This is a genomic window from Muricoccus harenae (assembly GCF_009848505.1).
Lineage (GTDB): Bacteria > Pseudomonadota > Alphaproteobacteria > Acetobacterales > Acetobacteraceae > Roseomonas > Roseomonas harenae.
In genome coordinates this window covers 1-43,920 of record NZ_WWDL01000039.1, presented here as the reverse complement: position 1 = coordinate 43,920, position 43,920 = coordinate 1, and the positions used below count along the sequence as shown (strand labels likewise).

General features: G+C 69.7%; 37 protein-coding genes. 13 read left to right on the top strand and 24 right to left on the bottom strand.

Annotated features, from left to right (window positions below; translation table 11 throughout):
• Nucleotides 1-207: 207 nt before the first annotated feature.
• Nucleotides 208-2,799 carry an ATP-dependent chaperone ClpB gene (gene clpB / locus GSE44_RS21950; protein WP_159350979.1) on the bottom strand — a complete coding sequence of 864 codons (2,592 nt, stop codon included), beginning with the start codon at nt 2,797-2,799 and terminating at the stop codon, nt 208-210.
• 123 nt (nt 2,800-2,922) lie between these two features.
• Between clpB and GSE44_RS21945 the strand changes: the two genes are divergently transcribed.
• The 3 genes from GSE44_RS21945 (at nt 2,923) to GSE44_RS21935 (ending at nt 7,154) form a co-directional block, all read left to right on the top strand.
• The gene (locus tag GSE44_RS21945; RefSeq protein ID WP_159350978.1) at nt 2,923-3,702 is read left to right on the top strand and encodes an MOSC domain-containing protein; all 780 of its coding nucleotides are present in this window, start codon (nt 2,923-2,925) and stop codon (nt 3,700-3,702) included.
• A 106-nt stretch (nt 3,703-3,808) separates the two neighbouring features.
• A complete protein-coding gene (locus GSE44_RS21940) occupies nt 3,809-4,867 on the top strand; it encodes a glycosyltransferase family 4 protein (RefSeq protein ID WP_159350977.1) in 1,059 nt (352 codons plus the stop codon).
• Between the two features lie 79 nt (nt 4,868-4,946).
• The gene (locus GSE44_RS21935; protein ID WP_159350976.1) at nt 4,947-7,154 is read left to right on the top strand and encodes an amylo-alpha-1,6-glucosidase; all 2,208 of its coding nucleotides are present in this window, start codon (nt 4,947-4,949) and stop codon (nt 7,152-7,154) included.
• A 59-nt stretch (nt 7,155-7,213) separates the two neighbouring features.
• Here GSE44_RS21935 and GSE44_RS21930 read toward each other — a convergent pair whose 3' ends face one another.
• From GSE44_RS21930 to GSE44_RS21890, 9 genes are all read right to left on the bottom strand, one after another.
• A complete protein-coding gene (locus GSE44_RS21930) occupies nt 7,214-7,696 on the bottom strand; it encodes a DUF4167 domain-containing protein (RefSeq protein ID WP_159350975.1) in 483 nt (160 codons plus the stop codon).
• A 254-nt stretch (nt 7,697-7,950) separates the two neighbouring features.
• Nucleotides 7,951-8,829 (bottom strand): peptide chain release factor N(5)-glutamine methyltransferase, encoded by an 879-nt coding sequence (prmC, locus tag GSE44_RS21925; RefSeq protein ID WP_159350974.1) that lies wholly within the window; start codon nt 8,827-8,829, stop codon nt 7,951-7,953.
• Nucleotides 8,826-9,881, bottom strand: a complete 1,056-nt coding sequence (gene prfA / locus GSE44_RS21920) for a peptide chain release factor 1 (protein WP_159350973.1) — start codon at nt 9,879-9,881, stop codon at nt 8,826-8,828. Before prfA ends, prmC begins: the two co-directional genes overlap by 4 nt.
• Entirely contained in the window at nt 9,881-11,125 is a 1,245-nt protein-coding gene (hisS, locus tag GSE44_RS21915; RefSeq protein WP_159350972.1) for a histidine--tRNA ligase, read from the bottom strand. Before hisS ends, prfA begins: the two co-directional genes overlap by 1 nt.
• A 139-nt stretch (nt 11,126-11,264) precedes the next feature.
• Nucleotides 11,265-11,441, bottom strand: a complete 177-nt coding sequence (locus tag GSE44_RS21910; protein ID WP_159350971.1) for a hypothetical protein — start codon at nt 11,439-11,441, stop codon at nt 11,265-11,267.
• On the bottom strand, nt 11,438-12,580 hold the full coding sequence (ispG, locus tag GSE44_RS21905) for a flavodoxin-dependent (E)-4-hydroxy-3-methylbut-2-enyl-diphosphate synthase (RefSeq protein WP_159350970.1): 1,143 nt from the start codon (nt 12,578-12,580) through the stop codon (nt 11,438-11,440). Before ispG ends, GSE44_RS21910 begins: the two co-directional genes overlap by 4 nt.
• 77 nt (nt 12,581-12,657) lie before the next feature.
• Complete coding sequence (locus GSE44_RS21900; protein WP_235925055.1) at nt 12,658-13,713, bottom strand: helix-turn-helix domain-containing protein; 1,056 nt, start codon at nt 13,711-13,713, stop codon at nt 12,658-12,660.
• A 137-nt stretch (nt 13,714-13,850) separates the two neighbouring features.
• Nucleotides 13,851-14,897 carry an NAD(P)H-dependent flavin oxidoreductase gene (locus GSE44_RS21895; protein WP_159350968.1) on the bottom strand — a complete coding sequence of 349 codons (1,047 nt, stop codon included), beginning with the start codon at nt 14,895-14,897 and terminating at the stop codon, nt 13,851-13,853.
• Nucleotides 14,897-16,117, bottom strand: coding sequence for an aspartate kinase (locus tag GSE44_RS21890; protein WP_159350967.1), 1,221 nt, complete (start codon nt 16,115-16,117; stop codon nt 14,897-14,899). The genes GSE44_RS21895 and GSE44_RS21890 overlap by 1 nt, the downstream gene beginning before the upstream one ends.
• A 118-nt stretch (nt 16,118-16,235) precedes the next feature.
• Between GSE44_RS21890 and ubiG the strand changes: the two genes are divergently transcribed.
• Nucleotides 16,236-16,952 carry a bifunctional 2-polyprenyl-6-hydroxyphenol methylase/3-demethylubiquinol 3-O-methyltransferase UbiG gene (ubiG, locus tag GSE44_RS21885; protein ID WP_159350966.1) on the top strand — a complete coding sequence of 239 codons (717 nt, stop codon included), beginning with the start codon at nt 16,236-16,238 and terminating at the stop codon, nt 16,950-16,952.
• Between the two features lie 65 nt (nt 16,953-17,017).
• Here ubiG and GSE44_RS21880 read toward each other — a convergent pair whose 3' ends face one another.
• The 3 genes from GSE44_RS21880 to GSE44_RS21870 all read right to left on the bottom strand — a co-directional run bounded on the left by GSE44_RS21880 (nt 17,018) and on the right by GSE44_RS21870 (nt 18,652).
• Nucleotides 17,018-17,488, bottom strand: coding sequence for a DUF1178 family protein (locus GSE44_RS21880; RefSeq protein WP_159350965.1), 471 nt, complete (start codon nt 17,486-17,488; stop codon nt 17,018-17,020).
• Between the two features lie 85 nt (nt 17,489-17,573).
• Entirely contained in the window at nt 17,574-17,831 is a 258-nt protein-coding gene (gene grxC, locus GSE44_RS21875; RefSeq protein ID WP_159350964.1) for a glutaredoxin 3, read from the bottom strand.
• A gap of 32 nt (nt 17,832-17,863) precedes the next feature.
• Nucleotides 17,864-18,652 carry a ComF family protein gene (locus GSE44_RS21870; protein WP_235925053.1) on the bottom strand — a complete coding sequence of 263 codons (789 nt, stop codon included), beginning with the start codon at nt 18,650-18,652 and terminating at the stop codon, nt 17,864-17,866.
• An 86-nt stretch (nt 18,653-18,738) separates the two neighbouring features.
• Between GSE44_RS21870 and GSE44_RS21865 the strand changes: the two genes are divergently transcribed.
• Nucleotides 18,739-19,635, top strand: a complete 897-nt coding sequence (locus tag GSE44_RS21865) for a methyltransferase domain-containing protein (protein WP_159350963.1) — start codon at nt 18,739-18,741, stop codon at nt 19,633-19,635.
• 29 nt (nt 19,636-19,664) lie between these two features.
• On the opposite strand, the gene bcsD is transcribed toward GSE44_RS21865, so the two are convergent.
• The 6 genes from bcsD to GSE44_RS21835 form a co-directional block, all read right to left on the bottom strand.
• A complete protein-coding gene (gene bcsD / locus GSE44_RS21860) occupies nt 19,665-20,102 on the bottom strand; it encodes a cellulose biosynthesis protein BcsD (protein WP_159350962.1) in 438 nt (145 codons plus the stop codon).
• A gap of 16 nt (nt 20,103-20,118) precedes the next feature.
• Entirely contained in the window at nt 20,119-23,130 is a 3,012-nt protein-coding gene (locus tag GSE44_RS21855) for a cellulose biosynthesis protein BcsC (protein WP_159350961.1), read from the bottom strand.
• Entirely contained in the window at nt 23,127-27,902 is a 4,776-nt protein-coding gene (bcsA, locus tag GSE44_RS21850) for a UDP-forming cellulose synthase catalytic subunit (protein WP_159350960.1), read from the bottom strand. Before bcsA ends, GSE44_RS21855 begins: the two co-directional genes overlap by 4 nt.
• Nucleotides 27,899-28,759 carry a cellulose synthase operon protein YhjQ/BcsQ gene (locus tag GSE44_RS21845; RefSeq protein WP_159350959.1) on the bottom strand — a complete coding sequence of 287 codons (861 nt, stop codon included), beginning with the start codon at nt 28,757-28,759 and terminating at the stop codon, nt 27,899-27,901. The genes bcsA and GSE44_RS21845 overlap by 4 nt, the downstream gene beginning before the upstream one ends.
• A 16-nt stretch (nt 28,760-28,775) precedes the next feature.
• A complete protein-coding gene (locus GSE44_RS21840) occupies nt 28,776-29,204 on the bottom strand; it encodes a hypothetical protein (protein ID WP_159350958.1) in 429 nt (142 codons plus the stop codon).
• A 624-nt stretch (nt 29,205-29,828) separates the two neighbouring features.
• Entirely contained in the window at nt 29,829-30,887 is a 1,059-nt protein-coding gene (locus tag GSE44_RS21835) for a glycosyl hydrolase family 8 (protein WP_159350957.1), read from the bottom strand.
• A 176-nt stretch (nt 30,888-31,063) separates the two neighbouring features.
• Between GSE44_RS21835 and GSE44_RS21830 the strand changes: the two genes are divergently transcribed.
• Nucleotides 31,064-32,887 carry an ABC-F family ATP-binding cassette domain-containing protein gene (locus GSE44_RS21830; RefSeq protein ID WP_159350956.1) on the top strand — a complete coding sequence of 608 codons (1,824 nt, stop codon included), beginning with the start codon at nt 31,064-31,066 and terminating at the stop codon, nt 32,885-32,887.
• Between the two features lie 28 nt (nt 32,888-32,915).
• On the opposite strand, the gene GSE44_RS21825 is transcribed toward GSE44_RS21830, so the two are convergent.
• The 3 genes from GSE44_RS21825 to pdxH form a co-directional block, all read right to left on the bottom strand.
• Complete coding sequence (locus GSE44_RS21825; RefSeq protein ID WP_159350955.1) at nt 32,916-33,791, bottom strand: universal stress protein; 876 nt, start codon at nt 33,789-33,791, stop codon at nt 32,916-32,918.
• A 91-nt stretch (nt 33,792-33,882) separates the two neighbouring features.
• Nucleotides 33,883-35,367, bottom strand: coding sequence for a bifunctional aminoglycoside phosphotransferase/ATP-binding protein (locus GSE44_RS21820; protein ID WP_159350954.1), 1,485 nt, complete (start codon nt 35,365-35,367; stop codon nt 33,883-33,885).
• 24 nt (nt 35,368-35,391) lie between these two features.
• Nucleotides 35,392-36,024: a pyridoxamine 5'-phosphate oxidase gene (gene pdxH, locus GSE44_RS21815; RefSeq protein WP_159350953.1), complete on the bottom strand. Its 633-nt coding sequence runs from the start codon at nt 36,022-36,024 to the stop codon at nt 35,392-35,394.
• A 128-nt stretch (nt 36,025-36,152) separates the two neighbouring features.
• On the opposite strand from pdxH, the gene fabI reads away from it, so the two are divergent.
• From fabI to GSE44_RS21795, 4 genes are all read left to right on the top strand, one after another.
• Nucleotides 36,153-36,965: an enoyl-ACP reductase FabI gene (gene fabI / locus GSE44_RS21810; RefSeq protein ID WP_235925056.1), complete on the top strand. Its 813-nt coding sequence runs from the start codon at nt 36,153-36,155 to the stop codon at nt 36,963-36,965.
• Nucleotides 36,966-36,977: 12 nt separating this feature from the next.
• Nucleotides 36,978-38,084, top strand: a complete 1,107-nt coding sequence (gene aroC, locus GSE44_RS21805; RefSeq protein ID WP_159350952.1) for a chorismate synthase — start codon at nt 36,978-36,980, stop codon at nt 38,082-38,084.
• A gap of 67 nt (nt 38,085-38,151) precedes the next feature.
• Complete coding sequence (locus GSE44_RS21800; RefSeq protein WP_159350951.1) at nt 38,152-39,351, top strand: hypothetical protein; 1,200 nt, start codon at nt 38,152-38,154, stop codon at nt 39,349-39,351.
• 109 nt (nt 39,352-39,460) lie between these two features.
• Nucleotides 39,461-39,613: a peptide chain release factor 1 gene (locus tag GSE44_RS21795; protein WP_159350950.1), complete on the top strand. Its 153-nt coding sequence runs from the start codon at nt 39,461-39,463 to the stop codon at nt 39,611-39,613.
• Nucleotides 39,614-39,679: 66 nt separating this feature from the next.
• Here the strand turns inward: GSE44_RS21795 and GSE44_RS21790 are convergent, their stop codons facing one another.
• Nucleotides 39,680-40,432, bottom strand: coding sequence for a TlyA family RNA methyltransferase (locus GSE44_RS21790; protein ID WP_159350949.1), 753 nt, complete (start codon nt 40,430-40,432; stop codon nt 39,680-39,682).
• 144 nt (nt 40,433-40,576) lie between these two features.
• Between GSE44_RS21790 and GSE44_RS21785 the strand changes: the two genes are divergently transcribed.
• From GSE44_RS21785 to GSE44_RS21775, 3 genes are all read left to right on the top strand, one after another.
• On the top strand, nt 40,577-41,554 hold the full coding sequence (locus GSE44_RS21785; RefSeq protein WP_159350948.1) for a tripartite tricarboxylate transporter substrate binding protein: 978 nt from the start codon (nt 40,577-40,579) through the stop codon (nt 41,552-41,554).
• Between the two features lie 29 nt (nt 41,555-41,583).
• A complete protein-coding gene (locus GSE44_RS21780; RefSeq protein ID WP_159350947.1) occupies nt 41,584-42,555 on the top strand; it encodes a hydroxyacid dehydrogenase in 972 nt (323 codons plus the stop codon).
• Between the two features lie 370 nt (nt 42,556-42,925).
• Nucleotides 42,926-43,501, top strand: a complete 576-nt coding sequence (locus tag GSE44_RS21775; protein ID WP_159350946.1) for a cytochrome b — start codon at nt 42,926-42,928, stop codon at nt 43,499-43,501.
• A 63-nt stretch (nt 43,502-43,564) separates the two neighbouring features.
• Here GSE44_RS21775 and GSE44_RS21770 read toward each other — a convergent pair.
• Nucleotides 43,565-43,920, bottom strand: a 356-nt coding sequence (locus GSE44_RS21770) for a transketolase C-terminal domain-containing protein (protein WP_328799101.1), incomplete at its 5' end; no start/stop codon positions are given.

The window sequence follows — 43,920 nt, the reverse complement described above, 5'->3', positions numbered from 1 at the left end:
AAGCAAAGGCCCCGGGTTCCCCCGGCTGGGCAAGCCCAACCTCTGCCTGAAACCACCACCGAAGCGCGGCGGGTCAACGTATCTAGCGGCTCAACACCGCTACGTCAACCCCTCCAAACCGCCCCAGTCCGGGTCACCAAGGCGCCCCAAGGCGCCGCCGGTGTGGGGCGGCTTATATGGGGGCCGCCCCAACCTGTCAAAGAGGTTTCACACACTTTCCGCAAACGAAGCGATCGGGCTCACCTCGAGCCCATCGGGCCCCACAGAAACCCGCAGCGCCTGGCCATCCCGCACGCTGCCTTCCAGCAGCAGGTTAGCCAGCCGATCCTGCAAATTTCGCTGGATCACGCGCTTCAGGGGCCGGGCGCCATAGACCGGGTCGTAGCCAGCCTCGGCGAGCCAGTCCCTCGCCTCCTCGTCCAGTTCCAGCGTGATCTTCCGCTCATCCAGCAGCTTGCGCAGCCGGCCGAGCTGGATCTCCACGATGGCGCCCATGTCCCCGCGCGCCAAGCGCCGGAACAGGACGATCTCGTCGAGGCGGTTAAGGAACTCCGGCCGGAACCGGGTACGGACCACGTTCATCACCTGGCCGCGCACCAGATCCACGTCCTCGCCCTCGGGCTGGGCGGCAAGGATCTCGGAGCCCATGTTGCTGGTCAGCACGATCAGGGTGTTGCGGAAGTCCACCGTCCGCCCCTGCCCGTCCGTCAGCCGCCCGTCGTCGAGAACCTGCAGGAGGATATTGAACACATCCTCATGCGCCTTCTCGACCTCGTCGAAGAGGATGACCTGATAGGGACGCCGGCGAACTGCCTCGGTCAGCGCGCCGCCTTCCTCGTAGCCGACATAGCCCGGAGGGGCGCCGATCAGCCGGGCAACGGCGTGCTTCTCCATATATTCCGACATGTCGATGCGCAGCAGCGCACGCTCGTCGTCGAACAGGAAGCTCGCCAGCGCCTTGGTCAACTCAGTCTTGCCGACGCCGGTCGGACCGAGGAACAGGAAGCTGCCGATCGGCCGGCCCGGGTCCTGCAGCCCTGCCCGCGCGCGCCGCACGGCCTTGGCAACGGCCTCAAGGGCCTCCTCCTGGCCGACGACGCGACGGCGCAGCTCATCCTCCATGCGGATCAGCTTGGCACGCTCGCCCTCCAGCATCTTCTCGACCGGAACGCCGGTCCAGCGGGAGACGACCGCCGCAATGCCTTCCTCGGTCACCGCCTCATTCACCAGGCGGCCCCCGTCATCGGCGGATTCTGCGATCTTCTTCTCCAGCCCGGGGATGACGCCATAGGTCAGCTCGCCGGCACGGGCATAGTCACCCTTGCGCTGGGCCAGCTCCACCTCGGTGCGGGCGCGGTCGAGCTCCTCCTTGGCCTTCTGAGCCTCCAGGAGCTTGTTCTTCTCGGCCTGCCAGCGCTCGGTCAGCGTCGCGGACTGCTCCTCGAGCGACGCGATCTCGCGCTCCAGCTTCTCCAGCCGGTCGCGGCTGGCCGCATCGGTCTCGCGCTTCAGCGCCTCCCGCTCAATGCGGGAACGCAGCAGGTCACGGTCGATCGCATCCAGCTCCTCGGGCTTGCTGTCCACGGCCATGCGCAGGCGGGACGCGGCCTCGTCGACGAGGTCAATGGCCTTGTCCGGTAGGAAGCGATCCGAGATGTAGCGGTTCGACAGGGTCGCGGCCGCCACCAGCGCGGAGTCCGAGATCCGCACGCCATGGTGCAGCTCATACTTCTCCCGGATGCCGCGCAGGATGGAGATGGTGTCCTCCACGCTCGGCTCGCCAACGAAGACAGGCTGGAACCGGCGGGCCAGGGCCGCGTCCTTCTCCACATGCTTGCGGTACTCATCGAGCGTGGTGGCGCCGATGCAGTGCAGCTCGCCGCGGGCCAGGGCCGGCTTCAGCAGGTTGGAGGCGTCCATCGCCCCATCCGCCTTGCCAGCGCCAACCAGTGTGTGCATCTCGTCGATGAAAAGGATCACCTCGCCGGCGGCCGTCTCGATCTCGGTCAGCACGCCCTTCAGGCGCTCCTCGAACTCACCGCGATACTTGGCCCCGGCCACCATCGCGCCGAGGTCGAGCGCGAGCACACGCTTGGACTTCAGCGCCTCTGGCACGTCGCCATTCACGATGCGCAGCGCCAACCCCTCGACGATGGCAGTCTTGCCGACGCCGGGCTCGCCGATCAGCACAGGGTTGTTCTTCGTACGGCGGGCGAGCACCTGGATAGTGCGGCGGATCTCCTCGTCTCGGCCGATCACCGGGTCCAGCTTGCCGTCCCGCGCGGCCTCGGTCAGGTCGCGCGCATACTTCTTCAGGGCGTCGAACTGCTGCTCGGCCGTCGCATTGTCCACGGTGCGGCCCTTGCGCAGCTCGGCCACCGCGGCCTCCAGCTTCTGCGCCGTCGCGCCGGCCTTCACCAGCAGCCGACCAGCCGGCGTGTCGCTGGCGGCGATCGCCACCAGAAGGCGGTCCTGCGCCACGAAGCTGTCGCCGGCACGGTTGGCGCTGCGCTCGGCGGCGTCCAGCACGCGCACGAAATCGGGCGTCACCTGGGGCTGGCCCGCGCCACCGCCCGAGACGCGCGGATTGCGCGACACCTCGATATCGACATCCTGCTTGGCGGCAGCCGGATCTCCGCCGGCGGCACGGATGAGACCGCTCGCGGCCCCTTCCTCATCATCCAGCAGCGCCTTGAGCAAATGCTCCGGCGTCACCCGCTGGTGGTATTCGCGAATGGCGATGGTTTGCGCGGCCTGCAGGAATCCCCGGGCGCGCTCGGTAAGCTTCTCTATATCCATATCCTGTCCCTCCAGTGAGGCGACCGCCCTCTCCGCCCCTGTTGAGGCGACGGCTTAGGCGTTTGAATGTTATGTGGTATCGGGCGCGGCCCGGCTTCAAGAGGCCGCCAGGGAGGCATCCACATGCGCGTCGAACGGATCTACCGCTACCCGGTCAAGGGCCTTTCGGCGGAGAGCCTCGAGGAGGTGGAACTCTCGGCTGGCGAGACCATCCCTTATGACCGTCGCTTCGCCCTGGCCCAGGGAGACGCTCCCTTTGACGAGGCGGCACCGCGCTTCCTGCCGAAGCAGAACTTCGCCTGCATGATGAAGAACGCGAAGGTGGTGCTGGTACGGGCCGCCTTCGACCCCCGCGGCAAGATCCTCGCCCTGTTCGCGGAAGATCATCCCCCCCTCTCCGCCTCCACGGCGACGCCGGAGGGCAAGGCCGCCATCGGCGATTGGCTGATCCGCTTCCTCGGTGAGGAGGCACGCTTCGGCACCGCCCCTGACGGATCGCCCCGCGCGCCCCGCTTCACCGAGGCGCCCGGCCACGCCTTCACGGACCAAGCCCGCAAGGGCGTCTCCCTCCTGAACCTCGCTAGCCTGGACGCACTCAGCAAGGCGATCGGCCAGCGCCTCGATCCGCTGCGCTTCCGGGCGAACGTTTACTTTTCCGGCCTGCCGGCCTGGGCCGAGCATGACTGGGTCGGGCAGGAGGTGCTGCTGGGCGGGGCGCGGCTCTCAGTCTTCAAGCGGACCGTCCGTTGCCCGGCGACCCAGGTGAACCTGGAGACGGGAGAGCGAGACCTCGATGTTCCGCGGCTGCTGAAGCAGCATTTCGGCCATATGGAACTGGGCGTGCACGCCACCGTCCTGGAAGGCGGCCGGATCGCCGTGGGGGATGCGCTGGAGCCCGTCTGACGAAATGTTGCAGTGCAACCAGGCGGCGGATGCCTTGTTCTAGCGGCGCCCCGGCCCGGGCCCCGGCCAGATTCGGCGGGGAGGCCGGGCCGGAGATCGTTGCAACATGCGAATCGCCCAGGTCGCGCCGCTCGCCGAAGCGGTCCCCCCGAAGCTGTATGGGGGCACGGAGCGCATCGTATCCTATCTCACCGAGGAACTGGTCGCCCTCGGCCATGAGGTCACCCTCTTCGCCAGCGGCGACAGCACCACCAGCGCGACGCTGGAGCCGATGCTGCCCCGGGCCATCCGCCTGGATCCCTCCATCCGGGACGCCACCGCGCCACATATGCTGATGGTACAGAAGGTGCTGGACCAGGCCGCGCGCTTCGACATCGTCCATTTCCATATCGACCACCTGCACCTGCCAGCTATACGCGGCCGGGGGCTGCCCTATGTCAGCACCTTCCATGGCCGGCTGGACCTGCCGGAAATCGAGCCGCTGCTCGCCGCCTTCCCCGAGGCGCCCTTCATCTCCATCTCGGACAGCCAGCGGCGGCCGCTTCAGCATCTTGGGCTGGACTGGTGCGGGACGGTGCTGCACGGGCTGCCGGAGCACCTTCTGCCCTTCAGCGCCTCGCACCAGGGCTATATCGCCTTCCTGGGCCGCATTTCGCCAGAAAAGGCGCCGGACGCGGCGATCCGCATCGCCCAGGCCGCTGGAGTTCCAATCCGGATCGCGGCCAAGGTGGACCGTGCCGACCAGGTCTATTTCGAAGAGGTGGTGGAACCCCTCCTCTCGCTCGACGGCGTCGATTTCATCGGCGAGATCAACGAAGCGCAGAAGGCCGAGTTCCTCGGCAACGCCATGTGCCTCCTTTCCCCCGTCGCCTGGCCCGAGCCCTTCGGGCTGGTGATGATCGAGGCAATGGCCTGCGGGACGCCGGTGATCGCCTTCAACCGCGGCTCCGTGCCCGAGGTGATCGACGAGGACGTCTCCGGCTGCATCGTGGAGGATGAGGTCGGTGCCCTCGCCGCCCTGAAGAAGGTGGCAGGGATGGACCGCACACGGGTCCGCGCCACCTTCGAAGCGCGTTTCACCGCCCGTCGAATGGCCGAGGACCACCTCGCGATCTACCGGCGCTTGCTCGGGCGGGAGCGCACCACCATCCTCCGGGCTGTCTGAAGGCCCGGCGGAGGGTCGCGCCGGCTTTGGCGGGCGCGAGCCGCGGACACGGGATGGACGGCGGGGAGTGAAGATACGCATGGACGACGAAGGAAGCGACCTGCCGCGGGTGGATGAGGACAGTGGATGGACCGTCGCGGCGACGGCCGCCACTGCCCTGGCGCTCTATCGCCCCCGCACGCTGAAGAACGGCTCCTCCTTCCTCGTCCTGGACCATTTCGGCGATGCCCAGGCCATGGGCGCAACGGCCGAGGGCTTGTTCCACGAGGACACGCGCTTTCTCTCCCGCCTCTCGCTGCGGATCGCGGGGCTGCGTCCTTTGCTGCTCTCCTCGGCCGTCAGCGCGGACAACACCGTGCTCACGGTCAACATGACCAATCCGGACATCTCCCTTTCCCCCGACCGCAAGCTGATGCGCGACACGCTGCATGTGGAGCGGCAGATGGTGCTGGGGCACGGCGTGGTGCGGGAGCGCATCACGGTCCACAACTTCGGGGACCTGCCGCTCTCCACCGAGATCTGCCTGACCTTCGCCGCCGATTTTGCCGATATCTTCGAGGTGCGTGGCCAGCAGCGCCCGAAGCGGGGCGACCGGCGTAGGCCCGTGGGTGGGAGGGACGGCGGGCTCGTCTTCAGCTATCTGGGGCTCGACGCCGTGGAGCGCCGCACGCGGCTTCACTTCGACCCGCCCCCCGTGGGCGTCCCGGGGCGGGACAATCGCTGGCCGCTTGAACTGCCACCCAAGGCGTATCGCGTGATCGAGGTGACCATCACCTGCGAATCAGGGCCCGAGCCCGCCGACCTCCCCTCCCCGCCCGGTTTCGATGGCCTGCTCGCCAGCATCCGTGCCTGGAGCCGCGAACGCGGGGAGCAACGGGCGCAGGTCACGTCTTCCAACCAGGCCTTCGATGACTGGTTCAAGCGCTCGGAAGCCGACCTGACCATGCTGACCACCCAGACGGAAAGCGGCCCCTTCCCCTATGCCGGCATCCCCTGGTTCTCCTGCCCCTTTGGGCGCGACTCCCTCATCACCGCCCTGCAATGCCTCTGGGCGGATCCCGAACTGGCGCGCGGCGTGCTGCGCTACCATGCGAAGCTGCAGGCCACCGCCATCGATCCGGCGCGGGATGCGGAGCCGGGCAAGATCCTGCATGAAAGCCGGAACGGCGAGATGGCGGCGCTGCGGGAGGTTCCCTTCGGCCGCTACTACGGCTCGGCGGATTCCACGCCGCTCTACGTCGTGCTGGCGACCCAATATGCCGACCGCACTGGCGACTGGGCGCTGATCCGTGAAATCTGGCCAAACATCGTCGCCGCGCTTCGCTGGATCGAGCGACATGGCGACATCGATGGCGACCTGCTGCTGGAATATGACCGGCAGTCGGTGAACGGGCTGGTCAACCAGGGCTGGAAGGATAGCTGGGACAGCGTCTTCCACGATGACGGGCGGCTGGCCGAGGCCCCGATCGCGCTGATCGAGGTCCAGGCCTATGCCGAGGCCGCCTGGCGCGGCGCCGGCCGCATGGCGAAGGTCCTGGGCCATGAGGACCAGGCTGCGCTCTGGACCGATCGGGCCGATGCCCTGCGGGACCGGGTGGAGGAAGCCTTCTGGTGCGAGGATCTGTCCACCTACGCCCTGGCACTGGATGGCGAGAAACGGCCTTGCCGCATCCGCTCTTCCAATGCCGGGCACACGCTGCTGACCGGACTTCCGAGCCCGGAACGGGCGAGGCGGGTCGCGCAGACGCTGATGGCACCGGAAAGCTTCTGCGGCTGGGGCATCCGCACGGTCGCGGAGGGAGAGAGCCGCTACAACCCGATGTCCTACCACAACGGCTCGGTCTGGCCCCATGACAACGGGCTGATCGCGCTGGGGATGAAGCGCTACGGGCTGAATACACAGCTCGAGCGGCTGCTGACAGGTCTCTATGACTCGGCCCTGGCCGTGGATATGCGCCGGCTGCCGGAGCTGTTCTGTGGCTTCCCCCGGCGCGTCGGCGAAGGGCCCATCGCCTATCCGGTGGCCTGCCTGCCGCAGGCCTGGGCCGCAGCAACCGCCTACGCCACGCTTGGCGCCATGCTGGGCGTGTCCTTCCGGCCGGAAGACAGCAGCATCCGCTTCATCCGGCCCTTCCTGCCCCCTTGGCTGGAAGAGCTGCGCATTGAGAACCTGCGCCTCGGCACCTCCACCGCCGATGTGCGGCTGCGGCGGCATGACGAGGATGGCGGCGTGTCGCTGAACCTGCTGCGGCGGCGTGGACAGGTGGAGGTGGCGGTCATCACCTAAGGGCAGCACCCGGCGCCCCTGCCAGTGGGCAGGGAACCGGACCAGCCCGGGGCGCGGGGCTACTGGATGGTTTCGCGGGTCTCGTCGTCCATCTGCTGCGCCTCGGCCGAATAGCCGTTCACGCCGCCCTCGCCCTCGCCCTCGGGACCGTAACCGTCCTGCTGGCCTTCATTGTTATGGTAGCGCCGGCCGCCATGCTGCGGAGCGGGAGCTCCGCCACCCTGAGCCTGCTGCGCCTGGTTCATCGCGTTCAGGATGCGGAAATAATGCTCCGCATGCTGGAAATAGCCCTCGGCCATCACCCGGTCGCCGGAGCCGGTCGCGTCGCGGCCGAGCTGCAGATACTTTTCGAAAAGCTGCTGGGCGGTGCCCCGCATCCGCATGTCCGGCCCGATGGAGTCGAACACGTGATTCCGGTTCATCGGCTGGTTGCCGCCGCCACCTTGGTGACGCGGACCGCCCCCGCCGCCTCCACCACCATGGCCGCCGCCATGCCCTCCCTGACGGAAGTTCCCGCGGCCGCGCATACGCTTCATGTTCATCTGGATCTGGTTCGCACTTCCATGCTCGCGCCGCCGGCCTGCGCGAAGGTGAGGCTTGGCCCTATTCCGGGGTCCGGCTGGCGAGATGATGATCGTTGTGCCTGGCGGCGTGCCGAAGGCGATGGCCCGACCTGGACCCGGAGACTATTCCGGGGAGATGTCGGCCGAGGCTCCGGCGGACCCGCCGCGCATCTGCGCGATGGAGGCCGCAAGGCGAAGGTAGTGATCCCGGACGATTCCTCCAAATGTTTTTTTCAACCCTTTTCCTGGTCCGGCCCCAGCACCAGGGCACGGGGGATCTGGCCCAGGTCCGGCCGGCACTCCAGGGAACGAAGCCCGGCCTCGCGCATCAATGCCTCGACGGCCGGCTGCTGGCCTTGGCCCAGCTCCAGAACCGCCCTGCCCCGAGGGGCCAGCAGCCGCGGGATGGCGACAGCCAGGGCGCGGTAGGCGTCCAGCCCGTCCGGGCCGCCATCCAGGGCCAAGGCGGGCTCGTGGAGGGCGACCTCGGGCATCAGACCGGGGATGGCGGCGGTTTCGATGTAGGGCGGGTTGGAAAGGATGAGGTCGAACCGGCCCTCCAGCGCCGCGGCCCAGTCGCCGGCAAGGACCGCGACGCGATCCGCCAGGCCGTTCCGCACCGCATTGGCCCGCGCCAGGGCGGCGGCCTCCGGGCTGCGGTCCACGCCGATGCCGAAGGCGCCGGGACATTCCGAGAGCACCGCCAGCAGAAGCGCCCCGGTCCCCGTGCCGAGGTCCAGCACGCGTGACACAGCTGCACGGTCCGGGAACGCAGCCAGGGCGGCCTCCACCAGGGTCTCTGTATCCCCGCGCGGGATTAGCGTGGCGGGGGTGCTGAGCAGGTCCAGCGTCCAGAAGCCCTCATGGCCGAGCAGATAGGCCATGGGCACGTTGCGGGCCCGAGCCGCCAGGATCTCTCGGAACACGGCCTGGGCGGGGGCCGGCACCGGGGCGCGAGGGTCGCGCAGCAGGTCCTCCTGGCGGCAGCCCATAGCGTGCGAGAGAAGAAGCCGAGCCTCGAGCCGCGGCACCTCCACCGCAGCGGCGCGCAGCACCTGGCCCGCCTGGCAGAGGAAGGCGCCGACCGACTCCCCCGGTTCGCAGCGGCTCACTCGCTCTCGGCCGCGAGGCGCGCGGCCTGGTCCTCGGCCATGAGGGCGGAGAAGATCTCGTCCATCTCGCCCATCATCACCCGGTCCACCTTGTGCAGGGTCAGGCCGATGCGGTGGTCAGTCACGCGCCCCTGGGGGAAGTTGTAGGTGCGGATGCGCTCGCTGCGATCGCCCGTGCCCACCTGCCCCTTGCGATCGGCGGCGCGCGCGCCGGCCAGGGCCTGACGCTGCGCCTCGTAGATGCGCGCGCGCAGCACCTTCATGGCCTTGGCCTTGTTCTTGTGCTGCGACTTCTCTTCCTGCATCGCCACCACCGTGCCGGTCGGGATGTGGGTGATGCGGACGGCGCTGTCTGTCTTGTTGACGTGCTGCCCGCCAGCGCCGGAAGCGCGGTAGGTATCGATGCGCAGGTCGCTGTCGTTGATCTGCACATCCACCTCCTCTGCCTCCGGCAGCACCGCAACGGTGACGGTGGAGGTGTGGATACGGCCCTGCGTCTCGGTGGCGGGCACGCGCTGCACGCGATGAACGCCGCTTTCGAATTTCAGCTTCGCGAAAACGCCGCGGCCGGTGATGCTGGCGCTGGCGCCCTTGATGCCACCGGCTTCGCTCTCATCCCATTCCAGAAGTTCGAAGCGCCAGCCTTGGCTTTCCGCATAGCGCTGGTAGGCGCGGAACAGCTCCGCGGCGAAAAGCCCAGCTTCGTCACCGCCTGCCGCCGGGCGCACTTCCAGAATGGCCGAGCGCTCATCCGCCGCATCCTTCGGCAGCAGCATAATGCGGATCTCGTGCTCCAGCGCGGGCACGCGGTCGCGCTGCTCGAAGTATTCGGACTCTGCCAGCTCCCGCATCTCGGGATCCGCCATCATCGCCTCGGCATCGTCGCGCGCGCGCTCGGCGTCTCGCAGCTCCTGCACCTTCGAGACGACCGGCTCGATCTCCGACAGCTCCTTCGATAGCGTGCCGAAGCGGCTGCCATCGGCAGTGCCGAGCTCGTGCCGCAACTCCTCCGCGCGGGAGAGGAGCCGGTCCAGCTTCGCGGGAAGCGCCATCAGGAGAGCCGCGCGGCCAATTCCGCGAGCGGTACCCGCTCCTGCGTGCCGGCATCGAGATCGCGGACCTGGGCGACGCCTCCCGCCAGCTCCTCTTCACCGATGATGACGGCGGCGCGGGCGCCCAGGCGGTTGGCGCGCTCCATGCGGCGCTTCAGATTGCCCTTGTAGCCGATCTCCGCGACCAGGCCGGCGCGGCGCAGGGCCTGCACGGCATCCAGCGCGGCGCCCTCCGATGCCTCACCGACCGGGATCACCGCCACGGGGCGCGGCGCAGCTGGCGCGGCATCCAGCAGCATGGACAGGCGCTCGACGCCGGCCGCCCAGCCGACGGAAGGCGTGGGCGGGCCGCCCATCTCCTCCACCAGCCCATCATAACGGCCACCAGCCATCACGGTGCCCTGGGCGCCCAGGCGGTCCGTGACGAATTCGAAGGCAGTGTGGCTGTAGTAGTCGAGGCCGCGCACGATGCGCGGGTTCTCGCGATAGGGCACGCCGAAGCGGTCCAGGGCGCGCTTCACGCCGTTGTAGAAGCTGCCGGCGGCGTCGGTGAGATGCGCGTAGATGGTCGGCGCATCGGCCACCAGCGCTTTGTCGCCTGGATCCTTGCTGTCCAGGATGCGCAGCGGGTTCTTCTCCAGCCGCGTGCGGCTCTCCTCCGAGAGCTTGTCGGCGGAGGCGGTGAAATACGCAACCAGGGCGGCGCGGTAGGCCTCGCGGCTCGGCCCGTCGCCCAGCGTGTTGATCTCCAGCACGGAGCCGGCATCGATGCCCAATGCCTGCTGGATGTGCCAGCCGCAGGCGATCACCTCGGCATCGGCCAACGGCTCGGCCGCGCCCATCACCTCGGCGCCGATCTGGTGGAACTGGCGGTAGCGGCCCTTCTGCGGCCGCTCGTAGCGGAACATCGGGCCGGCATAGAACACCTTGCGCGGTAGGTTAATCTGGGTGAGGCCATTGGTCACCAGCGCTCGGCAGGCGCCGGCGGTGCCCTCGGGGCGCAGCGTCACGCTCTCCCCGCCGCGGTCCTCGAAGCTGTACATTTCCTTCGTCACCACATCCGAGGTCTCGCCCAGGGTGCGGGCGAAGACGCGGGTGTCCTCGAAGATCGGGGTGGCCCATTCCTCGAAGCCATAGAGGGCCGAGATGCGCCGCGCCGTGTCGATGACGTGGTGGTGGCGCCGGAACTCCTCGCCGATCAGGTCATGCGTGCCGCGCGCGGGCTGGAGGTCGGTTTTCGCCATGGTGGCGGCGGATTAGCACTGCCCGCCCCGGATGTCCCTACCCCCCGGCGCCGCTCCCGTTGCGGCATGGGCGTCCCTTCCCCTGCCCCGCCATACCCTGGTTCCTCGTCGAAGGACTGTGGGACGGCACTGAGGCCGGTCAGCCCTCCCGGAGGAGCGCGACGGCCTGGCGCAAGCGCTCCTTCGCCGCCTCGAACACCTCGGCATCCCGCTCGTCCATGGCGCCATGTCCTTCCTCGAACTCCTCCAGGAGGTCGAGGATAGCCTGCTCCATGGCTGCCAGGACCGGATGCTGGTCTTGCTCGGCCGAGGTCATTCCGCCGCCTCCACCATCGCGGCCGCAGCCTTGGCCGCCTCCTTCTCCGCCGCCAGCACAGCCGCCTTCGCCTCCACCAGCGAGACGATGTGGTCGACCATCTCGTCGCTCTTGGTGGTGTGGCTGGTCTTGCCGGCGGAGTAGACCATATGGGTCCCTGCCCCGCCGCCCGTGAGGCCGATATCGGTCATCAGCGCCTCGCCCGGCCCGTTCACCACGCAGCCGATGATGGAGAGGGTGATGGGCTGCTCGATATGGGCCAGCCGTTCCTCCAGCGCCTCCACCGTCTTGATGACGTTGAAGCCCTGCCGTGCGCAGGACGGGCAGGAGATGATTTTCACGCCCCGGTGCCGGATGCCCAACGACTTCAGGATGTCCCAGCCGACATGCACCTCCTCCTCGGGCTCGGCCGAAAGGGAGACGCGCAGCGTGTCGCCCACCCCGGCCCAGAGCAGGTTGCCGAGGCCGATGGAGGACTTCACCGTGCCGGTCCGCCGCCCGCCGGCCTCGGTAATGCCGATATGCAGCGGATGGTCGCAGGCCTCCGCCAGCTGCTGATAAGCCGCAACAGCGAGGAAGACGTCGCTCGCCTTCACGCTGATCTTGAACTCGTGGAAGTCGTTCTGCAGCAGGTGGTCGGCATGCCAGAGAGCACTCTCGACCAGCGCCTCCGGGTTCGGCTCCCCGTATTTCTCCAGCAGGTGCTTCTCCAGCGACCCGGCATTCACGCCGATGCGGATGGAGCAGCCGTAGTCCCGCGCCGCCTTCACCACCTCCTTCACCCGCTCGGCCGAGCCGATATTGCCTGGGTTGATCCGCAGGCAGGCGGCGCCGGCCTTCGCGGCCTCGATGGCGCGACGGTAGTGGAAATGGATGTCGGCGACGACCGGGACATTCACCTCCCGCACGATCTCGGCGAGGGCGGCAGTGGCTTCCTCGGTCGGGCAGGAGACGCGGACGATGTCCACCCCCGCCAACTCGGCGCGCCGGATCTGGGCGATCGTCGCCTCAGCATCCTCGGTGGGGGTGTTCGTCATCGTCTGGACGGTGATGGGCGCGTCGCCCCCCACCGGCACGTTGCCCACCATGATCTGGCGGGATTTGCGACGCTCGATCTGCTGATACGGGCGGTAGGACATGCGCGGGTCTTCCCCGAAGTGCCTCGTCGATATGGCAGCCTAGGCCATCCAGGCCAAGAGTGGCAGCCTTCCGCAGCCTAGCGGCCCGGCGCCGCGCCGCTGGCTGCCCCGGCCCCGGCGCGGGGCTGGCGGAGCTGGTCCGGGTTCAGGGCCACGTCCCGCACCACGCCGACGCGCCCGGCGAGGGCCTGGCTGGGCTGGCCATCCACCACCAGCTCCAGCCCCTGCGCCTTGCCAGTGGTCATCACCAGCCCGTCGCGCGGCACGGGGAAGCTCTCCCCGGGACGAAGCACGCGGTTCAGCACGGTCTGGCCGGATCGCGGGTCGCGGATCTGCACCCAGGATTCGTCGGTGGCCCGCAGGGTGATCCGGCTGGGTGGTTCCGCCGGCGCGGCCGGGGTGGTTGGCGCGGCCGGCGGTGCCGGAGCCGGTACCGGCCCTGTGGCCGGAAGGCCACTCGGACGCTGGGTCGGGCTGGCTGAGGCGGTGGTGGGGGGCGCGCCCGCTGGAGGCATGGCGGGCCCCGTTGGCGGGATTGCCTGCGCATTTCCGGCGGGCCCACTGGGCGGCGGCGGGGTCACGCCTGGGCGGCCGGCCCCGGCGCCCGGAGTCGCCTGACCAAGGGTCGGCGGCAGCACCGGCGCGGTATCGGTGGCCGGGAGGGACTGCGTCGCACCACGCGCCGCCTGCTCCACCCTGGCCGGTGGCGGCGGCACCTCGTCGACCATGCGGTCGGCCGAGCCGCTCCAATTCCACCAAACGGCATAGGCACCGACCATGATGATCATGCCGATCAGGATCACCACCCCGGCCGGGATGCCACGCTCCGGAACCGGCTCAGGGAAGACGAGGTCCGTGCGGCTGCGACTCGCCGGCCCGTTCTCGCGATAGCGCCGCGCCAGGTTGTCGGCATCCAGGCCAAGGGCCCGCGCATAGGTCCGCACGAAGCCGAGGGCATAGGCCGGGCCGGGCAGGTCCCGGCTGCGGCCTTCCTCGAGTGCTGCGAGATAGCGGCGGTTGATGCGGAGGTTGTCGGCCACCTCCTCCAGCGTCGCCCCGAGGGCGAGCCGGGCATCCCGAAGCTCCTCGCCCACCCGGGCCGCCTCCGCCGTCGTCATGTCGGGCTTCACCATCGGGAAAACGGAACTTCTAGGGGTGGGAAGCGCACCTCTAACGCGCCCCGTCCGGCCACGGAAGCCCCGCGCCCGGACACATTTGGGCCCCGTGGCGCGTCAAGCCGGCGCGCCTCGATCCAGCGGGCCGTGCGCGGCTAACCCCGTGCCGCCAGCGCCGCCGCTGCCTGGTCCATCAGCTGCGCCACGATCTCGGCGGCCGGGGCTTCCTGCGTGACCATGCCGACGCTCTGCCCGGCCATGAGGGAGCCGTTCTCCACATCGCCGTCGATCACCGCGCGGCGGAGCGCGCCGGCCCAGAAATGCTCGATGTCGAGTTGGGCAGCCGTCTTGTCGAGCTCACCGGTACGGTGGCGCCGGATCACCTCGCCTTGGTGCTCGAGGAAGCGCTTGGTGCCCTCGTTCTGCAGGGCCCGCACAGGGATAACCGGGAAGCGCTCGTCAAGTTGGATCGTCGGCAGCGCGTCGCGCGCGGCGCCGCGGATGAATGCTTGCTTGAACTTCGGATGGGCGATGCTCTCGGTCGCGCAGACGAAGCGCGTGCCGATCTGTGCGCCGGCGGCGCCCATCTCCAGGTAGGAGAGCAGCGCCTCGCCACGCCCGATGCCACCGGCCACGAAGACCGGCACCTCGGCAGCCATGCTCGGCAGGATCTCCTGCGCCAGCACGTTGAGCGAGACGGGGCCGATATGGCCGCCGGCCTCAGAGCCCTCGATCACCAGCGCATCGGCACCCGAGCGGACCAGCTTCTTCGCAAGCGCCAGCGCCGGCGCGAAGCAGACCACCTTGGCGCCGCCCTCCTTGGCCTTGCGGATCGCAGGCGTGGGCGGGATGCCGCCGGCAAAGACGATATGGCCGACCTTCGCCGCCAGGCACACATCGACCAGCGCATCGAGGCGCGGATGCATGGTGATGAGGTTCACGCCGAAGGGCTTGTCCGTCAGCGCCTGGGTGGCCGCGATCTCCTCGGCCAGCCTCTCCGGCTCCATAGCCCCGCAGGCGATCACCCCGAAGGCGCCGGCATTGGACAGCGCGGCGACAAGGTTGCGCTCGCTGATCCAGGACATGGCGCCACCCATGATCGCCACGCGACTGCCGAGGAAGGCGGCACCCCGCGTCATCAGCGCACCCAGCCGCGCCCGGGCATCCGCCATGGCCGGCGGGGCTTCCACGTCCATCGGCATCAGACGGGGGCGTCCAGCCCGTAGGCGGTGTGCAGGGCGCGCACCGCCAGCTCAGTATACTCGGTGCCGACCAGCACGCTGGTCTTGATCTCGCTGGTGGAGATGACCTGGATGTTGATCCCCTTCTCCGCCAGCGTCTTGAACATGGTCGCAGCCACGCCCGCATGGCTGCGCATGCCGATGCCGACGATGGAGATCTTCGTCACCTCCGGATCGGCCAGCACCTCGCTATAGCCGATCTCCGGGCGTGACTTCTCCAGCACCTCCCGCGCGCGCGGCAGGTCGGTCTTGCCGACCGTGAAGGTCATGTCCGTCGTGCCGTCGGAACCGAGGTTCTGCACGATCATGTCGACATTCACATTCGCATCGGCCAGCGGGCCGAACACGGTCGCCGCAATGCCGGGCTTGTCCGGCACCCGCCGCAGCGTGACCTTCGCCTCGTCGCGGCTATAGGCGACGCCCGTCACCAGGGGCTTTTCCACGATCTCGTCCTCGTCCACCACCAGCGAGCCAGGCTTGTCCTCGAAGGAGGACAGAACCTGAACCCGCACCTTCTGCTTCATCGCCAGCTCGACCGACCGGGTCTGCAGCACCTTGGCGCCGACCGATGCCAGTTCGAGCATCTCCTCATAGGCCACGGCGGCCAGTTTGCGCGCCCGCGGCACGATGCGCGGATCGGTCGTGTAGATGCCGTCCACGTCCGTATAGATGTCGCACCGGTCGGCACGCACGGCGGCGGCCACGGCCACGGCCGATAGGTCTGAGCCGCCGCGACCCAGCGTCGTGATCCGCTCGCGCGGGCCGATTCCCTGGAAGCCGGCGATCACCGGCACCTGGCCCTGCCCCATGCGCTCGACCAGCCGCGAGCCCTCGATCTCCTCCACCCGCGCCTTGCCATGGGCGCCATCGGTGCGGATGCCTGCCTGCCAGCCCTGCCAGGAGCGGGCATCGACGCCGATGGTCTGCAGCGCGATGGCCAGCAGACCTGTCGTCACCTGCTCGCCGGTCGCGACCACCGTGTCGTATTCCCGCGCGTCATGCAGCGGCGACAGATCGGTGCACCATTTCACCAGCTGGTTGGTGACGCCTGACATGGCGGAGACGACGACGGCCACCTCATGGCCAGCCTCCACCTCGCGCTTCACGCGGTTGGCGACGTTGCGGATACGGTCCAGGTCGGCGACGGAAGTGCCGCCGAACTTCATCACGATGCGTGCCATCAGGGTGTCGGGAACTGCCGGATCAAAAGGGGGGCGCGGGTTGCGTCCCGGCGCGGGGCGGCACAGATACCGGCCCCGGCCCCCCGGAGCAACCTGGAGGGCATCCCAGGGGGATTCCATGGCGCAAGGCACGGTGCTGGAGGGCGAGGTCGCCAAATTCGACGCGCTGGCGTCCGAATGGTGGAACCCGCGCGGCCCCATGGCCCCGCTGCATGCCATGAATCCCCTCCGCATCAGCTGGATCGCGGAGCGGATTGCCTCGGCGACCGGCCGCGATCCCGTGGCGCTGGCCGGGCTGACCCTCCTCGATGTCGGTTGCGGGGCCGGGCTGGCGTCCGAGGCGCTGGCCCGCCGGGGGGCGCGCGTCACCGGGCTGGACATGGCTCCCGAGGCCCTGGCCGCCGCCCGCGCCCATGCCAGCCAGGCGGGGCTTTCCATCGACTACCGCCAGGGCCGGCCGGAAGATCTCTCTGGGCAGTTCGACGCCGTGACGGCGCTGGAGGTAATCGAGCATGTGGCCGACCGCGACGCCTTCCTCGCCTCTCTGGCCCGCTCGGTGCGGCCGGGCGGCATGGTGTTCCTCTCCACCCTGAACCGCACGGCGCGCAGCTTCCTCTTCGCAAAACTCGGCGCCGAATACCTGCTGCGGCTGCTGCCGCGCGGCACGCATGACTGGAAGATGTTCGTCACCCCGGCCGAGCTGGGCGCCGGCCTTCGGCGCGCCGGGCTGCGGGTGACGGATGTCGCGGGGATGGTGCCCGAACCGCTTACGAGAAACTGGCGGGAAAGCCGCGACACGGCAGTGAACTACATCATGGCCGCGAGGAAGGACTGACCGGCCGCCCGATCAGGCAAACCAGGGGCGGGACAAGCCCGCCGCCTCAGCCGGACCGGAGGGCGCTACCCGTCCGCTCGCGGAACCCAGGGGATCTGGCCGATCTCGATTCCCTCGTCGGCCAGCGACTCGGCCTCCTCGGAGGTCGCCTCGCCATAGATGCCGCGCCGTTCGCTCTCGCCGCGATGCATCCGCCGCGCCTCCTCGGCGAAGTCGCGGCCGACATGGTCACAGTTCTTCTCGATCTCGGCCCGCATGCGCTGCAGCAGGGCGACGATCTGCGCCGGCATGGGGCCAGCCGTTGCGGTAGGCGCCTCGGCCGCCGGCTCGGGGGCTTCCTGCGGCGGCCTGGCAGGGGCAGGCTCCGCGCGGCCCTTGGCGATGGCAGGCGCCATCAGGTCCCGCCGCGCCCGCGTGTCGCCGCAGACGGGGCAGTCGACCATCCCGGCCGCCGCCAGCTTCTCGAAGGCGGCGCTGTCCTTGAACCACCCGTCGAAGCCGTGGTCCTGGCTGCAGCGCAATTGGTAATGGATCATCGAAGTTCTTGCGGATCCCGGAAGCATCGCTCGCCCCGTTCTGGCATTCCAACGCGCGCAGGGCCAGAGCGTCGCAACACGGAGTTCAGGCGGCCAGCAGCGGGTCCAGCTTGCCGGCGCGGTCCAACGCCGCGAGATCATCCGAGCCGCCGATCGCGCGGCCGTCGATGAAGATCTGCGGCACCGTGGTCTTACCGCCCGAGCGCTCGATCGCGGCCTTGCGGGCTTCGGAGCCATTCGGTGCGTCGATTTCCTGGAAGGCGACGCCCTTGCGCGCCAGCAACGCCTTGGCGCGCGAGCAATAGGGGCAGAAGGGGGTGGTGTAGATCTCAATTTGGGCCATGAGGGTTCATTTCGTTCACTTCGCGCGATCCTTCAAGGCAGCCCGCTGCCCGACAGGCGCGGATCGGGCACGCGCGCCACGGTCAGCAAATCCACCTGCGCGGCCCCGGTGGACAGCAGCGCGGCCGCGCAGGCCCCGGCGGTCGCGCCACTGGTCAGCACGTCATCCACCAGCAGCAGGCGGCGGCCGGCGATCCGCGACGGGGCGCGCGGCGCCACGCGGATTGCCTCCTCCATCGCGAGGTGGCGTGCCTCAGCCCCGAGGCTGCCGAGGGACGGCGTCGCCCGCACCCGCCGCAGTGCATCCGGCAGGACCGGCCGACGCGCCATCTTCCCCAGGTGCAGGGCCAGCAGGGCCGATTGGTTGTAGCGGCGTGCGAAGAGCCGCCAGCGGTGCAGCGGCACCGGCACAATCAGATCAGCCTCGGCGAGGAGAGCCGCACCGGCCCGTGCCATGTGCCGGGCCAGCGGCCGGGCAAGCTCCGTCCGGTCGCCATGCTTCAGGGGGAGCACGAGCCGTGCCAGCCCCTCGTTATAGGCAAAGGCGGCCCGCGCCCGCTCAAAGGGCGGCGGGGCGGCCAGGCAGGCGGGGCAGAGCCCATCCTCCCCCTGCCCCTCATGCTCGAAGGGGACGCCGCAATGCCGGCAGAGCGGCGGGACGATCAGGTGCAGGCCGCGAAAGCAGGTGGCGCAGACCGCGTCCTGCTCCAGCACGGGCGAGTCGCAGGACAGGCAGTGCGGCGGCAGCAGCGCGTCCAGCAGCCCGCCTGCGCCCAGCCGCGCCAGCCGTGTCGCCCCGGCCATGGCGGCCGCAATCGGCATGTTCGCCCCCGTCCCGATGCCGGATTCTAGGACCGCCGGCCGTGGCGCGGGAAGTGCCCCTGGCGGCCCGCCCCCCGCGGCGACATATGCGCAGCATGAGCGACCAGCCCCATCTCATCTTCGATCGCCCCCTGCTGCGCCGCCGCCGTGACCGTGCCGTCGCCACGCAGCACCGCGTGGCGCCGGTGATCGAGGCCGCGACGGACCGGCTGCTCGACCGGCTGGACGACACCACGCGCCGCTTCGACCGCGCCCTCGAGATCGGCGGCCGCGGCTTCGTCGTGCCGGCCCTGAAGGCGCGGGGCATCGGCTTCGTGGCCTCGATGGACCTGTCCGCCCGGCAGGCGGGGATTGCCGGAGGGATGCCCGTCGCTGGGGACGAGGAATGGCTGCCCTTCGCCGCGGGGAGTTTCGACCTGGTGGTCGCGAATTTCTGCCTGCACTGGGTGAACGACCTGCCGGGGGCCTTGAGCCAGATCCGCCGCGCCATGGCACCGGACGGGCTCTTCCTTGCCAGCCTGCCCGCTCTGGGCACGCTGCAGCCGCTGCGCGAGGCTCTCACCGCTGCCGATGCGACCTTGCGCGGCGGGGCCTCTCCCCGTGTATCGCCCTTCCCGGAGTTGCGGGACGGCGCGGCGCTGCTGCAGCGCGCCGGCTTCGCCCTGCCCGTCGCGGATATCGAGGATATAGCCCTCGCCTATCGTGATCCGCTGATGCTCCTCCGGGACCTCCAGGCGGCGGGGGAAACCAGCGCCATCTTGGCGCGTGACACGCGCACGCCGCCGCGCGCCTTGTTCCCGGCTGCTCTGTCCGCTCTTCCGGCAGGGCCGGAGGGGGTGCCCGCCACGCTGCGTCTGCTCACCCTCACCGGCTGGAGCCCGGGGCCGGACCAGCCGCGCCCCGCCCGGCGCGGCAGCGCCAATGTTCGGCTTTCCAATGCACTTGGCGTCACCGAGCGGGGAACGGGCGAAGCCCCGGGATAGAGCCGCCCTTCCGCGGCCGGAGACAGGGGTCAGGCGCCGTAGCGCAGCACCATGCCCTCGGCGCCGACGCTGACGAGATGCGCCTCGACCTCGGGCTCAGCGCCCGGCTGCGCGGCGATCCAGCTCGCATGAAGCCCCTCCAGCACCGGCCCCATCCACTCCCCGGACTCGTCCGTGGCGGTGGGCAGCACCGGCGGCGCCGCATGGGTCAGCACGAGGGCGGGACCGCCCGAATCCACGGCGATGGACACAGTCCCCCAGCGGGGGCCGGCCAGCCGCTCGTTAATCCGCGCCTCCAGCCCGGAGAGCGTGTCCTCCGGCGGGATGGGCGACAGGGCGGCGATACGGGCGCCGATGGCGCGCAGCAACACGGCACGCTCAGGGCCTTGCATATGGGCGTCCAGGGTATCCAGCAGGGCCCGGAGCAGGCCCTCCCATTCCGGACGGGGTTCGGGAGTGGAGGTCATCGGGCGCGGCGCCTCCTCACGGGTCGAAGCGATAGCGGGCATAGATCAGTCCACGCGTCTCGTTGTAATCGGCGGAACGGTCATACCGGACCGAAGCGCCGATCCGGAGCGACGGGGTGAGGGCATATTCGATGTCGGCCCGCACGCCAGCCGCCAGGGTGGTATCCCGCTGGGAGGGGTAGAAGGCGGAGACCGTAGGGTCCGCCGCCGCCGCGGCCTCCGCAACGGCCTGCATCGCGCCATTGGTGGGGAAGAGCGGACTGCGCTTCTCATGAAAGTAGTTCACGCCGATGCTGGCGCCGAGGCGATAGGCCAGGTTGCCGTTCCGCGCGCGGTAGTCGAGCGGGATGGAAGCGTTCACATAGGTCTGCGGGCTGAAATACCCGCCATGGCCGAGTGTGAAGAGGCGCAGGTTCTTGTCATAGGCGAAGTAGTTGAGGTCTAGGCCGGTGACGAGCTCCTCGTCAGCCGTGCGGAAGATCGCTTGGCTGACGCCGGCATTCACCTGCCACCGGCTGTTGTCGGCGACATTGTTGCCGGTGATGGAGGAGTAGCCGGCGCCGACATAGGCACCCGTGTTGCCGGAGTAATACTCGTACTGGCCATAGGCCGTGTCGCGGACGACGCCGCCGAAGGAACGGCCCGAAGCCCGGTCGCGCATGCCCGACCAGGAGAGCAGGCTGTCTGTCACCGAGCGCCGCTCCGCCCGCAGGCGGATCTGCGAGGTCTCCGACAAGCGCGGCACCACCTCGATGCCGCCGAGAATGTTCTGCTCCCGGAAGCCAAGCGGCGTGGAGCCGAGATCCACCGTCACGCCGCTGCGCGCATAGGCGATCCCGAGACCGACACCGGCCGCGGTACTGTCCCGAGGCGCCAGCGAGGCCAAGGGGAGGCTGGGGCCGCCAGGCCGGGTAAGCTCCACGGCGTTCGTCCCGAAGCGGCGCAGATTGGCGACCGAAGGATCGAGCCGCCCTGCATCGATCGTCACCGCATGGACGCGCGCACTCAGCTCGCCGCCGACCCCCGGCAGAGGCATCGCGGCCTCGGCACCACCGCCATATTCGGTCAGCCGCTCCAACCCGCCAATTCCCGAGCGCGCCCGGAAGGCGAAGTTCGGCACGACGCGGCCGGAGACCTGTTCATTCACCTCGGCGAGCTGCCTGCCGATTTCGCTCAGCAGCGGATCCTCCGAGGCACGGAGCTGGCTCGGGGTCACGCCGCCCGCCCCGGCGCTCGCCGGGTTGGCATCCAGCGGCACGAAGGACGAGCCCTGCCCGTCCCCGGCAAGCATGGTGCGGCTCCGCGACGCGGCTGGTGCCATCGCATAGGTCCCGCCGCCATTGATCTGCGCGCGCCGCTGGTCTGCCGCGAGCCGCAGCGCCGTCTGCGCGCGACGGCCATCGCCCGAGAGGCGGGCCAGCCGCGCCTCCACCACCGAGACGCGCGGGTCGCTGGCATTCAGAAGCCGGCCCTCGGCCAGCATCATCTCGGCCGCATTCAGGTCGCGCTGCGCCAGAGCAGCCTCGATTGCGCCGACACGAGCCTCGGCATTGCGCGGGTCGCGCTGCAGCACGGCCTCCGCAATGCGCCGAGCCACGCGCGGGTCGCGCGCCCCCTGATAGAGGCGCGCCGGCTCGGCTTCGATCGGCACGGGCCGCGCCACCGGTTCCGGCGCGGCGGCAAGCTGGGCCGGGGCGGAGAGGTTCAGCAGGAAGGCCATCTGCCGGCGCTGCGCGGCCGGCAGAGTTGCGTCGGAGGTCAGGGTCCCAAGCAGGCTGGCGGCCTCACGCTCCATGCCTCCATCGGAAAGCGCGCCCGCCAGGGCGATCCGAACGGGAACGGACCCGCCACCATTCGCGGCCAGGGTCAGGCGCAGCGCCTCGGCCGCGCCCTCGCGGTCGCCCGCGCGGGCCAGGGCGCGCACCACGCGCAACCCCGCCTGGCCGGTCGGGTCAGGACGCGCGGCCAGGGCGAGCAGCGCACGACGCGCCTCAGCCGGCGCGGCGCCGGCCAGCTCGGCCATTTCCGCCTGCCAGCGAAGGCTGCGCAGAAGGCGGGACTGGTCGGCACTGCGTATCCGCGCCGGGATGCGCTCCAGGGCACGGAGCCCATCCGAAACCCGCCCATCTTCCTCGGCGATCAGCGCGATGGCCTGGGCAGCTTCTGCGGCCGGAGCTGCTGTCAGCGCCTCATCAATCACCGCCCGCGCCTCTCCTGCCCGGCCCTGCCGGGCAAGCAGGCGCGCAAGGTCCAGCCGAGCCCAAGCGCTGCCGGGTGTGGCTGCCAGCGCATAGCGGAGCAGGCGCAGCGCCGCCTCGGGATCCTCGGTGCGGCCCGCCTCCGCACGCAATGCATCGGCCTCAGCCGAGCCACCGCGCGCGATCTGGTGGGACAGGGAGGCGGCCTCGGCAATGCGCCCCTGGCGGCGGAAGCTTTCCAGCAGGCCCTGCTGGGCCGCCGAAAGAGCCGGCCGGCGATAGAGGGCGGCGCGGAAGCGGCTCTCAGCCTCCTCAGCCTCACCCCGGCGAAGGGCGATCTCGCCAAGGATCACCTCGGCCTCGGCCTGGCGCGGCGTGTCGCGCCGTGCGGCGCGGAGCAACAGCCCCTCGGCTGCATCCATCTCGCCCTGCGCCATCCGGCGCCGCCCCTCGGCCAACTCCGTGGCGAAGGAGGCAGCATCCAGAGCTGAGGACCAGCGGCCCGCCTCACCGTTCGCGGCACGCGCGAGAAGGTCCCGGGCCTCGGTCGGACGCCCCTGCCGCAGCCGGGCAAGGCCGAGCCCCCCCAGCGCCGCGGCGTCGTTCGGGTCACGGGTCAGCACCGCCTCGAAGAGCTTCGCCGCCTGAGCCAGATCACCGGCCTCGAGCGCCTGCATCCCCGGGGAGGCCTGCGCCGGGCCCTGGACCGCCCCATCGGGAAGGGCCTGTCCCGGAACCACCCTGCCAGCCTGTGACAGTGCCGGTACAACAGCCCCGAGAGCCGCGACTGTCGCGGCAGCGGCCAGGAGACGGTTTCTCAAGGAGTTCATGAACGGATCCTCAGCCGGCGTACGGCACGCCGGCGCAGTGTCCAGTAGAGCGGGATGGCGATAACCAGCGCCGCGACGATCAGCAGGCCCAGCATGAGATCCGGCCGCGTCGTCAGGTAGCGCTGGGGCAGCAGGGTGATGGGAAGGCTGCCCACCCCGTAGTTCCGGGAGACTTTGAAGGACTCCACCCGCCCGTTCACCAGATGCGCCACGTCGCCCTGGATGCGCGGCTGCATGTCTGGATCGCGAAGCGCGCCGACCATGGACTCCATGCCTTGCGGGCTGGAACCCGTCAGCGCGATGACCGACCGCTCGGAGTTCAGCGGGCTCTGGAAGCCAATCAGCATCCCGCTCCCTTCTCCGCCGGTGCCGCCCAGCGTGGCGGTCAGCCGCTCGCGGTCCAGCCGGCGGTCGTCGGAGATGAAGATGTTGCGGAAGCTGTCCAGCGCATCCGGCAGGGCCACGCTGATGCGATTGCCCTCGACCGTAATCGGCCCATCCCGCAGCAGGGCGGACAGGGCCGGCTGGCGGTTGAGCGCGCCGACCACGATCAGGTCACGCGCGGCAACCGCCTCCACGCCGCCTGGCCGGACGACGTCGATCCGCGTCGCGGGATAGCCGACGATGGCGGACAGGCGCCCGATGAGATTCAGGGTAGAGGAAATCTCCAGCGCGCTCGCACGATCCGGCAGGACCACGGCCGTGGAGGAGAGGTCGGCCATCTTCGTATAGGGAAAGCCGCTGCCAACAAAATAGGCGAGGTTCGGCAGCTCGGTGTAGCGGTAGGCCGCCGAGAGATCGATCGTGCTGTCCGGATCGATCGAGGAGCGGATATCGCCCGGCGTGCTGACGCAGTCGCCACGGTGCAGCGGCCGCAGGTCAAAGCGGAACTGCAGCTCGTTCAGGCCGAAGACTAAGTAGGGCGGCAGCCCCACCTCGCCCTGCCCGCGATCGGCGCCGGTCGTGCTGCCCACCTGGCGGTAGACCCAATTCCAGGGCCAGCCAGCCTCGCCTTCCCGCAGCGGGAAGGACTTCAGGTACACGTCGTTCAGCGCGGCGTCGAGGCGCGAGACGGCGAGGTCCATGATCGGGCCAGGAGGGGCACGGAAGCGCACGTCCACGGGCAGGTTGCGGTCGCGGAAGGTGTAGAGGTCCGGCGCCGTGCGGAAGGGCACGGAAACCGGGCCCGGCGCATAGCCGTAGGACTGCAGCTCCGAAGGATCGACCAGCTCGCCGAAGCGGACCGGGCGGTCATTGCGGATCCAGCGCGGGGCATCATAGGGCTGGCGTGCGGGAAGTTCGTTCACCTGCACCGTTGCCGTCTCGCCCGAGAGGCCTTCCTTGCCGGTCGCCAGCACCTGCGCGGCCACGGCCGCCTCGGCACCCGAGCGGCCGCCGACGAGCAGCAGCACGGCATTCGCGTCGTTCGGATTCGGGATGATGGCGAGGGTCGGCCCATCCATCCGCGGCAGGGCGAGGCCCGGCAGGGAATCCGAGCCGGTCGCGATGACGATGGCATTGCCGCGCGAGGGCACGACGGAGCTCACCGGGAAGCTTGAGCCGCGGTAATCCGCCTGCACGGCGAACCAGGACGACGCGATGATCGAGGCCCGCACGGCATCGTTGCCGGCGCCGTCCGCCATAACCACCGGCAGCACCAGCGGCTCGCGCAGCAGGCGCGGATCGAAGAAGGGCTCCGGCAGGCGGGCAAGGTCGCGCGTCAGCGGCAGGCGCTCAAGCGTGAGCTGCAGTGTCGAGAGGTCGGAGACCGTCGACCAGAGTAGGCCCGAGAGAGGGTCGTTGCATTCAACCGCATAGCGGCCGGTAAAGCGCACGTTCAACCGGTTGCTGTCGGCGAAGAAGACGGGGTTGATCTGGAATTCCAATGGACCGAAGGCCGGGCGCGCACGGTCCGGAGTAATCGTGCCGACAAACTGCTCGTTGATCGTGATGGCGATCTGCGACAGCTCGGGGATCAGCGCGGGGCTGGTCGCGCCCTGCAGCGTCAGCTTCGCGCCCGTCACCACCTCATCCGAGCGGATGCCAAACAGGATGCCCTGCAGGTCGGCCAGGCCGCGCAACTGCATCGGGCTACGCAAGCCCAGCTGGCGCAGGGTCCGCGTCTCGGTGCGGGAGCCGGCGCCCGGCGGACGATCCGCGCCGAAGGTCATGGGGGTGGAAGGCGCGACTGGCACGGGCGCCGGCACAGCAACCGGTGCGGCAACGGGCGACGGCGCATAGTGCGGGAGGCCACCGGGCTGGGGCGTCGGCGCATATTGCGGCAGCGCCCCCGGCAGCGGCGCCGGCGCGAATTGCGGCAGGGCAACTGGCGCCTGCACCGCAGCCGGTGCGGCCGGAGCCGCCCCCGGGAGCGGCGGCGGCGAGAAGGCACTGCCCTGGCCGGCAGATCCCGAATTTCCGAAGCTTAGATTCCTGGAACCCTGGGAGAGCGCAGGCGGCGGTGGAGGCGCCTGGTTACGTGGCGCCTGCGCCTGGGCCGCGAGCGGCAGGCCGACGCCGAGCGTGAGCAGGACGGCGGCGGAGCGGCGCAGGCGCTCGGCCGCGCGGCGCTGCGCCGCCTCGACGCCACGCGGAACGATGCCGGCGGTGGCGACCGGCGGGGCGGCGCGCGGCGCCTGCGCCCGGGCCACCCGGGCGGCTGCCTGGCGGCGGGCACGGCGGGCGCGCAGGGAGAACTGGCTGTCGCCGCGGAACAGGCCGCCGATGCTGCGGACCACTTCGCCCAGCGAGCGAAGCGGCCGGTCGTGGCGGACGTCGTCCCAGTCCACCCATGCATCTGCGCGGCCGAGCACCACGCGGGTGATGTTTCCCTCGTCCCGCATGTCCTGAGGTGCGAAGCGCACCTGGAGACGTCCGTCCTGCCAGCGCAGGGCTTCGGCGGGGATCGCGACGCGTTCCGGACCCAAGTCGATCTCCAATGTCACGAATGCATTATCCAGAAGACCGTCCGGTCGCGGCACGGCCACGGCGGCACCGCCCAGCGAGACGTCCAAAGTCTGGCCCGGGACCAGCCGGCCGTCCGGCAGGGCGACGCCCACCGGCATGACGGCACCGACGCGGGCACGCTCGCGCACCTGCCGCCGCTCGCGCCCGACGGCGAGGCCCGCCATAACCATCAGCAGGGAGAGCACGACCCAGAATGAGTTGAGGGCACAGGCCTGGAACTCCAGCGATTCCAGCGGGTTCGCTGCCATGCCGTAGATGCCGGAGAGAAGGCCGAGCACCAGGATGATCGCGAGGATGAAGTTCGGCCCGGTCGCGCGGAGGTCGAAGTAACCTTCCTCCAGCGTGCCGCCCTTGTCCGTGACGTTGAACTTGCCCCGCTTCGGATCGAACAGCGTCGTCAGCACCACTGGCAGCAGGTAGAGCGCGAGCACAGTCTCGTAGATCTCCGACCAGAAGGAGTGGCGGACCTTCGCCTGGAGCTTCGAATTGGTGAGAACCGCGTGCACCACATGCGGACCCGCATAGGCGACGATCGCAAGCGGCGAGGCGGCGATGATGTTCTGCGCGAAGAGCAGATAGGCCAGCGGCGCCGTGAGGAAGACGAAGCGCGGCACCGGAAAAAGGAAGTGCCACATCGAAGCCACGTAGCAGAGACGCTGCGTGATGGTGAGCCCCGGCCCAAGCAGCGGATTCTCCACCCGGAAGATCTGCACCATCCCGCGCGCCCAGCGCATGCGCTGGCCGATATGCGCGATCAGGCGGTCCGTCGCGAGGCCCGCAGCCAGCGGCAGCCGCAGATAGGCCGTGCGCCAGCCCAGCCGCTGCATCTTGAGGCTGGCATGGCAGTCCTCGGTCACCGTCTCCGTCGGCACGCCGCCGACCTGCTCCAGCGCCACGCGCCGGATCACGGCGCAGGAACCGCAGAAAAAGGCAGCGTTCCAGAGGTCGTTGCCCTGCTGGATCAGGCCGTAAAAGAGCAATCCCTCATTCGGAACGCGCGTGCCCGAGGCCAGGTTCCGCTCGAACGGATCGGGCGAGTAGAAGTGGTGCGGCGTCTGCACCATGGCGAGGCCGGCATCGCGCACCATCCAGCCCATGGTCATCTGCAGGAAGGCACGGGTGGCGACGTGATCGCAGTCGAAGATCACCACATATTCGCCATCGGTCTTCGACAGCGCGTGGTTGATGTTGCCGGCCTTTGCGCCCTTGTTGTCGGGGCGGATCATGTAGCCGCAGCCCACCTGGGCACAGAAGTCGCGGAACTCCTCGCGCCGGCCGTCGTCCAGCAGCACCACGTTCATCTTGTGGCGCGGCCAGTCCATCGCCATTGCGGCAAAGACGGTCGGCTTCACCACCTCCAGCGGCTCATTGTAGGTCGGGATGAAGATGTCGACGGTCGGCCAATCCTCCGGATCCTCCGGCAGCGGCGCCGGACGGCGATCGAGCGGCCAGAGCGACTGCAGGTAGGACAGAAGCAGCGCGATGATGGCATAGATCTCGGCGAGCAGCAGGCCGGTGCCGAGGAAGGTCGACCAGAAGCTCGTGTAGTCGAGCGTGTCTGTGATGCGCCAGTAGATGTAGCGCGTGGAGATCACGCCAGAGAGCAGCGACAGGAAAACGAGCGAGCCCTTCCCCGGAACCAGCGAGCAGATCGAGAAGACGAGCAGACAGCCGACAGCAACCCAGGCCTGCTGCTCCGCCTCAAGCGGTGCGACGATGAAGGGCAAAGCCAGCATGAAGCCCAGCAGCACGGCCGCACGGCCGAGCCAGATGCTGCCCCCGAGGGAGCGGCGCAAGCGTCTCATCGGCTCGCCTCCAGGGTCGACAACTGCGGGATTGGCATGGACTCGCCGGCCGCCAGCGGCGCACCGGGCCGTTCCATGGTGGCGGGCGGTGGAAGCGCGGACGCGATCAGCCGCGCCACCCCGCTGAGATCGGCGGCCGCGCGACTCTCCGGCGCATGGTCGAGCAGCAGGCGCTGGCAGGCCAAGCTTTCGGCCACTGTCTCCTCGCGGCTCATCGCGCCAAGCATGCGGAAGCCCAGGTGCCGCGCCACCGCCTCGGCCGAGGCACGCGATAGGCGGGAGGCGAGGTCGACGCCATTCAGCACCACGCGCAGCCGCCCCGCCAGCAACGCTGCCATGGTGCCGGTGCCGGTGCCGAGGAAGCGGCCGCTTTCGATGTCCGGCACCAGGGCGGCACTAATCGCCTCCGCCTGCAGCACGCCGATCACCATCGTCGCCATCGGCGCCAGCTGGGCCAGCGCCTGGGACGGGCCGGGCGGGAGATCCGCCATCACCACCAGGTTCGGCTCGGCCAGCATCTCCCGGAGCGGCGCCCCCAGCAACTCAGGATCGCGATCAAGCGCCACAGCGAGGTCCAGCGCACCGCGGAGGTCCAGGGCGCCATGGGGGAGCAGCAGCACGCCCGAGGATGTCTGCCGCAGATGCTGGCGCCAGTCGCCGTCCCTCTGCAGCAGCCCGGCCATGAAGCCAGACCTGTCGGTCAGCGGCACGCCGAAATGCAGGCGGAGGGCGTTCTGAGAGTCCAGGTCGACAGCCAGCACCCGGTAGCCCAGGCGCTGCACCGCGTCGGCAAGGTTTGCAGTCAGCGTGGTCTTTCCGACGCCGCCCTTGGGCGACGCGAAGCAGATAAGCGGCACAGCGGGGCTCCTGAACTCAGGCGGCAGTTCGAGCGAAACGGACGCCAGCGGCGACGCGGCGCAACAGTTCCGAGAGGGCGATGTCGACGCGTGCGGCCGGCCAGTGCCGAGGCGAGGGCTCCGCCGCCGTGCCGCGCATGGCATCCCCCAGCGCATCCAGGAGTGAGAAATGCGCAGCGGTGGGCGCCACCGAGGCACCGACCAGCGCGTCCAGCAGCGTTGACCCCGTGCTCCCCCCGAGCCGTGCCGGCGGCCAGCCCGAGGCGGTTTCAAGCAGGGACGGCACCACCAGCCTGGCGGCGCGCGGCGCGGCTGCGGTGACAGGCACAGGCTGCGGCGCGGGCCCGGCGGGCGGCGGGCCGAGCAAGACCTGAAGAAGGTTGGAGTCCGGGGCATCGTAGCGGGCCGGCTCAGGCTGAGGTGCCGAGGGAACCGGCGCAGGCATCACGACTGCGCGGTGCGCCACGGGGGCGACCGGCACCGGCGCCGGCCGTATCGGGGCAGCCAGCCCGGACGGAGCCCCAACCGAGGGAGCGACAATCGGAGGAGCCGGAGCAGGATCGATGAGGGGCGGAGCCATGACCGCCGCCATCACGGGAGGAGCCGAGGTCGGCAGGGGCGGCTGATACGCGGGCTCGGCCGCTGCTGCAGAAACGTAAGAGTGGCTCGGCGGCGCCTCCACCGGCATCCGCTCCGCCGGTTTGGCTTGCGGGGCGGCATAGGGCTGCGGGGCGACGGGCGCCGGTTCCACGAAGGCTCCGCGCGCCGGCTCTTCCGGAAGCGGGGCTTCGCCCCCGAGCACCGTGTCCGCTGAAAGACTGCTTACTCCGGCCAAGGCATCCCCCAGGATGCTGAAGGCTGAGTCCTCGGCGGGCGGGGGCGCAGGCGGCGGGTTGCGGACAGGTTCGTTGCCGAAGCTGCGATATCTCAGGGAGGGGGAGCGGAGGGCCGCTGCCATCCTCGCCACATCCGTGTCCTGACCCATCACAGCACTCCCCCAGCCCCAGCGGGGAACGAATCCCTCGAGACCCGCAGAGCCTATCTTAATTTTGGGGCAATCTTAAACCTTTTAGATAACCCTCCCGCGCTCGGAGGCTCCCATACGCGTGAGCATCATCAGTGCTGTGTCATAATAGTCACGTTCTCCAACGGATTGTTCTACCTGGCGGTCCCAGCGACCGCCGCGCTCGGCGGCAACGAAGCGGGCGATCTCCGTAACGCCGGCCCCGGCGGCATAGGGCGAGACAGTGTCCGTGGAGAGATCGGCCCAGGCCGGGATCTGGCGGAGGGTGGCGTCGGACCAGAAGTTCAGCGGGCCGGCAACGGCCGCCTCATCAGCGAGCCCTGCCCAGGCCAGCCAGAGGGGCACCCGCACCGCGTCATAGGAGAAGCGCGCCGGCCATCCCTCAGCTGGCGAGACTCGGCCATCGAGCCGGGCGACGGAAAGCCAGTCCGGCGAAAGCCCCCAGCGCCCGAAGCGCGCGGCACGCAGCAGGCGAAGCCCATCGCCAGCCATGCGGAGCCAAGCGGGGTCGGGCACTGCCTCGGCGAGGGTCGCGATGGCCGGGTAGGAATAATAGGAAGGGTTGATCACCACATGGGTGCGGTGCTCGAAGCCCCGCGCCCCGGGAAGCAGAACGATGCTGCCACCGGCACGCCGCACCAGCAGGCGGAGCACGTCGCGAGCGACGGCCGTTCCCTCCTCCGTCAGGGCGGGATCGGACCAGCGCCGGCCGCCGCGCAGCAGGGCGCTGGCGATGAAGAGGTCGCCATCGGTCGCGTTGTTGGTGTCCTGCACGGCCGGCCGCCGATCTGGCCGCCAGCGCCATGCATGCAGATGGTCCGTTCCTCGGCGGAGGTTACGGCGGGTCCAGACCAGCATCTGGTCGAAGGCGGCCCGGTCGTCGTGGTGCTCGGCCAGGGTCAGGCCCCAGCCCTGGCCCTCAGAATGGGACTGGTTGTTGTTGCCGTTGTCGATCACGCGCCCCTCGGGCGCGAGGAAGCGGGACTTAAACGCCGTCCAGTCACGCGCGGCCTCAGCGGCACGCGCCCGGCTGCTTTGGGACAAAGCAACGGCTCCGCAGCCCAGGAGGCCCAGCGCCGTGCGGCGCGGGATGAAGATCGGCATTCGTGCAGCCTGCAGTAGCGAAGGTGAGGATTTGCTTAAGGCGCGGGGTTTACCCAGCCCTTCCAGCAGGCGAAACTGTACCGTTCACGTTTCTGAGATGCCAGCGAAAGGCGAGTGGCCCAATGCCCGCGCCTTACCCCGTGCCAAGCCGTGGCTGAAATGCCATATGGCGCCCAATGGCACCCCCTCTCCTTCTTCTCCAGGATATTCGGCAGGGCTTCGGCACCACGCCGCTCCTGCGCGACGCTACGCTGTCTGTCGGCCCGGGCGAGCGGCTTGCCCTGGTCGGCCGCAACGGCTCCGGCAAGTCCACCCTTCTCAAGATCGCGGCGGGGCTGGTGACGCCCGATGGTGGCTCGCGCTTCCTTCAGCCCGGCGCCACACTCCGCTACCTGCCGCAGGAGCCCGACCTCTCGGGCCATGCGACGACGCTTTCCTATGTCGAGGCGGCGCTCGGCCCGGGGGACGATCACTACCGGGCCCGGTACCTACTCGAGCAGTTGGGACTGACTGGCGAGGAGGCGCCCGCCAGCCTGTCCGGTGGCGAAGCGCGGCGGGCGGCACTGGCCGCCGCCATCGCCCCCTCCCCCGACATCCTGCTGCTCGATGAACCCACGAACCACCTCGACCTGCCGGCAATTGAATGGCTGGAATCCGAGCTGGCCGGAATGCGGGCCGCCCTTGTCCTGATCAGCCATGACCGGCGTTTCCTGGAATCCCTCTCCCGCGCCATGGTCTGGCTGGACCGCGGCACCACGCGCCGGCTGGAGCAGGGCTTCGCGCAGTTCGAGGCCTGGCGCGACCAGGTGCTGGAGGAGGAGGAGCGCGACGCCCACAAGCTCGCCCGCGAGATCGTGCGGGAGGAGCATTGGCTACGCTACGGCGTCACGGCCCGGCGCAAGCGCAACATGCGGCGCGTCGGCGAATTGCAGTCACTGCGGGAGAAACACCGGCAGCGGCGCGGGCCGCAGGGTGGGGTGCGGCTCGCCTCGACCGAAGCCGATGGGTCGGGCAGCCAGGTGGTTTCAGCCGAGGGGATCTCGAAGTCCTTCGGCGACCGAACTGTCGTGCGGGATGTCTCGGTCAGGATCCTGCGTGGGGACCGGGTGGGGATCGTTGGCCCGAACGGCGCCGGCAAGACGACGCTGCTCAACATGCTGACCGGCGAGTTGCCGCCGGATTCCGGCGAGGTGCGCCTCGGCACCGGCATCGAGAAGGTCGCGCTGGACCAGCGCCGGGCGAGCCTCGACCCCTCCATGACCCTGTCGGACGCGCTGACCGAGGGGCGGGGCGACATGGTGCATGTGGGCGGCACGCCGCGCCACGTCATTGGCTACATGAAGGACTTCCTCTTCCTGCCGGAGCAGGCGCGCACGCCACTCGGCGTTCTCTCGGGCGGCGAGCGGGCGCGGGTGATGCTGGCGCGCGCCATGGCGCGGCCGAGCAACCTGCTGGTGCTGGACGAGCCGACCAATGACCTGGACCTCGAGACGCTCGACCTGCTGCAGGAGATGATCGCCGACTACCCCGGCACGGTGCTCGTGGTGAGCCATGACCGCGACTTCCTTGACCGCGTGGCGACCAGCGTGATCGCCTATGAGGGCGAGGGCCGGTGGCAGGACTATGCCGGCGGCTATTCCGATATGGTGGCGCAGCGCGGCCATGGCGTGCGGGCGCGGATGGAGGCCCAGGCCGCCACCCCTGCGGCGAAGCGAGCGGCGGAGGCCCAGGCGCCCGCCTCGCCCGCACGCCAGCGCCTCACCATGGGCGAGCGGCAGGCGCTGAAGACGCTGCCGGGCGAGATGGAAAAGCTGTCGGCCGAAATCGCGAAGCTGAACGACATCCTGGCGGATCCACAGCTCTATGCGCGCGATGCGGCGCGCTTCGCCAAGGCAACGGAGCTGCTCGCGCAGCGCCAGGCCGCGCTGGCGGCTGCCGAAGAGCGCTGGCTGGAACTGGAGATGCGGCGCGAGGAAGCCGAGGCGACGCCCGCGCGCTGACCGGCGCGCGGGCAGCTGCTTCAGCCGCTCAGCGGCACATCATCACGGGCATATCGGCATTCTCCAGCACGTGCCGGGTGACGCCGCCCAGGATCAGCTGGCGGATGCGCGAGTGGCTGTAGGCGCCCATGCAGAGCAGGTCCGCGCCGAAGTCTCGCGCGGCGCCCAGCAGCCCGGCGCCCACCTCGCGCGTCACCGGAGAGAATTCCACCGGTTCGGCCGTGATGTTGTGCCAGCGCAGATAGGCGAGGATGCCGTTCACATCCGGCCCGCGGCGCTGGTAGTCCTTGCTGTGCAGCACGCGGACCGCCTCGGCGCGGTGCAGCCAGGGCAGCGCGGCGGCGATCGCGGCCGCGCTCTCCGCCGTGCCATTCCAGGCGCAACAGACGCGGGTCCCGATGCTGGTGGGCGGCAGGCGCGGCGCAATCAGCACCGGGCGGCCGCTGTCGAACAGGATGGCGTGCAGCGCATCCGAGGAGGAGACGTCCTCTCCTGAATCCGGATGTGGGACCACCGCCATGTCGTAGAGGCGCGATTGCTGCGCCACCAGGTCCTCCTCCCGCCCCGCGACGGAGGCGAAGGAGAGGGTGGCGGCATCCGCCTTCTCGGCGGCCTCGGCCGAGCTGGCCAGGACCACGTCCTTGCCGTCCACGAAGCGGTTGAACAGCGCCTGCACGCGGCTGGCACGATCACCCGATTCTCGTTCGGTGGCTGCCATCATCTCCTCGATCATGGCGCCCGAGAGGCCTTCGCCGGCCAGCGGCGCCACGTCGCGCGCATCCACGCGGACATGGATGCAATGCACATGCGAATGCCAGATGCGCGCGGTCATCACCGCGGTCTGCAGGGCCGCCTCGCCGGCGGCGGTGCCAGTCAGGGGCAGGAGGATGCGGCGGTAGGCCATGTCTGCGGGACTCCGTCGTGTTCCGGCGGAAGGAGCTGGCGTGACTTCCCCTCCCCCGCGCCCGGCCGAATCCGGCCGGGCAATCACCAGTCTAGCATGAGGAGAGGTGGGCCGCTGCAATCGCAGCCGCCAGGGGATCCGCCGAGGCGTCGATGCGGTTCCAGGTGATATCGCCCAGGGAATGCCTGGCCGCGTGCTCAAGCACCTCCACCGTGGCATCGGAGGCGTCGCCCCGCCGGGCCGCAACCCGCTTACGGAGCAGGTCGAGCGGCGCTTCCAGCCAGAGCCCGGCGAAGGGTACCCCCGCCCGGCGCGCCACCGCCTCGATCCCTGCACGTCGCGCCTGATCCAGGAAGGCGGCGTCGGCCAGGACGCATTGGCCGCCGCGCAGTGCCGTCTCCGCCGCCGCGAACAGCGCGTCATGCACGGCATCGCTCGCGGCGGGGGTATAGGCGCCGGGCGGCAATGCGTCTTCCGGCGCGACGCCGGCCAGGCGCTTACGGATCTCGTCGCTTCGCAGATGTAGCGCACCGGGCGCGGCGCCAAAGCGCGGCGAAAGGGCGCGGCCGAGTCGGGTCTTTCCGGTCCCCTGCAACCCGCCGACGGCGACGAGACGCGCGGGCGGTGGCGTGAGATAGGCTTCGGCCTCTGCCAGGAAGGCGTCCGAACCTGCCTTCTGCCCCTCCATCCGCGCGAGGCAATGCGCCCGGATCATCGCGCGGCAGGAAAGCCAGAGCGGCATCGCGGCGACCATCCCTACGTCGCCGCCAAGCGCCACCACGCGGTTGAGGACGCGGCAGGCGGCCTCCCGCCCGCAGCGCCGCAGCAGGTCTGCGACGAGAAAGGCAAGGTCATAGCCCGTGTCGACAGTCGCGAGTTCCTCATCGAACTCCAGCGCGTCAAACGGCGTGGGGCGGCCCTCCCAAAGGACGAGGTTCCCGAGATGCAGATCGCCATGGCAGCGGCGGATGCGCCCCTCCGCGGACCGCGCGCGCAACAGCGGCGCGAGCTGCCGCAGCCACGGCCCTGTGGCGCGCCTCCAGGCGAGGACACGCGCCGATTCCAGCCCGGCGCCCATCGCAGCGCGCGCATTGCCCCGCAGCACTGCGGCGAAGCGCATCACGGGATCGGAGCCGGGCCGTGCGGGCTCGTAACCCGCTTGGAGGGCTATGACGGCATCCGCCAGCGCATCCTGCATCGCCTCGTCCAGCGCGCCGCGCGCAGCCACGGCATCGAGGAAGTCGGCGGGGGGCACTGGCGCCATCTCAAGCGCCCAATCCGTGGCCGCCGGATCGTCGGGCGGCAGCAGGCGGTCAGCCTCGGCCGGGATGCCATGCACGGCTCGGTAGAGGGTCGGCGCGGAGGGCGCGTTGAGGGCCAACTCGCGCTCCGCGTAGCGGCGTCGGTCAGCGGCGGCGCTGAAATCGAGAAATCCGAGGCTGACAGCCTTCTTCAGCTTCAGCACCCGGTCGGGACCAACGAAAACGGCCGAGATATGTGTCTCCACCGGCTGCGCTCCACCGGTGAGGCGCGCGAGCAGCGCCGCCGCGCGCGCCTGCGTCGCCGGAATGGTCAAGAATGCGCCTTCACGAAACAGGCTTCACGGGTACAGGCGCCCGGTGCTCCACCCCTCTCCCTTTCGCTCGAAGACCAGGCGGTCGTGGCGGCGGAAGGGCATGTCCTGCCAGAACTCGATGCGCAGCGGCAGCACGCGGAACCCGCCCCAATGCGGCGGCCGCGGCACTGCCTCGCCGGGGTAGAGCGTCTCGTATTCGACGATCCGGGCCTCGAACTCCGCGCGGCTGGCGAGCGGCCGGGACTGGATCGAGCTCCAGGCGGCGATCCGCGAGCCGCGCGGGCGGGAGGCGTAATAGGCATCGGATTCGGCGGCCGTCACGCGCTCCACCGTCCCCTCCACCCGCACCTGCCGCCGGAGCGACTTCCAGTGGAAGCAGAGCGCCGCGCGGGGGTTGGACAGCAGCTCCGCGCCCTTTCGGCTCTCCTCATTGGTGTAGAAGACGAATCCGCGCTCGTCCCGGCCCTTCAGCAGCACCATGCGCGCCGAGGGCCAGCCATCGGCGGAGGTGGTGGCCAGGCACATGGCGTTCGGGTCATTCGGCTCGCGCAGGGTCGCGTCCGCGAACCACGCCTCGAACAGGCCGTAGGGCTCCGTTGCGTCGGGGATCCCGGCGATATGGGCCTCGCCGGCGGGGACCTCTGTGGTCAGGCTCATGCGTGCGGCCCCTTGTTCCGTTCCATGCGGTGTGCCACCCCTCCGGGCCCGTCGCAACTGATGCCTGCCCCTGTGGAGGACGCCCCGTGGAAGACGCCAAGACCGTGGCTGATGCCGCCTCCCTGCCGATGAAGGGCACGCTGATGCAGGGGAAGCGGGGCATAGTGATGGGCGTCGCGAACGACCGCTCGATCGCCTGGGCCATCGCTCAGGCCGTTGCGGCCCAGGGAGCTGAAGTCGCCTTCACCTATCAGGGCGAGGCGCTGGAGAAGCGGGTGCGGCCGCTGGCGGCCAGCATCGGCTCGGACCTGCTGGTGCCCTGCGACGTGTCGGACGAGGCCGCTATCGACACAGCCTTCGACCAGGTGAAGGAACGCTGGGGCGGGATCGACTTCCTCGTCCATGCCATCGGCTTCGCGGACAAGCAGTATCTGCGCGGCCGCTATCTCGACACGCCGAAGGAGGCCTTCCTCCAGGCGCTCGACATCTCCTGCTTCTCCTTCGTCTCGGTGTCCCGGCGGGCGGCGGCGATGATGAAGCCGGGCGGGTCGCTGCTCACCCTCACCTATCTCGGCGCCGAGCGCTGGACGCCGCATTACAATGTCATGGGCGTGGCCAAGGCCGCGCTGGAGGCAAGCGTGCGCTACATGGCGGCCGATCTCGGCGATGTCGGCATCCGGGTGAACGCCATTTCGGCCGGGCCCATCAAGACGCTGGCGGCAAGCGGCATCGGCGACTTCCGCTATATCCTGAAGTGGAACCAGTACAACTCGCCGATGCGCCGCAATGTCGGGCTGGAGGAGGTGGGCGGCTCCGGCCTCTACCTCCTTTCCCCGCTTTCCGGCGGCGTTACGGGCGAGGTGCACCATGTGGATTGCGGCTACCACATCGTCGGCATGAAGCACCCCGACGCGCCGGACATCACCATCGAGAAGGGCTGAACGCCCCTCGCCATGTCCCACAACACTTTCGGCCATCTCTTCCGCGTCACCACCTGGGGCGAGAGCCACGGCCCCGCTATTGGCGGGGTGGTGGATGGCTGCCCGCCGGGGCTTTCGCTGACCGAAGCCGACATCCAGCCCTGGCTGGACCTCCGCCGGCCGGGGCAGTCCAAGTTCGTGACGCAGCGGCAGGAGCCGGACGAGGTCCGCATCCTCTCCGGCACTTTCGAGGGGCTGACCACCGGCACCCCGATCTCTCTGCTGATCGAGAACAAGGACCAGCGCTCCCGCGACTATGGCGAGATCGCCGACAGCTTCCGCCCCGGCCATGCTGACCTCGCCTACCACCTGAAATATGGGGTGCGGGACTATCGTGGCGGCGGGCGTTCCTCGGCGCGGGAGACGGCAATGCGGGTGGCGGCCGGGTCCGTGGCGCGTAAGGTGCTGGGATCTGGCGTGACGATCCGCGGCGCCCTCGTCGCCATGGGCGGAGACGCCGTGAACCGGACGAACTGGGACTGGAAGGCGGTGCGGGAGAACGACTTCTTCTGCCCGGACCGTGAGGCCGCCGCCCGCTGGGAGGAGAAGCTCCTGGCCCTGCGCAAGGCCGGGTCCAGCGTCGGCGCGGTGGTGGAAGTGGTGGCCGAGGGCGTCCCCCCCGGCCTTGGTGCGCCCATCTACGGCAAGCTGGACGCCGAACTCGCGAGCGCCCTCATGTCGATCAATGCCGTGAAGGGCGTGGAGATCGGCGAGGGCTTCGCCGCCGCCGCCCTCACCGGCGAGGACAATGCCGACGAGATGCGCATGGCGCCGGACGGCACGGTGCACTTCCTGAGCAACCATGGGGGCGGGGTGCAGGGCGGCATCTCCACCGGCCAGCCTGTCGTCGCGCGTTTCGCGGTGAAGCCCACCTCCTCCATCCTCGTCGCCCGACGCACCGTGGACCGGCATGGCAAGGAGCGGGAGCTGGTCACCAAGGGCCGCCACGATCCCTGCGTCGGCATCCGCGGCGTGCCCGTGGGCGAGGCGATGATGGCATGCGTGCTGGCCGATGCCCTGCTGCGCCACCGCGCGCAGGTACCGAACGCGCCCTTGTCCACCCGCCTCCCGAGAAACTGATCGGAACGGTTCTTTATCCGACTGCCGCACTCGGTTATTCGGAGGGCATCCTTGAGGTGCCTGGCCGATGCCGAACCGCAGATCCGGGGCTGAGGCCTCTCCCGACCAGAAGCTTCTTGCCGGCTTCCTCGGGCTCGCGGGTGGCCGGCATTGGTCCCGGCGGATGGAGGAGATCGGACGCCAAGCCGCCCTCTCTTCCCTCACCGGCCGTGCGGCACAGGAGCGCCACGCGCTTGAGCTGCTGCTGCAGCGGCTTTCCTCGCCGGATGGCATGGCGGGCGCCGGCGCCGCCGAGCGGCAGCTTCTCACCTATGTCCGCGAGGCAGTGCACCTCGCCAACGAATTACCAGCGGAGTCGCGCCAGAGGCTGCGGGCCCGGATCCTGTCGGGCCTCACCGGCGAGGCCAACCTCATTCCGCTCTTCCACCTGCTGCGGGTCGCGGCGTTGCACCGGGCGCGCGGCTTCGAGGTGCGCTTCACCGGCCTGGCGGACGGCACGCCGCATGACCTCCTCATTTCCCGCAACGGCGCGGAGGCGGAGGTGGTCTGCGACACTATCTCGGCCGAGGAGGGCCGGCATGTACTGCGCGGCGACTGGTGCATGCTGGTCGACGGCATTAATCCCGATCTCCAGACTTGGCTCGCCGCCCATCCCGGCCGCTACGTGCTGAAGATGACCCTGCCCGAAGGGCTGCGGGCCGATGCGCTGGACGTGGCCGCGCTGCAGCGCCGGATCGTCGCCATGCTGCGGGACCGAAAGCGACAGGACTCGGCCGCCGATGCCGTGCTGAAGCTCGATCCGCTGATCCTCGCCGGCGCCCAGGCCGCCCAGCCGGCCGCCAGTCTGCGCGCCCTGTTCGGGCCCGAGGCGCATCTCGCGGTCGCGCATGACAAGGGCAATATGCTCGTGCTGGCGGCGCAAGCCGGACGGGCCAGCGACATTGCCGAGGCAGCCTGCCGCCGCATGGCGACTGCCTCGGAGCGGCTGGGCGGCCAGAGGGCGGGCATCCTTGCCGTCTTCCTCGATGACATGACCCGCCAGGAATGGCGCGGCCTCCGGGAACAGCGGGAACTCGAAGGGACTGTGCGCCGCTTCCTGACCACCGAAGCGGCGCGCCGCATTTCGGCAGTGTCCTGCGCCTCCCGCATGGAGATGTTCGGCATGGCATCACCGGACGCGGTGGTGGAGGGGGAGTTGCGCTTCCGGAATCCCGGCTGCACCAGCTCGAGCGACGCCGCCCTCCTCCCTGCCCTGGCCTCGCTCTGAGAGACGATCGCCCACCAGAATGAACCCGATTCCTGGTCCGGCGGCCAGGAAACCCTCGCCAAGCATCAACGTTCAAGCGCATGCTGCACTGCGGGATAGGGAAACAGGCATGACGGACGCTGAAGCGGATAAGGCGCTCGAAGAGCTGGATCGGCTTCTGAATGATCCGGATGTGCGCATGGACCCCGCCCGCGTCTGGACCCTGGCCGCGCGTCTTTCCGCCCCCGTCATGCGCGACGCGCCGGTGCCCGCCAGCCGCTGATCCCTTACTGCTCGGGCAGCCTCGGCCGCGGCTGATCTAGCCTTTTCGAGTTGTTTCGTCCGAAATTCAGGCGCGGCGGGCGCCGATCAGGAACTCCTTGTTCCCCTCCGGGCCGGTGATCGGACTCTCGGTGATGCCCAGCACCTCCCAACCCGGCAGGCTGGACCACCATTGCTGCACCCGGGCGCAGACGGCACGGTGAACATTGGGATCGCGCACCACGCCCCCCTTCCCCACCAGCCTCGCCCCCGCCTCGAATTGCGGCTTGATCAGCGCGACAGCGAAAGCACCCGGTGCGGTCAGAGCCAGGGCGGCGGGCAGTACCGTCGCGAGGCCGATGAAGGAGGCGTCGCAGACCACCGCCCCTACCGGCTCCGGAATATGCGTGGCCTCAAGGTAGCGGGCATTCAGCCGCTCCAGCACCACCACGCGGGGATCGTTGCGCAGATTCCAGGCGAGTTGGCCATGGCCGACATCCACCGCGTAAACCCGCACCGCTCCATGATGCAGCAGCACATGGGTAAAGCCCCCGGTCGAGGCGCCGACATCGATGCAGACGCGGCTCGCCGGATCCAGCCCGAAGGCCTGCAGCCCATGCGCCAGCTTCAGCCCGCCGCGGCTGACCCAGGGATGGTCCTGGCCGCGCACCTCCAGCGGATCGTCCTCCCGCAGCACCTGGCCCGGCTTGTCGACCCGCTGCTCGCCGCTGAAGACCTTGCCGGCAAGGATCAGCGCCTGGGCGCGCGTCCGGCTCTCGGCAAGGCCGCGTTCCACAAGGGCGAGATCGGCGCGCTGCTTGGCGGGCTTGGTCTGGGGCAAGTGGGTCCTCCCGGCGCTCCGGAGGTAAGATAGCAGGGCACGCCGCTGAGGCCGACCCGCCGGCGCGGGCTTGTCGCCGCGGCCGGTCCGGGGGAGACAGGCAGGTAAGAGCGTCAGGCGCTCGCCGGAACCGGAGGAAAGCCCATGATCACCCGTCGCGCCCTTGCGGGCGCCGCACTGGCCGGCGCCGCTATCGCGCGCCCCGCCCTTGCCCAGACCACCTGGCCCGCCGGGCGCGCGATCGAGGTCATCGTCCCCTATCCGCCCTCGGGCGGGATCGACATCGTGGCGCGGCTGCTGACGAAGTACCTGCCGCAGCAGCTTCCGGGCGCCACCTTCGTCGTCGCCAATCGCGTCGGCGCCGGTGGCCAGATCGGCAATGAGGCCGTCTTCAACGCACGCCCCGATGGCTACACCCTCGGCACGGTCGCGACGTTGAGCTTCATCACCAAGGCGTTGGAGCGCCCGGTGCGCTGGAAGACGGAGGAGTTCACCTACATCGCCAATGTGGTGGATGACCCGGGCGCGTTCTGGGTACGGGCCGACTCGCCGCTCCGCACCATCGCCGATTTCAGGGAGGCCGCGGCGAAGCGCGCGGAGGCCGTCTCGGTCGGTACCGCCGCCGGCACGTCATCCGACGACCACCTTCTCCTGCTCGCCTTCGAGGCTGCCGCGGGGGTGAAGGCGTTGCACGTGCCCTATAACGGCACCGCCATTGCCATCCGGGACCTGCTGGGCGGCCAGCTCGATGTTGCCTCCTACAATGTCAGCGAGGGGCTTTCGCTGTTCCGCGAAGGGCGCACGCGCTGCCTTGGCCAGGCCGCGCCGGAGCGCTGGTCGGCGATGGCGGATGTGCCCACCATTCGCGAACAGGGGCTCGACGTGCTGGGCGGTTCGGCGCGCGGCTTCGTCGCGCCCCCCGGACTGCCGGCGGAGATCACGGCGCGCCTTGTGGACGCCTTCAGAACGATCCTGGTGGATCCCGTCTTCCTGGCGGAGGCGGAGCGGCTGAACCTGCCGATGCGGCCGCTGATAGGTGACGCCTACAGGAGCGCGGTGATGACCGAAGCGGCTGCGGCGAAGGCCCTTTACGAGCGGTCGCCCTGGAGCACGAATCCCTGATGCCACTAACACAGGCAGAAGCTGCGCCGATGCGTCATGTGGTGGTGGTGGACCCGATCCATCCTGATGGAATCCGGCGTCTTCTCGACGCGCCCGGCGTGACGCTGGACCATCCCGGCGATATGGCCGGACCGGATCTCGCCACGCGATTGCGTGATGCCGAGGCGCTGATCGTGCGCGGCAGCGCGGTCGACTCCGCCTTGCTCGCCATCGCGCCGAAGCTCCGCATGGTCTGCCGCCACGGCGTCGGCTACGACCTCGTCGACGTGCCCGCGATGACGCAACGCGGCGTGCTGGTGATGATCACGCCGGAGGCTAATGCGGCCTCGGTGGCCGAGCATGCGCTGATGCTGATGCTGGCCGTCGCTCGGCAGGTGCTGCCGGTGGATGCGGGTGTGCGCCGCGGTGAGTGGCGCGTGCAGGGCCAGTCCCGCACCTTCGAGCTGGGCGGGCGCCGCGTGCTGGTGCTGGGCTTCGGCCGCATCGGCACCCGCGTTGCGCGGCTTTGCGCCGCCTTCGGCATGAAGGTGATGGTGCATGATCCCTTCATGCCGGCCGGCACGATCCGTGGCGCGGGCTATGAGGTGGTGAAGGACCGGAATGCCGGACTTGCGGCCGCCGACATCGTCACCCTGCACCTGCCAGCCAGTGACGCCACGCGCGGCATGGTGGATGCCGCCTTCCTCGCCGCCATGAAGCCGGGAGCCGTGCTGGTGAACACCGCGCGCGGTACGCTGGTGGAAGAGGCGGCGCTGGAGGCGGCGCTGCGCTCCGGCCATCTCGGCGGCGCCGGGCTGGACGTGCTGCGGGTGGAGCCGATGGTGGCGCCGGTGCCGCTGCTGGCGCTGGAGAACCTCGTCGTCACGCCGCATGTCGCCGCCAGCACGGCGGAGGGGCTGCAGCGCATGGCCTGGGATGCCGCCGGGAACGTGCTCGACTTCCTGGCCGGCGATCCGGACCTCGACGCCGTGGTCAATCCGGAGGTGCTGGTGGCACGCTGAGCCGCTCCGCCGCGGGCCTCGTCAGAGGCCCCGGCGCCGGCCGTGCGTCATGAGTCCGATCACGCCCTCCCGTCATAGGATCGGGGGAAGGAAGGCCATGGTGATGTGCCTGGGAAAAGGACGAACAGCACCAGCCGAGGAGGCTGCGCAAAACGTCACCGAGTGATTCGACAGCGAAGGTCACAGCCCGGTTTGAGGCGAGCGCCTCGGCCGCCATCAAGCTCGCGCGGCGGCTACGCCAGACGAGTAGCACGGCAGCCCGTGCGAGCCGCGTGTCCGGAGCCTCGCCGTCCATGATGCGTGAAAGAAGAGGGTTGTGTTACCGTCCAACCGCATGGGCAGGGCCCGTCTGAGGGAGGCCTCGATGGTCATGAGTGGAACCTCCAGGCGGATCGGAAGAAGTCTGGCACGGCGTGAGCCACCGCTTCGCTACGGCTCGGCATCGCGTGCTTTCCATTGGATCACCGTGGCGCTGGTGCTCTCGGCCGCCGGCGTCGGCCTTTGGATCGCCCATGCTCGACCCGATGACGAGGCATTCAAGCTTACCCTCTACAACATCCATGAAAGCATCGGCGTGACGATCTGGGCCGTGACCCTCGCGCGCCTCGCCTGGCGCGTCAGCCATCCACCCCCGCCTCTTCCTGCCGACCTGCCCCGCGCACTGATCTTCGCCGCGCGCGCCAACCACACCGCCTTCTATGTCTGGCTGCTAAGCATGCCGGTGGTCGGCTTCGTTGCCACGAATGCCTGGGGCTTCCCACTCACCTGGTTCGGCCTCGTCCCGCTGCCGGACCCGGTTGGAAAGAACATACCGCTGGCTGAGACCCTGACCTTCATCCACCGCCTGATGGCGTGGAGCTTGGTCGGCATGATCATCCTGCATGTCACCGCGGCATTGTGGCACCAGTTCATCCGCCGCGACGGCACGCTGCGGAAGATGCTCTAGACCCTACCTCGGAAGCCTCGAAGCAAACCTGGCTGGCGGTGTTGGGACCACCAGCCCCCCCGTTCACGCTCTTGCGGGCAGTGTTGTTGTGCTGTGTCCGAGTGCGTTGCGGGCGGTTTGCGCGATTTGTGGGGCGTTGAGGCCGGCGGTGTCGTACTGTTTTTTGGGTGTTTCGTGGTCGATATAGAGGTCGGGCAGGGTGAGGGGGCGGAAGCGCAGGCCGCCGTCGAGCAGTCCGGCATGGGCGAGGTGGTGGGCGACGAGGCTCCCGAAGCCGCCCACCGAGCCCTCCTCGACGGTGAGCAGGACGGCGTGGTTGCGGGCGAGGCGCTCGACGAGTTCGGTGTCGAGCGGCTTGGCAAAGCGCGCATCCGCCACCGTGCAGGACAGCCCCTGGGCGGCGAGTTCGTCGGCCGCGC

Coding starts and splice junctions, on each gene's coding strand:
- clpB (WP_159350979.1), bottom strand. CDS start 2,799: ATGGATATAGAGAAGCTTACCGAGCGCGCCCGGGGATTCCTGCAGGCC.
- GSE44_RS21945 (WP_159350978.1), top strand. CDS start 2,923: ATGCGCGTCGAACGGATCTACCGCTACCCGGTCAAGGGCCTTTCGGCG.
- GSE44_RS21940 (WP_159350977.1), top strand. CDS start 3,809: ATGCGAATCGCCCAGGTCGCGCCGCTCGCCGAAGCGGTCCCCCCGAAG.
- GSE44_RS21935 (WP_159350976.1), top strand. CDS start 4,947: ATGGACGACGAAGGAAGCGACCTGCCGCGGGTGGATGAGGACAGTGGA.
- GSE44_RS21930 (WP_159350975.1), bottom strand. CDS start 7,696: ATGAACATGAAGCGTATGCGCGGCCGCGGGAACTTCCGTCAGGGAGGG.
- prfA (WP_159350973.1), bottom strand. CDS start 9,881: ATGGCGCTTCCCGCGAAGCTGGACCGGCTCCTCTCCCGCGCGGAGGAG.
- hisS (WP_159350972.1), bottom strand. CDS start 11,125: ATGGCGAAAACCGACCTCCAGCCCGCGCGCGGCACGCATGACCTGATC.
- GSE44_RS21910 (WP_159350971.1), bottom strand. CDS start 11,441: ATGACCTCGGCCGAGCAAGACCAGCATCCGGTCCTGGCAGCCATGGAG.
- ispG (WP_159350970.1), bottom strand. CDS start 12,580: ATGTCCTACCGCCCGTATCAGCAGATCGAGCGTCGCAAATCCCGCCAG.
- GSE44_RS21900 (WP_235925055.1), bottom strand. CDS start 13,713: ATGGTGAAGCCCGACATGACGACGGCGGAGGCGGCCCGGGTGGGCGAG.
- GSE44_RS21895 (WP_159350968.1), bottom strand. CDS start 14,897: ATGCCGATGGACGTGGAAGCCCCGCCGGCCATGGCGGATGCCCGGGCG.
- GSE44_RS21890 (WP_159350967.1), bottom strand. CDS start 16,117: ATGGCACGCATCGTGATGAAGTTCGGCGGCACTTCCGTCGCCGACCTG.
- ubiG (WP_159350966.1), top strand. CDS start 16,236: ATGGCGCAAGGCACGGTGCTGGAGGGCGAGGTCGCCAAATTCGACGCG.
- GSE44_RS21880 (WP_159350965.1), bottom strand. CDS start 17,488: ATGATCCATTACCAATTGCGCTGCAGCCAGGACCACGGCTTCGACGGG.
- grxC (WP_159350964.1), bottom strand. CDS start 17,831: ATGGCCCAAATTGAGATCTACACCACCCCCTTCTGCCCCTATTGCTCG.
- GSE44_RS21870 (WP_235925053.1), bottom strand. CDS start 18,652: ATGCCGATTGCGGCCGCCATGGCCGGGGCGACACGGCTGGCGCGGCTG.
- GSE44_RS21865 (WP_159350963.1), top strand. CDS start 18,739: ATGCGCAGCATGAGCGACCAGCCCCATCTCATCTTCGATCGCCCCCTG.
- bcsD (WP_159350962.1), bottom strand. CDS start 20,102: ATGACCTCCACTCCCGAACCCCGTCCGGAATGGGAGGGCCTGCTCCGG.
- GSE44_RS21855 (WP_159350961.1), bottom strand. CDS start 23,130: ATGAACTCCTTGAGAAACCGTCTCCTGGCCGCTGCCGCGACAGTCGCG.
- bcsA (WP_159350960.1), bottom strand. CDS start 27,902: ATGAGACGCTTGCGCCGCTCCCTCGGGGGCAGCATCTGGCTCGGCCGT.
- GSE44_RS21840 (WP_159350958.1), bottom strand. CDS start 29,204: ATGCCTGCGCCGGTTCCCTCGGCACCTCAGCCTGAGCCGGCCCGCTAC.
- GSE44_RS21835 (WP_159350957.1), bottom strand. CDS start 30,887: ATGCCGATCTTCATCCCGCGCCGCACGGCGCTGGGCCTCCTGGGCTGC.
- GSE44_RS21830 (WP_159350956.1), top strand. CDS start 31,064: ATGGCACCCCCTCTCCTTCTTCTCCAGGATATTCGGCAGGGCTTCGGC.
- GSE44_RS21825 (WP_159350955.1), bottom strand. CDS start 33,791: ATGGCCTACCGCCGCATCCTCCTGCCCCTGACTGGCACCGCCGCCGGC.
- pdxH (WP_159350953.1), bottom strand. CDS start 36,024: ATGAGCCTGACCACAGAGGTCCCCGCCGGCGAGGCCCATATCGCCGGG.
- fabI (WP_235925056.1), top strand. CDS start 36,153: ATGAAGGGCACGCTGATGCAGGGGAAGCGGGGCATAGTGATGGGCGTC.
- aroC (WP_159350952.1), top strand. CDS start 36,978: ATGTCCCACAACACTTTCGGCCATCTCTTCCGCGTCACCACCTGGGGC.
- GSE44_RS21800 (WP_159350951.1), top strand. CDS start 38,152: ATGCCGAACCGCAGATCCGGGGCTGAGGCCTCTCCCGACCAGAAGCTT.
- GSE44_RS21795 (WP_159350950.1), top strand. CDS start 39,461: ATGACGGACGCTGAAGCGGATAAGGCGCTCGAAGAGCTGGATCGGCTT.
- GSE44_RS21785 (WP_159350948.1), top strand. CDS start 40,577: ATGATCACCCGTCGCGCCCTTGCGGGCGCCGCACTGGCCGGCGCCGCT.
- GSE44_RS21780 (WP_159350947.1), top strand. CDS start 41,584: ATGCGTCATGTGGTGGTGGTGGACCCGATCCATCCTGATGGAATCCGG.
- GSE44_RS21775 (WP_159350946.1), top strand. CDS start 42,926: ATGAGTGGAACCTCCAGGCGGATCGGAAGAAGTCTGGCACGGCGTGAG.